Origin of the sequence: Aneurinibacillus thermoaerophilus, from assembly GCF_900099925.1 — a bacterium.
Classification (GTDB): Bacteria; Bacillota; Bacilli; order Aneurinibacillales; family Aneurinibacillaceae; genus Aneurinibacillus; species Aneurinibacillus thermoaerophilus.
The window spans coordinates 1-57,671 of the sequence record NZ_FNDE01000014.1 but is presented as its reverse complement, the minus strand read 5'-3'; the positions used below and the strand labels follow the sequence as shown (position 1 = coordinate 57,671).

Genomic DNA, 57,671 nt, shown 5'->3' with positions numbered 1-57,671 from the left:
CGAACGCTTGGGTAAGCGTTGTTGAAGAATTTACCAGACGGCGCAATGGCGCGTACAGACGATCAAGATACGCATAAAATGCGACCAGCGCTCCGACGGTCAGTTCGCCCTGGATCACCCGATAACCCGCTACCATAATGACAAGCAGCGGTGCAATATCCGTCACCGTATTAACTACGGCAAACGTTTTCGCATTCCAGCTAGTATGCTCTAAAGCTTTCGCCAGAAAATTTCTGTTTCGTTTATCAAATTGCTTCTGTTCATGATCTTCAAGAGTAAAACTTTTAATCACCGGAATGCCCTGCACACGTTCGTGCAAATGGGCCTGCAACGTCGCCAGCGCCTGTGAACGCACCCGGGTTAGATGGCGCAAACGAGAATAAAAATATTTGACCGAAAAGCCGTATAGCGGAAACATACAAATGGCGACAAGTGTAAGCCATCCATCCATGGAAAACATGATCCCCAAGGCAATAAGCAGTGTTACAAGATCAAGCCAAATATTCATCAAGCCGGTATCGATAAAGCTTTTAGTCTGCTCCACATCATTAATCACCCGGGAAATGACCTCACCGGCGCGATGATTGTGAAAATAGCGCAAAGATAGTTTCTGGATATGATCAAATGCCCGGTTTCGAATGTCGTACAATACGGTATTGGAAACCGACTGTGCCAAATATTGCCGCCAGTATTCGATCGGCCAGCGCAGCACCGTAAAAATAAAAAAGACAGTCACCATAACATAGAATAGGTTTTTCATTTTATCGTCGGGCGCTGCCTGCGAAAGCAAAATATCGTCCACTACATACTTTAGCAACAGCGGCATAATCAACGGAATGCCGAATTTCAAAATCCCTACAACGATCGTAATTACAATGCGCTTCCAGTAAGGCTTGACAAACCGAACATATCTTCTTATACTGCCCAACTCATCATCCCCTTTCTATAACTGCCGAATAAAAAACTCCCTTTCGGTGCGAAAAGGAGTTTCATTAATTTTTTAAATGTAGATACCGTTCATACCAGCGTTCTACAAAACCGGGATGAAAAGGGCCTCGGCGTTCTTGAATCCATGTTACAACCTCTTGGACGCCCTTATATACCATGTCAACCACATCCTGGGGATACTGCATACGTCGGCTATGAAGCGCGAACTCCTCTTTATCCAGAATTGTATATGTCATATCCGGATAAACTTTCACATCAAGATCATAGTCTATGTACGTCAGCAAATCATTGCGTAAAGAAAAAGGCGAACCAATATTACAGTAGTAATAAATGCCATCTGTCCGAATCATTGCGATTGTATTAAACCACTGTCCGCGACCAAACGTACATATCGCCGGTTCGCGCGTCCGCCATTCCCGCCCGTCCGACTCGGTGACTCGGACATTATCGTTTCCGCCGATTAAAACCGCATCGCTTAAGTGAAGCAGTAACGTTTTATCCCACGAACGGTGAAACGACCGGTCATGCTTATAGCTTTCGATGCGAATGGGGATTCCGGGTGACGTCATCACGCTCTCCTTCCTTTTCTTGTAATCTATACGAACGCTCCTTCACGTACATTTTTCCCATTTTCGGCGCGAAAGAAGCAAACGCCCTTATTCAGAATCTTTGTTGGGCGTCAATTTTTTCGATAAAGTAATGTATTCCTTCACTTCATACCCAAGCGAACTGTAAAAAGGAAGGACTTTCTTATTATCCTGATTTACCATAATAAATACTCGTGTTACGCCTCTTTCTTTAAATCTTTTTTCCAGCGCCTCGACCAGCTTGCGCCCAATACCGTGTCCTTGTAGCGCTGGATTGACAGCTAATCTGTAGAAATATCCTCTCGTTCCGTCAATGGTTCCTACAATTACCCCGGCTACTTCTCCTTCATATTCAGCAACCATTACTAATTCACTATCCCAAGCCAGCTGCTTTGCCAGTGCATCTAACGTTTCGGTTTCTGTTCGCTCCAATCCAGTTTCTTCCCAAATGCGAGTAATATGTGCGTAATCTCCTAAACGAAACGACCGTATTAGCACACCAACGTCCTCCCTGCTTTTCATCTTCTTTTATTTTACACCACCTATTGATAAATGTCGCTATTATCACTATAGAAAAAGCATACAAAAAAGAAAACCCGCCGTAGACAAGCGGGAAGCAGAGATTTTATTGCATATTTTGCAGTATATGCTGCCATTGCTGATACATGCGCTCGACAGCTTTTTCTTTCTCATCAATGATGATATATCGTTCCATAATTAATTCTTCGACATGGAGAAGTGCCTGATCTAGCTGGTCAAGGGCAATCCCATCGATCGTATTTTCCTGAAGAAGAGCGGCCCGGCGATCATTCAAATCCATTTTCATCCATTGATAAGCGGCAAGGATTTTTCTCTCTTGATAGAGACTGTCATTCATTTCTGCTTCCCATGCTAATACTTCTTCAAAAGGATACATACACATTGCCCCTTCCCCAATCATTTTATTTATACTAAAAATATATTCATTTTTTTTTTAAGAAAACCCTTTTATATTCCTTAATTCTTACAATTTTCGTTCAATATTCAGGCTGTGTTTAAAAAAAAGCCATTGCGGTAAAAGTAAGAGAGACCAAAAACTGCGGCTGTACGATACAAAATGCCGCCAGTCGGGGGGGAAGAAATGTATGTAGGACGCAAGCTGGATGAGCTAAGCGATATGTCTATTTCTAAATTGAACGTCGGGGCGATATATCAGGCGACCATGGCGCGTGGGATCATAGTTCACGCATTATTTATGACTAAACGCAAGGGCAAGAAAAACACAATCTTATATTTATTATACATTTTTATCTGTTTTGTATTGAATTATAATCTAAGTACGATATAATGAATTTTGGAAACATATCCGTATACAACCATAAAAGGAGGAGTTATATTATGGCAAAATTTGAATTACCAGCTCTACCTTACCCATTTGATGCACTTGAACCTCATATTGACGCGCAAACGATGGAAATTCACCACGATAGACACCATGCAACATACGTGAACAATCTGAATGCAGCACTCGAAGGACATACAGAATTAGCAAACAAAAGCATTGAAGATTTAATGCGCAACATTGGCAACGTACCAGAAAGCATCCGCACAGCCGTTCGCAACAATGGCGGCGGTCACTATAACCATAGCCTGTTCTGGGCAATCATGAGCCCGAACGGTGGCGGCGAACCGACTGGTGAACTGGCTAACGCTATCAACGAGGCTTTCGGAAGCTTCGAAAAAATGAAAGAAGAATTCGCAAAAGCGGCGGCTGGCCGTTTCGGAAGCGGTTGGGCTTGGTTAATTGTAGACAACGGGAAACTAGCTATCACGAGCACACCAAACCAAGACAATCCGCTGATGGAAGGCAAAACTCCAATCCTTGGCTTGGATGTATGGGAACACGCTTACTATCTGAAGTACCAAAACAAGCGTCCGGATTACATTTCCGCTTGGTGGAACGTTGTAAACTGGGACGAAGTAAGCAAACGCTACAACGACGCGAAATAATGATGCGTCATACACCAACAGACCGTCTTTCCTTTCCGGAATTCGGTCTGTTTTTTTTTTGCAACCGACAGCACAAAATTAACGTAAAATAAGGAAAGACTAAAAATAAAAAAACAAAGGAGGCAAAAACATTGAATCTTGCAACGGTTGCCGCGGAACAGCGGCGGTATATACAACGAGTATTTTCCTGGATGTTTGCCGGTTTGTTGATGACTGCGCTTGTCGCCTATCTGTTAAGCGGAAATGAAAACGTACTCGCTTATTTCAGCGCACATCCATACGCCTTTTTCATTATTCTTATTGCGGAGCTTATTCTTGTTTTTTACTTATCGGCGCGTGTGCAAAAATTGTCCGCCACCAGCGCTATGCTCCTATTCTTCATTTATGCCGCATTGAACGGCATCACGTTTTCGCTATTGTTCGCGCTTTATACGTCTACTTCCATCGTACTAACGTTTCTTGTAACAGCAGGCATGTTCGGCGCGCTTGCTCTATACGGATACGTAACCAAACGGGACTTGTCCCGTATGGGCTCTATTCTTTTCATGGCTCTTATCGGACTTATTCTCGCCACGCTGGTCAATTTCTTTCTCCAAAGCAGCAGCCTATACTGGATTACGACATACGCTGGAGTCGTTATTTTCTCTGGGCTAACAGCCTATGATATGCAAAAGATTAAAGAAACGAACATAATCGGAAACGAAGATACGGAAGAGGAAACAAAAGAGGCAATTATCGGCGCGCTGATACTATACCTTGACTTTCTTAATCTTTTCCTTTATCTTCTGCGCATTTTTGGAAACCGCGATTAAAACATAACATTCGCAATAAAAAATAAAGGATTAGGTGAAGTCAATGCTGTTAATCAAAACAAATCCTTGATTTAATTTATGTAATAGTGTAGTATCAAATTGATATTTAATGGAAGGGTGACTTTTAAACCAATGATCAACTAATCTTATCCTTAAAAACATTCATCATTTAAGCACAAAAACTTTTCTTGGATAGGATTAGTATGAATTTTTATATACAAAATACCCATTTAATAGCATCAGTCGAAAAGTACTGTACTGTATCTTTTTGTTACTGTTCTGCCTCCTATCCAGAAAAGTGGATAAGGAGGTTTTTTATGCTTATATTTGGAAATTAAAGTGATGAAATATGAAATAAAAATAAACGGAAGGAAGGAAACCATATTGTCTTCACCATCCATGGCCAACCTATTTCGCAATCGTTTTGTGCAAGCGATCCTATTATCTGAACTTTTTCTCCAAATTGGCATCTGGGTACGTAATTTCTCCGTGCTGCTGTATGTAGTGGAAATGACAGGAGGGGATGCATTCGCAGTTTCAATGGTTTCGGTCGCTGAATTTGCGCCGATTTTTATTTTCTCGTTTATCGGGGGAACCTTTGCCGACCGTTGGCCCCCCAAGCGAACAATGATCTGGTGCGATGTATTGAGCGCCATATCAGTATTCGCCGTTCTATTTACATTGATTTTTGGTTCGTGGAAGGCTGTGTTTTTTTCCATACTGTTCTCGGCGATCTTGTCTCAATTCTCACAGCCAGCCGGGTTAAAGCTATTTAAAATGCACGTTCCGGCCGAACAGGTGCAAGCTGGGATGTCGATTTATCAAACGATCTTCGCTGTATTCATGATTTTTGGCCCAGTTCTTGGAACGTTCGTTTATCAAACCTTTGGTATTCAAGTTGCGATTATGATAACGGGGATAGCTTTCCTCATGTCGGCCGTTGCATTGTTTTTTCTTCCGCCGGATCGCGATATGGGTAAAGAAGAGACTCATTCAACGCTCCTTCAAGAGATGGCTGCCGGGATTCGTTATGTGCTGTCGAAAAAAGTACTAACGCTGCTCGGAGCCTGTTTCTTCGCCGCCGGTTTGGCGATTGGCCTTATCCAGCCGCTCGGCGTTTTTCTAGTTACAGAACGACTCGGTCTAGAAAAAGAATATTTGCAATGGTTAATGACCGTCAGCGGGATCGGCATGGTTCTAGGCGGCGGATTGGCTATGGTTTTCGCTAAATCGGTCGCACCACAAAAACTGCTAGCATTCGGCATGTTTGTCGACGCGATCTGCATGGCCATATCCGGTATATCAACGACTCCGTGGTTAACATTAACTGCACAGTTTTTCAGCGGTTTAGTGCTCCCTTGCATTCAAATAGGAATCAACACGATGATCTTGCAAAATACGGAAAGTCAATATATAGGTCGGGTTAACGGTATTCTCAGTCCGTTGTTCACCGGGGCAATGGTCATTACGATGAGCATAGCGGGCCTGCTTAAAAATTTATTTTCCCTTGTTGCGATGTATGAAATGGCAGGAATTCTATTTATCGTCGGTCTGCTTTTTATCCTGCCGCTATACCGTTTGCCAGTTGCCACCCAAGAACCTGGAACCGATTCATAGCCCTTCACCGATAACAAACATATTTTTTACTAACATATTTCAGGAAATGCCTGCCGCTTCCGCCAAATATTCAACAAGATGTACAGCCCGCATCGAACCGGACAAATTTTCCCGCTCAATTCCGAGCTTCATTTGCAGAAGACAGCCCGGGTTTGTTGTAATGACGGCGGAAGCTCCTGTCGCTTTCGTATGTTTCATTTTTTCATCAAGAATATCCATCGCTTCATTATAATGGACAATGTTATAAATACCTGCCGAGCCACAGCACATCTGTGCTTCTTCCATCTCCACGAACTCAATGCCGGGTACGCTTTTCAAAAGCGCCAGCGGTTCATTCACAACCTTTTGGACGTTGGTCAAATGGCAAGAACGCTGGTACGTTACCCGCTCGCCAGAGCGTGGTTTCAAATTCTTCAGACCGCCGCAAGCCAAGAGCACCTGACTGATATCCCTTGACTTTGCGGCGAAAGACTCGGCTCTTTCTTTCCATTCCTCCTCTTTCCCTAGCAAATGGCCGTATTCGTGCAGTATCGCGCCACAGCCTCCGGCATTATTGACAACAAAATCGACGTCTTCTTTTTCAAACGCGGCAATATTTTGCTTGGCAAGGCGCCTGGCTTCTTCCACCTCTCCGGCATGCGCGTGCAGCGCTCCACAGCATGTCTGCCCTGGTACAACAATGACATCGCACCCTGCCTCCGCGAGCAGCAATACCGATAGTCGATTAATGCGCTGAAACACAGCGTCCATGACGCATCCGGTAAAAAATGCAACCGTGTACTTCTTTTCTCTTCTCGCTTTTATTCTTACAGGTATTCGCCCACGTTCCAAAGGAGGAATGGCCTCCGTAAAAACGCCAAGATGATACGGCAATTTCTCAAGAGCACCGGAAACGCGCGCTGCTTTTTGCAGCCCGCTTTTTTGATACAGCCAAAGCATACTGCCTGCAAATTTCATTATTCGCTTACTCGAAAACACTTTTTTAAACATTGTCCGGCGCAACAGACGAACCGGAACAGAAAATTTCTTACGCCGCGCCAGCGCAGCTCTGGATGCCTCAAGAATCGCACCATATTCGACACCAGTTGGACAGGCCGTCTCGCAGGCCCGGCATCCAAGACACAAATTCAGCGGTTCCTCTAGAACAGACAAATCGGTAATTCTTCCTTCACCCACCATCTTAACTAGGTTAATTCTTCCACGCGGCGAATGCGTTTCTTTTCTCATCGTAATGTATGTCGGACACACAGGAAGACAGTAACCGCACTGGACACAGCGATTCGTTTTTTCATATTGCAACTCTTTCCGCAACTGTTCTAAAGGTTCGTTCATTTTAGGTCAACTCCAGCTTTTGACCCGGCTCCGGAAAAATTTTGCCCGGGTTCATAATATTGTTCGGATCCCAAACTTGCTTAATACGTCGCATCATGTCAAGCCCGACCGCTCCTAATTCCATCTCCATAAACGGCGCTTTCATCGTCCCAATGCCATGTTCGCCTGATAACGTACCTCCCAGTTCTACCGCTGCTGCAAAAATCTCCGCAATTGCCTCCTCAACTCGCTTCATTTCTTCTTTGTCATTTTTATCGGCAATAATATTTGGATGTAGGTTTCCATCGCCCGCGTGGCCAAAGACGACCAGATGAATGTTATACTTTCTACGGATCTCTTGCAGTCTCGCACACATGTCGGGAATTTTGCTCCGCGGTACTGTAGCATCTTCGGAAATTTTCGTCGGTTTAATACGCACAATGGCCGGAGATACAAGCTTGCGCGCCCGCCATATTTCCGCCTTTTCCGCTTCATTTCCCGGAATGCGGATTTCTCTAGCACCAACCGCTTTACACAGTTCTGCAACTTGCTGAACTTCATCTTTAACCGCCACAGGATGTCCGTCCAGTTCGAGCAGAATGATCGCTTCAGCATCGACAGGCAAATTAGATGGCTCGTAATTTTCCACTGCTATAATGGACGCCTGATCCATCAATTCCATTTTGGCAGGTAAAATACCGGAAGAGAGAATTTTTGAAATAGCACCGCCCGCATCCACAAGGCTATCAAATACGGCCATCACCGTCTCCGAAGCAGGAGGCTTGGGCAAAAGTCGCAATATTGCTTTCGTAATAATGCCGAGCGTTCCCTCCGAGCCAACGATCAGCTTGGTCAAATCATAGCCTGTAACATTCTTCACCGTCCGGCCTCCGGTTCTAATAATTTCCCCTTCTGGAACAATAACTTCAAGGCCAATTACATAATCCTTCGTTACCCCGTATTTCAATCCCCGCGGCCCCCCTGAATTTTCCGCCAGATTACCGCCGATAGTCGAGACGTGGGAACTGCTGGGGTCTGGCGGATACATCAATCCTTTTTTTTCAGCCGCACGATGAATATCCGCGGTCAACACACCGGGCGATACGACGGCGATTAAATCTTCTTCATCAATTTCCAGCACATCATTCATCACTGACAAATCAAATACCATACCGCCTTTCACCGGCAAAGGCCCCCCGCTCAGACACGTCGATTGTCCGCGCGGGTATACGGGGATTCGTTTGCGGTTTGCCAACTTCACGAGCGCAGCAAGCTCTGTCACACTTTTTGTTTGAACAACCAAATCCGTCAAATATGTGCCGAAGGAAGCGTCAAACGAATAGCTGAAAAGGTCGCTTTCATCGGTCAGTACCCTTCCCATTTTTACGATTTTTTTGACTTCTTCTATATCTTCCGGCTTCATTGCCCTTTTTTCATTCTCCATGCTCCCCCCCCTTTTTTGTCATTCACCGTATCTATTCTAGCCGCCTAAAAATTAAGAGTTCAAAAGCAGGCGCAGCCAGATCCGTTGTCGCATTTCGTTCCTCGCCCTGACTTGATGCGCTTACAGCAAACTTTGCTGAAATCCTTCGTGTAACCCGTCCGCGATTTTTTTATGGGATACAGAAAATGGATAGTGCGGCATTTCTTCTATCAGTACCCAGCTTGCCCGCACTTTTGCCTCAGCGTCTCCTTCCACATCTTCTTGCCCTTTGTACGCGCATATATAAGTGCGTAAATTCCATTGCAAATGCGAAAATACGTGGCTATGCTCCATTACTAATTCCTGAGGTATGCATTTTACTCCGAACGTCTGATATACATACGTGCTCAACTGTTCTCTCGGGTCTGCGTCTCCCTTATATTCCGTGTTTGGAAACTCCCACAAATTCGCTAAAAGCCCTGTTCCAGGACGCTTATGAAGCAGCCATCTCCCATCATTCCGCTGTATCAATGCTACCGCTCGCTCTTCGATCCGCACCTGCTTCGCTTTCTTCTTCACAGGCAATGACTCTTGTATCCCTTTGTCCCGGGCACGACAGTGGTTCGCTACAGGACATATCCCACAACGTGGCGAACGCGGAATACAAATCAGCGCACCCAGTTCCATTAACGCCTGATTAAAAAACGAAGGATTCCGGTGTGCGATAATTCGGTGCACAACCGCTTCGAATAGCTTTCTCGTTTTCGCCTTCGTAATGTCTTCCTCAATTAAAAAAATACGGGACAGCACACGCATGACATTGCCGTCCACCGCAGGCTCCGGCAGCCCGTATGCGATGCTTAGAATAGCGCCTGCCGTATAGGGCCCGACTCCTTTTAGGGCATGCACTTCTTCCGGTGTATCGGGTACTACGCCCCCGTACTTTTCCTGCACCTCTTTTACAGCTGCATGCAAATTTCTAGCCCGCGAGTAATAGCCGAGCCCTTCCCAGTATTTGTATACTTCTTCTAAATCAGCTTCAGCCAGATCACGCACGGTCGGAAAACGTTCCATAAACCGTTCATAATACGGAATCACCGTCTCTACTCTCGTCTGCTGAAGCATAATCTCTGATACCCAGACACGATAGGCATCCCGATCTCGCCGCCAAGGCAAATCCCGCTGCTGCCTTTCAAACCAATACAATAAATCATCCTGAAATCCTTCGATATCAAACGAACCAATCAGATCTTGCTGCCGTTCCTGCTGCTTTGCCATGTATTATTCTCCACTCCCATCTATGTCAACCGGCGCAAACGCCCACATATTTAATCTGTTCGTTCCAGCTACAATACAATCGTTGATACTCTGCCAGAATCCCCCCGAAGTTCCCGTCTCTTCACAACGTTTTCGCTTGATTTTTCGATATGCCTCCACAGTAGGAACGTGAAACATTTCAACAAATAAACCAGGCTGATCTACACCTTCTTGCAATACGAAATTACGCGCGCCAATTTTCTCCATAGCAATCGCTATGTCTTTAATTTTTTGCAAATATTCTCCGCGTTTCTCCGGGATGATTTTATATTCCGCAAACACTTGAATCCAGTTCATCCACATTCTCCTCCCGCATCATCATTCGTTCTTATAATGGGTACATTAAGACTCTGAACAGCATATAAAAAATATATATTTTATGTTAAATTGCTAAACATTCATATCGTTTTCTTTTATAATAAAGCATAATGCTTTACGCTATCCACGAAAACTGGAAAACGAGAAAGAGTGTAGCGAAAACAGAAGCCGCTTAAGGCTAATACGGAAATTGGAGGAGTTTACTTGGATACAGGTACCCACATTGCAATGGGATTTGGTCTCGCAGGTCTTGCGTATTTGGATCCGGTCGTAGCCGGCCAACCTGAACTTGCCAATGCTGTACTTCTCGGAACGCTGATTGGCTCTCAGGCGCCCGATTTGGATACGGTATTAAAACTTCGCGGCAACGCATCATATATTCGCAATCATCGCGGACGCTCTCACTCCATTCCGGCGATTTTCATTTGGGCAGGACTTATCAGTGGCGGTATTTATACCTTCTTTTCAGGCGTTTCATACTTGCATCTGTTATTGTGGACGCTGCTCGCCGTAGTTGTTCATGTGTCTATCGACTTGTTTAACGCATACGGTACGCAAGCAGCCCGCCCTTTCTCCAAACGATGGATTTCTTTCAATGTTATCAACATATTCGACCCATTCATCATGGCCATTCACCTTATCGGTTTTCTCTTCTGGGCTGCCGGTTTCGACCCAGGACATGTGTTCAGCATCGTATATACGATTATGATTTCCTATATTATCCAAAGAACAATAACTTACCGCAGATTAGTGCGGTTCGTAAAAGCCGAGTTAGGCGAAGAAGGGCACTATATTCTGCTTCCGACGCTTCGCTGGACGCACTGGGGTGTGATCGTCCAGACCGCCTATGCTTCGTATGTCGGCGAATTGCACAACAAACGTATCATCTGGCACGACACTTTTTACCATAAAGAAGAAAATGAAGTTATCAAAAAAGCAAAGCAGGATAATAAGGTGCAAGCTTTTCTATCCTTCACGCGGTACCCGTACGTATATACAAAAAAACGAACGTTTGGTCACGAAGTGCGCTGGATCGATTTGCGCTATCGAACCAAAACGCACTATGCATTTGTTGCGATAGTTCACCTAGACGAACAGTTGAACATCATAGATTCCTACACAGGCTGGGAATACCGCGAACACAAAATGGAAAGCAAAGTTCTTGCGCCAGAATTGGCGTTGGAAAAGCCATAACATAAAAAACGCGCAATCCGTGCCGGATGCGCGTTTTTTCTTTTTTACGCGAATAGCAAAAAGCTGCGTCCAATCGGCCTCGTTCACAGCTTTTATGACAGGTTTCCCCGGTTATTTTTTCTTTTTCGCACCCGGTTTCAGACCAGGTTTCATGTTTTGCATTCTGCGCGTCATCTGGTTTAACTGCTTTTGATTCAAGTTCATTCCCATCGAGCGGGCGATTTGCTGGATTTGTTTCTCATCCATCTGCATATTCGCCATTTGGTTTCGCAAGTACCATACGCCAAGGGCGAACCCCGCAATCACTCCGACAAGCAGCGTAAGAATCGGAATAATATAATCCCACATAAATGCTCGTCCCTTCCACTCTTAATTTTCAGGCAATCACATGATATTTTACTTCTTCCAGCATGAACTTGTCAAAACATAATTGCCTGATTAGGGCGTGAAAAAATGCTGGGTATAGTATGTCCCGTACACGCCTACACCAAGCTTTTTAAAAGCGGGATTCAATAAGTTTTTTCTGTGGCCGGAGCTATTCATCCACCCAAATACAGCTTCAATAGCGTCTGGATATCCCATAGAAATATTCTCAGCGGCCAAAGTGTATTTAATTCCTTGCTCAGCCATTAAATCAAACGGTGACTTTCCAGCGCGCGTTGTATGCGAAAAGTAATTGTACACGCTCATATCTTTACTATGTTTATAGGCGGAGGCGGCCGCCTGATCGCTCCACGCAAGAGCAGGCACTTTCTTCTTTGCTCTTTCTATATTGGTCAGCCATAATACTTGCCTAGCAGCATCTCGATTGACAGTAGCCGTATCCGTCGGATAAGAAGGAATGTTCGGTTTTTTTATATATTGATACGTATAGCCAAAGTATTTCTTATGAACAAGCTCAGTTGGATTGACAACACGTAAACCAAGTAACTTTTTTTTGTCCAGATTGTCATAGTAAGCAATGATCGCTAAGGAACCGGATTTGTACAGCACTTTTTCCGAACTGTCATTTTTAAAAGTAAAGGTAGCCCCGTATAAAGCCCATTCCGGCTTAGCGCTATATTTCAATTTCTTCTCGACTTCGCTGCGCGTGCTCCCCACTTTTACGCCATTATACTGTGTGTCCAGGGTGTTAGAAAACATTTCAATCACATGGCCGTCGCGGAAACCGATCCAATACCTGTCATATACCCACCACTTCGTCTTGTTCGCTCCCGTATAGGCAGCTTTATAAGATCCCAGTTTGGATTTGACAGTATCCCAGCGGTCTCCAATCTCAACTTTAAAGCTCGATGTTACGCTTGCTGTCCGCTGAACAGAATTTGCCTGCACAGCTTCTAGCTTAGGTTTTTGCCCTATCCAAACAGAATGTGTCTTCCCATCATATCCTACTTCTTTGCCAAGCTTTTCTCCGACATATCGCAATGGAACATAGGTGGTCCCTTGGTATGTAATCGTCTTCGGAACTTGATTGCCATTATTTTTATATACTTTCGGATCGCTTGTATCTTTTTTACCATCAAAATAATAAGTTACAGGATAAAAATAGGCGGTAATTTTTTCTTTAAAACCGTCCGCTTCACCTGCGCTCGTCCAGATCCCGGCCGCGAACGCAGCCGCCAGCGCCAGCACAGAAACCATCAATTTGCCTGCTGTTCTCACATGGCAACAACTCCTCGCGAAACATGATAAAAAAGCGTTCCCAACCTATGTTCTTTTGGTTAGTGAACGCTTCTTCAAATTAAATGGTAGCACCTGTTTTTTCTATTGTCTATACCCCATTCAGCGCAAATAGTACAACTTATGTACGCTGATAATTCTTCGCAAACTCGACCGCCGCTTCGCGTGCTTTGTGCTCCGCCTTAGCAAAGATCTCTTCCGCTTTATCCGGCGTGGCCGCCATTCCCTCCACGAAAATGTGGGTATAATCAGTAATCCCAATAAAGCCCATAATGCCGCGCAGATATTTATCTGTGAACTCAAAATCTACGGCTGGCCCTTCAGAATACACGCCTCCGCGCGCCTGGATATGCATCACGCGCTTGCCGGCCATTAAGCCCTGCGGGCCTTGTTCCGTATATTTAAATGTCTTGCCCGCAATTACAACGTTATCAATATACGCTTTCAGTAGCGGAGGATAACTTAAATTCCAAAGCGGTGTTACGAAAATTACTTTGTCCGCCGCGATAAACTGGTCAAGCAGTTCTGTCATGCGGCCAAGCACACGCTTTTCTTCGTCGTTCAGCGCTTCATTCTTTGCGACTTTATCCCATGCGTTCAAGACAAGCGCATCAATGAATGGAATTTCTTCTTTGTAAAGGTCAAGGCGCTCGATCGTATCTGTGGGATTGTGCTGCTGATATGCTTTCAAGAACGTTTCACCCAGTCTCAGGCCATAAGACGCCTCAACCGGCTTCGGATTCGCGGTAATATAAAGAACTTTTGCCATCGTACTCTCTCCTTTTACTCATATTCTATTCATTTTCTAAGCATTACAACTACAAACTAATTATAATTTATTATCTTTAATAAGTAAAGTGTTTTTCTATCAAGAAAATAAGATTCTTAACCTTTATCATTACCTGCTTCTTGCTTTTTCAAATAGTAAATTTCCGGAAATCCTTATTTACCCTGCAATAAACGAATTTCGCGCCAGCGCCCGAATCGGTAATACGCACTTGCACAAACCGCGCTAATCACAAAGCTTGTACCCATGCCATAGGCAATCCCCTGCTCGCCCAGCCACTTGGAAAATACTGCAGTCAGCGGATAACGCAATACCCAGAAAGAGATAAAATTCAGCACCAGAATCTGTACCATGCCGCCTGCACCGCGGATAATACCGTTCAGCACAAAGTTAATCCCAAGGAACGGGTAGAAAAAACAAATCGTGCGAAGGTACAGCGTGCCAAATGCTATCGACTCCGGATTGTCCACGAACCATTCAAGCAGTTTTGCTGCCGTTGCATACACTAATACCCCAATAGCAAACGACACGCTGACAATTAACAATATGCCACTGCGCGCGATACCGCTGACACGTTCCCACTTTCCAGCTCCGATATTCTGGCCGGACATACTGTTCACCGCCGAGCCAAGTGTAACAATAGGCAACATAATCAAATTATCCATACGCTGTGAAGCGCCAAACCCAGCGACCACATTCTCGCCAAACATATTCACTACGCTCATAATCGCCATCATTCCGCCAGAAATCACCATCATTTGCAAACCGGCAGGAATGCCTAATTTAAAAATCGCCAATGCATATGTACGATCGGGGATATGAGGCTTTATGAATGGAATTTTTCCCGATTTCCTCGTGTATATAAGCGCATATACAAACGAAAAACCTTGTGCCACGATGGTCGCAAGCGCCGCTCCTACCACTCCAAGATCAAAGTACATAATGAACAGAGGATCAAGCACCGTATTCAAAATTACGGCCATCAGCACAAACCGTATGGGCGTGCGACTGTCTCCAAGCGCCCTAAGCACTGTGCCGATAAAATTATAGCCGAACAAAAATACAATTCCGATAAAATTCACCTGCAAATACTGAGTGGCCAGCTCATGAATAGCTGACGGTGTTTGAATCAGCGTTAGAATGTGAGGCGAAAAAATATAGCCGATAATTCCAATACCAATGGATAGTAGAGTAAATACAACGACAAACGCATTCAGCGATTCTTTTAACCCTTCTTCATCACCTGCGCCCCTACGCTGGGCAAGAATCGTCAATGTTGCTCCGTTCATCCCGATAATAAATGACAGCATCGTAAACACAACCGTCGCTGATACAGACACAGAAGCGAGCGCGTCTGACCCAAGCAGGTTGCCGACCCATAAACTGTCAATAAACTGATATGACGTCTGTAACACATTCGTGAAAAATATTGGGAGGGAAAAGGCGATCATCTGTCGCATAATATTCCCTTTCGTAAAATCGAAACTTCGCGCAGCCACAAGCTCTCCCTCTTTCTCTTTGTCCCTGTACTACATGATATCATTTGTTTTCAAAATAAGAAGGAAGACAATGTGCGATGAGCGTATAGAAAATTATGTAATAAAATAAAAAAAGAGCAGGAATTCTATCCCGCTCTCGCTCTGTGTAAGCGCACAAAAGATAGTGCTTATTTGCCATGTATGTCATTCACGATCTCAAATCGAATTTTTTTGTCGGTACATGGCATTTTCACTAGGGTGGTCGGATACGTAATCACCTGCGTATACATTTTGCCCGGCTCCGGATTCTTATGCCTTACCTTTACCACAATCTCATCGACGTATTCGGTCACGCCTACAATTTCAATTCCGTATCCCCCATTTGGCTGCTCGCCTCTTGCCACCATCGCGTACATTCCATCCTCATCACACATCGTACCCATAAATTCCTGCTTCTTATGGTCGTCAAACCACCGCTGAATCCTGGAAGATAATTGTGGTTGTTCGCCGCCCGAAGGATAAATCGTTTTAAATTTCAATTCTTTTCCATCTCCTTTTTCTTTCCCTAGATAAATCGTATGGGTCGCCGGGTCATATCCAACTTTGTGTCCAAGCTTTTCCGAAACCAAGCGAAGCGGCACATACGTAGTATCTTTATATACAAAAGAAACAGGAATATAACTTTTACCATTAAAGTATTGCTGTTCTTTATCGCTGGGCTGTATTTTCTGTCCTTCCATCACAAAGCTGACAGGCGTCACTCTTACATCGATTTTTGTCAAGGCGGCATATGAAAAACCGGCTGCACACATCAGCGCTGCCCCGGCAATCACACCGGCCATAAATGTTCTTACCGTGCGTTTTTTCATAAAGCTTCACCCCTTCCTTATATTTGTTTTCTCATCTTTTCAGACGAGCCAAATAGGTGAAACATATGCAAAATGATAACGGAAAACTTATCTTACCCCATTTGTCCTTATTTCACAACGGTAAGTCATGCTATCTAATATAGAAAACTCCAGATTTGAGCAAGTTTATGCAAAAGTAAAAAGGCGCGGCCAGAAAAAGGCCGTGCCCTTTATACTAAATAATGCCTTTCTTCCGCAAAAATGCGATCACTTGCTCTGCGGATTCATCCAGCGTTTTTTTATCCGTCTTCACGATTAATTCCGGTGCTTCCGGCTCCTCATACGGCGAGGAAATGCCGGTAAACTCTGGAATCTCTCCCATCCGCGCTTTTTTGTACAGCCCTTTCGGATCACGCTTCTCACACTCTTCCAGCGCGCAATTCACATAAATCTCAATAAACTCACCATCTTCTACCAATCCGCGAGCGAGAGCACGATCGGCGCGATACGGCGAGATAAACGCGGTTAATACAAGCACACCCGCATCCACGAACAGCTTCGCTACCTCGCCGATACGGCGAATATTTTCCGCACGGTCTTCCGGGCTGAATCCCAGGTCTTTATTAATGCCGTGTCGGATGTTATCTCCATCCAGCAAATACGTATGCATCCCTCTCTCATGCAATCTGCGTTCCACTTCGTTAGCGAGCGTCGACTTGCCCGCACCGGACAGACCGGTAAACCAAAGAACCGCGCTTTTATGCCCCTTCGTTTTCTGCCGATCCTGCTTCGTTACCGTTGTCCTGTGCCAAACAATATTGGCGTTGTGTCCTGCCATACTTCTGCCTCCTCCCGGTCCTAATTGCCGATCGCGACCTTCATGCCACGAATCAGCACTTCTACTACTTCAGGACGGCTGAACTCCGGCGGCGGTGCCTCACCGCGGCTCAACATCTCCCTCACTTTCGTGCCCGATAAATGAAGGTGATCTTCCGCACTATGCGGACATGTTTTCGTTGAAGCCATGTTGCCGCACTTTTTGCAATAAAAACTATGTTCAAAGAAAAGCGGTGTAATACCCAGCTCTTCCGGCGAAAAATTCAAGAAAATCCGCTGCGCATCGTACGTGCCGTAATAATTGCCAACGCCGGCGTGGTCGCGTCCGACAATGAAATGCGTACAACCGTAATTTTTTCGCACGATCGCGTGGAAAATGGCTTCGCGCGGTCCCGCATAACGCATGGCCGCCGGGAACACGGCCAAGAACACACGATCAAGCGGATAATAGTTTTGAAGAAGTACCTGATAACTTTCCATCCGGATGTCAGCCGGAATATCGTCCGCTTTCGTCTCGCCAACCAGCGGGTTTAAAAACAGGCCGTCCACAATTTCCAGCGCCGTTTTCTGGATGTACTCGTGGGCGCGGTGAACCGGATTGCGCGTCTGAAATCCCACAACCGTATACCAACCGCGCTCAGCAAACACGGCTCTCGTCTCAGCCGGGTCAAGATAGAACTCTTTAAACCTGTTCTTTTTCGGACGCTTTATCAGCGTAATCGGGCCTGCAACATACACTCCCGGTCGCTCCCATAGCTTTTTAACGCCCGGGTGCTTGATTTCTGTCGTACCATATACGTTTTCCGCCTCTATTTCCTTGTTCGGTGTGTACAGTTCCTGTACTTCGATAACACCATACACCGTTCCTTCGTACACAAGCTGTGCCATATCCCCTGGTGCAAGCTGCGCGGCTACGGCTTCCGTTACCGGCAAAGTAATCGGAAGACTCCATACGGTTCCGTCAGCAAGGCGCATGTTATACACGACGCTTTCATAGTCAGCTTTACCCAAGAAACCGGTGAGTGGACTGTAGGCGCCGATCGCCAACAGTTCCAAATCGGAAAGGGCGAACGCGTCCAGTTCGATTTTTTTGCTTACTTTTGTAATGTCATAAGAAAAGTTAATGCGGTTGATTAATACACCGCCATGAGGCTGATTTGTACTCATGCTTTCTACTCCTTTTCCTCAACTCTTTCATTCTTATTGATGCAAACCGCATTCCGTCTTGCCCGTACCGCTCCAACGTCCGGCACGTGAGTCGCTCCCGTCTTCCACCGGTAACGTGCAATGTTTACAGCCAATGCTCGGATAACCTTTGTCATGCAATTCATTATATGGAAGTTGATAAAGCTTGATATAACTCCATACTTCTTCCCATTTCCAATAAATTAACGGGCAGATTTTAATGGATCGGAACCTGCGATCAATATTGACAAACTGTGTGTTCACCCGCGTCGGCGACTGCTCCCGTCTTAAACCAGATAACCAAGCCACCGTGCCCGCCATCACTTCTTCTAAAGGCTGAATTTTCCGTAATTTACAGCATAAATCCGGATCTATCTTCCATAATTCTGAACCATACTGCTCTGCCTGCTCTTGTACGGACAGCGCCGGCTCCTTCATCTGAATGCGCAATTTCGGATATTTGACTTTCACGCGCTCAATAACTTCATACGTTTCTTTAAAGTGTAAATGTGTATCCAGGAAAACGATACGGGCATCCGGACGCACCCGGCTAATTAAGTCGGTTAAAACCATACCTTCAGCACCAAAGCTGCAAGCATAGATTAGATTGTCACCGAATAGGCCATATGCCCACTTTAATACATCCAGCGCATCCTTATTTTCCAATGTTTTATTTATTTCTTCGCAGCGTTCAGATGTCAGCGTTTCATATGAAAATGTCATATCCGGCACCTAGATTCCTCCTCTCTGATCATGAATGGCGCTTTTTTCTTTACGGATCGTCTGGGAAAGGTTCATTAATCCTAGCGTAGTGATAAATACGCTTATAATAACGATTAACACATACGGATTCGGCTGCAACCAGAGATGAACCATCGCGTAAGCCACGACAAGTGAAGATACCGGAGAAACAATCCACACCTTTGCGATTTGGTGAATAACTCTTTTCTGCCAAAGCTTAAAACCGTTGTCCGCAGTACCAACGCCCATAATAGCACAGGTAGTCGCCTGTACAAGCGGAACAGGGATGCCCAACAAAGAGGCGATAATGACCAATCCTCCGCTGGTGAAAGAAACCGCGCTGCCCTGCAAAAGCGAAAGACGGGTAATTTTTTTCCCGTTTGTCTCCAACACTTTACCGCCCAACAAAACCGCACCAAGCGCCACGAATATTCCACCCATCCAAACGCCAGCGGAAACAGACATTAACCCGGCGCCAACAAGCGGCCCAACCGCGTTCGCCACATTGTTCATACCGGCCGAAAATGCCTCAAGCGCACCGCCGATCACAAGCAATCTTCCCAGCCAGCGCTGCCATTTTCCCTGTCTGCTAAGATGCGGCCACTTCACTTCCGCTATCTTAATTAGTCGCCCCAGCACATACGCCACACTAAACGAGACCAGAGGAACCGCGATCCAGAAGGAAATAATGACTGCAAGTTTGCTGACGAATAAGGATTTGTACGCGAGCCCGATGCCGACAATCGAACCAACCGTCACTTCACTCGTTGACAGGGGAACCCCCATCAGATTTGCTATAAACAGCGTGAGTGTCGCTGAGGCCAGAATAATTATTACAATCTCCACAGTGAGAATAGAGGAAGAGATGATACCTCCCCCGATTGTTTTCACTACTTCGCCTCCACCTAACACAGCACCGAGCAAAGCAGCTGCACCTACAATCAGCATTGCGAGCTTCTTATTTTGAATAGCTCCCCCGCCATACGCCGCGCCCATCGCAGCGGCTGTACCGCTGGCGCCGATATTCATCGCGAAAAACAGGGCAATGGCAATGGCCGCGCACGTCAGAATCATGGCTCGATCACATACCCCCGGCCCGTTCCAGCCGGCTTTTTTTCTACAATGGCTATCTCCGCAACCGGCCTCGGCGGCAAAAAATAGCGTTCAATTTGATTCTGGGCGCTGCGGAACGCTTTTTCTTCATTTTCATGTATGACTACAACGGCAGCTGTTCCCCCATCCCTAAACAATATCTCAAATCTATAGATAAACATCGCCTCACCTCTCCTATGCCCAGGCATCCTTTATACCAACTGTTTCAGAGCCGCATCCAGCCTCTCTTGGAACGGTGTAATTCCAACACGCTGTACGAAATCAAAGAAGCTTTCCTTGTTCCGCTTTTCTTCCTTATAATAGGCAAGCAACGGCAACACGACCCGGTGCAGTTGCTCGCCAAGCACGCGTCCTTTCAGCTTTTCGTTAAATTTCGCGTTCGGGCCCAGCGTACCGCCAAGGAAAATATCGAACGCATCTTTCATGCCGTCTTCCGTTTTAACAAGCGCTCCCTGAAAGCCAATGTCAGCAATTTGCCGCTGACCGCATGAGTTCGGACAACCGACCATATGCATGCGAATTGGTTCATCCAACTCCACATGTTCATCTAGATATTCCGCCAATTGGCGCATTCTTTCTTTCGTTTCAACGATCGCAAGATTACAGAATTCATTGCCGGTGCAAGAAACGGCGAAAGCAGTAAAATTCTTCGGATACGGTGTCAAACGTTCCAACACTTTTTCTTGCAACAGTTCTTCCACTCTTTCATCCGGTATGCCGGTAATTATGATATTTTGCGAATTGCATGTACGCAGTGAGCCATTACCATATTCATCGGCGAGATGCGCCAGTTCTTCCAATTCCTGTGCCGACATACGTCCTACCGGAACGGACAGACCAACATAACTCAACCCTTCCTGGCGCTGTTTATGAATACCGGTAAAATATCCTGCATTCCATCCCTTAATCTTATCTTCGCCCCGCGTCTCCAGCTCGCCGACAAGCTCTTTTAACTTGGCAAGAAACTTCTCCGCTCCCCAATCAGCGACAAGAAATTTCAAGCGTGCGTGATGACGCTTCTCCCGGTATCCATAGTCACGGAAAATCGTTGTAACGCCGACCGCTACCTTCACGACTTCTTCCGGTCGCACAAATACATCGAGCTGTTGAGCCAAATACGGACGGGACGATAGTCCGCCGCCAACCCAGACATGAAAACCGATGATTTCCTTGCCAGCGATTACTTTCGTGGCCGGGGTAAACGCCAGATCGTTAATTTCGGCATGACCGGCATTATAAATATTGCTAGAAATCGAAATTTTATATTTGCGCGGCAGGTTGGAAAAATCCCGGTTCATTAAAAACGTATCGGACAACTGTTTCACAAGCGGGGTCGTATCTATTAATTCGTACGGATCGAGCCCCGCAAGCGGATTGCCAACAATCGTACGCGGGCAATCGCCGCACGCCTCAAATGAGGACAATCCGACGGCAGCCAACCGTTCAAAAATGTCCGGTAAATTTTCGATCCGCAACCAGTGAAACTGAATCGCCTGACGTGTCGTAATATCGATTAAATCCCTGCCATAATCATGCGCGATACTCGCAAGCGTGCGCGCCTGCTCGGACGTAAGATTTCCGGACGGAACCCGGACACGCATCATAAAGCACCCGTCTTTCGGGCGCTGCTGATATACACCTGCCCACTTAAAACGATCCATATCATCCGGCGTAATGGATTCAAAACCAGTTTTCGCATAACGATAAATGTCCTCAATAACATCCAGTCCATCTTTCTCCAGTTTTATTAATTCTGTTTTATTCAATTTCTCCTTATTTTGTGCCCATATTGGTGTATAACTCATTCATACTCTCTCCTCTCATCTCAGCGAATATTATGCAATAATGACTTGACGCAGCTGTTGTTCATACCAAGCTAACTGCTCCCGCAGGCGGACAACCTCGCCTACGACAATCACTGCCGGAGAACGAAAGCGTGCCTGTTGTACCTGCTCTACAATCGTCTCCAATGTACCTATAAGCGTCTCCTGATTTTCGCATGTACCCCAGCGGATAAGTGCCACAGGTGTCTCTTTGGCCCGGCCGTACTTATGAAGATTTTTCACAATTTCCGGCAAATTGCCGACCCCCATGTAAAATACCAGCGTATCTACCGCAGTGGCCAACTTCTCCCACTGAATACCACTTTGCTCCTTCTCTACAGCTTTGTGGCCAGTCACAAACGCGACGGAGGATGAATAACCACGGTGCGTGATAGGTATTCCTGCATAAGCCGGAGCAGCGATACCCGATGTAATGCCCGGCACAACTTCATAGTCGATGCCGGCCGCGATACAGGCTTCCGCTTCTTCCCCACCGCGCCCGAAAACAAATGGATCACCCCCTTTTAAACGAACAACCTCTTTCCCTTGCACAGCCTTCGCCACAATGATCTCGTTAATTTCCGTCTGGGATAACGAATGGTGATTTGTCTCTTTTCCGCAATAAATGCATTCAGCCTCCTTTTTTGCATAATCAAGCAGCTTTGGACTGGCCAGACGGTCATATACAATCACATCCGCCCGTTGTAGAAGCTCAAGCCCACGCACTGTAATCAACTTTGGATCGCCTGGCCCGGCACCCACAAGATACACTTTACCTGCCACCATATAACCATCCCCTTTTTTTCCAAAAATAATATTAATCAAATTTGTTTTATATGTTTAATTTAATTAAAAAAGCCCTACTTCATTAAAGAAGAAGGGCTTATATTCTACGATCCCCTCTTCCTCATCTTCAAGCGTGTGCTTTCTGGAATTGGCACCTAACCGAATTAGGTTGCCGAGATTTCATTGGGCCAGTCCCTCCATCTCTCTGGATAAGAAAGAGAATTCATATTATATTGATCGGATTTATTAAATTTGATTATACTCGGCTTTTTCTAAAAAGACAATACTTTTCAAAAAAATCCTCTCATTCATTATGCAAAGAGGCTTCAGAGTTAAAGAGCAGCCCGCTTCTTATTCATAACGCAACGCCTCAATCGGATTTAGCTTTGCCGCTTTGTTAGCAGGATACAATCCGAAGAAAATCCCGATGGAACTGGACACGGAAAATGCAAGCAAAACGGTCTCCCATGAAATCAAAAGCGGTATATTAGCATAGGAAAAGCCGATAGCTGATATACCAATACCAAGCAATGCTCCGATTAAGCCGCCGATTAACGACAAAATCATCGACTCCAGTAGGAACTGAAGCAAAATATCTTTCCGCTGCGCTCCAAGCGCTTTGCGGATTCCGATTTCTCTTGTCCGTTCCGTCACGGACACAAGCATAATATTCATCACGCCAATGCCGCCCACCACGAGGGAAATGCCAGCTACAATGCTAAAAATCAGGGTAATCATTCCAGTCATTTGCGAAAACTCTTTAATATTGTCTTCCATACTTAAAACTTCATAGTAATCTTTATGGTTATGCTTGCGGTTCAAATAATCCTTGACCTGCTTCATCGCAGGCCGCAATGCTTCTTTGGAAATGGCGGTCATTTCAATGTTGCTTACCGTTTGGTTTTCAGACAGCTCATTCGCAAAACGAAACGGAACAAACGCGCTCTTTGCTTTGGAAAAATCAAAGCTTACTTTCTCCTGCTTAAATACGCCGATCACCACTACGCTCCGATCGTTAAAACGCACGCGCTGACCGATCGGGTTTTCCGTCCCGAACAATTCCTGAGCTGCTCCGTCTTCCAATACGATAACCGGTCGGCGGTTTTTATCATCCTCGTCGGTAAAAAAGCGGCCTTGCACCATGTGGAGCGTGGGTTGTACAGCCGGAAGCTGGGCCGTCGTCGCCCTTACTTCGACGGTTTTCTTCTTATTGAGCCAGTAAAGCTCCGTATTGCCTACGTAAGAGTTGGCTACGGCAGCGGAAATGTACGGACTCACCTGCGGCAAATATTCCGCATCTTCCAAAGTAAGCGCGTTCGGATCTTCAGGCTCCTCCGTATCGTAGCGGGTATATACCATAAATTTATTTTGGCCGAACTTGCTTACCTGCTGCACGACCGCACTTTCGCCCCCTTTCCCAAGCGTCATAACCGCAATGACAGACGCGATACCAATAATAATCCCCAGCATCGTTAGAAAAGAACGCAGCTTATTGGCGCGCAAACCGTCCAAAGCCATGCTTAAGCTTTCCAGCAAACGCATAGATTACACCTCCTGTTGGCGCTCCGACGCCAGTTGTTGCGACGCGAATAATCGATCCCTCACGGGGTCATCGGCGACTACCTGGCCGTCGCGGAAGCGGATTAACCGCTTCGCATAGCATGCGATATCCGGTTCATGCGTAACAAGAATAATAGTCGTTCCTTGTTCATTTAACTGTTGGAAAATGTCCATAATTTCAATGCTTGTCCGCGAATCAAGCGCCCCGGTTGGCTCATCAGCCAGCACAATCGCCGGCTCATTTACGAGCGCGCGCGCAATCGCTACCCGCTGCCGCTGTCCGCCTGATAACTGATTCGGAATATGATTCATACGTTCGTCGAGCCCGACACGCGCAAGAGCCGCACGCGCCCGTTCCGTCCGTTCCTTTCTTCCGACCCCGGCATAAATCAGCGGCAATTCAACATTGCGCAGTGCGGTTGAACGCGGCAAAAGATGAAAGGTTTGAAAAACAAAACCGATTTTTTGGTTACGTACATGGGCAAGCTGCTTATCCGACAAATTCGTTACTTCCATTCCGTCTAAATGATACAGCCCGCTCGTCGGTCGATCCAGGCAGCCAATCATGTTCATAAATGTCGATTTTCCCGAACCGGATGGTCCCATAATAGCGACAAATTCCCCTTTTTCAACCGTTACGAAAACATTCTTCATCGCATAAATATCGCCACCGCCTGTGCGGTACACTTTGGACATATTCTCTACTTTTACCATGCTGTACCGCCCCTTTTATCTCGCTTCTCCGGGAACATTCGCTTCCATAACCGGCTCATTTTCCTTTAATTGCGGCCCCGGATTGGTGATAACTTTCGTGCCCGCTTTCAAACCTTGTTTAACTTCGGCAAACAATTCGTTTTCCATTCCGGTGACAACCGCCTTCTTCTTCGCCAGACCGTTCTCATTTATCCAGACGAACGCTTTCCCGCCGTTCTTCTGCACCGCTTCGATCGGTACTTGCAGCGCCTGTTTCGCGCTTTGGTGCACAATCGTTACATCTATCCGAAAGCCGGGGCGCAAAAGCTCATTTGGTTTGTCCAATGCCAGCTTCACCGCCACTTTGGCCCGTTCGCTCTGCTGTCCGCTTTTCTGTGTGGCGGCTTCTATCGCTACCGGTGAGATGCTTACCACATGAGCTTCGGCCACCTGTTTGCCTAACGCGCCTCCTTCCAGCTTAGCTTTCTGACCGACGCGCACTTTGCCGATATCAGCTTCCGCAATTTCCGCTTCCACGTATATATTTTGTGTCGTTCCCACTTTCAATAGTTCATTGCCTTTTGTCGTATATTCGCCCGCCTTCGCTTTTTGCGTCAATACGGTTCCGTCGATAGGAGCCACGATAAGCGCGTCATTTCTCTGGGCAAGCAACTGCTGCCTTTTCTCTTCGATTTTTTGTTTTTTGCTCGCAATGCTCTCTTTTTTCGTCGCCGTCCGCTTCTTCTTCTCTTCAAGCTGTGCAATCGATACCAGCAAAGCGGTGACCTCTTCCCGCTTCGGCCCTTTTTTCTTCTCTGCCAGTTCATATTGCGACGTTTTCAGCTTAAATTCAGCCTGTTTTATCTGGTCGCTCGCTTTATCCAATTCCTGCTTCTTTTCAGCTCCGCTCTCCACAAGCGTTTTGATGCGGGCGTATTCTCGCTTCGCTTGTTCAAGCTCTTGCTCGGCTTGACGAATCCCGTTTTCCGCTTTCGCAATTTCAATGGCATCATTCGCAGCTTGCAATTTCGCTAACTCCGCCTTTTTTTCGGCGATTTGCGCTGAAGTATCGGCAACCTGGTTATCGACATCCCTCGCCTGCTCATCCATATCTATCAATTGACTGTCTATATCAATTAATTGGTTTTTTATATCCTCCGTATAAATCTCACCTAATATCTGACCTTTTTTCACCGGCGCTCCCTCCGCTGCATGCAAAGCAACAATTTTTCCGCTCGCCCCTGCGTATACCGTCATTTCTTGTTCCATCTTTACTTTACCGGTAGTCATGATACGACTTTCCATATCTTTTTGCACAACGGTAGCAAGCGACACCGGCGTTCCTTCCACGCTGCGTGGTACGTACGCCGAATAGACGATATATCCCCCTATTGCTATGACCCCTGTAATAACACCAATCCATATTTTCTTTCGCACTTCTCCTTCTCCCTTTCTATGCTATCATCTTCGATGCTTCGACATTTATATTGAAATATGAAAGTCGAAATATCAAAGACTACGTACAATTTATAGAACCCATGGCACGCAATTTTGTGACACATTCCATAATCTATCGACCATATAACGACTAATACTTGCAAAAAATTTCCATCCCTGCAAAACCAACACAAACTTTTTAGCAATAAAACCATTCGCTTTCATATCGATACATGATAAACTCAGATTTAAGTCAAAAAAGACTTATATAAAAGTCAAAAATGACTCAACTTTACTGCCGACTTCCTTCGTTTCCCAATAATTATATCTTTTTTTAGCTTGGCACGCCTCTTGCTTTAATGAAATATACAGAACGTACATGAATCATTTTTCATATATTCTATCTGCCAGGGAGGTACACAAATGGGATACAAATTCGCTCATGTAAAAACAGAACTGCCAGGTCCGAAGGCTAAAGAAATTCTGGAACGCCGGAAACAATACGTTCCTAAAGGTATCAGTAACGGCATCCCTACTTTTGTAGAAAAAGCGCAGGGAGCGATCCTGACAGATGTTGATGGCAACACATACATTGACTTTGCAGGTGCCATCGGTACGATTAACGTCGGTCACTGCACGCCGGAAGTTGTAGAAGCGCTCCACGATCAAGTTGATAAGTATATCCATACCGGCTTTAATGTCATGATGTATGAACCGTATATTGAACTTGCGGAGCGTCTTGCGAAGTTAGCGCCAGGAGATCATGAAAAGCAAGTGATGTTTTTGAACAGCGGCGCAGAAGCGGTGGAAAACGCGGTGAAAATCGCGCGCAAATACACAAAACGTCAGGGCGTTGTCGTCTTCTCTCGTGGTTTTCATGGACGCACACTGTTGACGATGTCCATGACAAGCAAAGTAAAACCGTACAAATTTGAGTTCGGTCCGTTCGCGCCCGAAATCTACAAGGCGCCGTATCATTACGCATACCGTCGTCCAGAAGGCATGAGCGTCGAACAATATGATGAACACGTGCTAAACGAATTTAAAAACTTCCTGCTTGGTGACGTAGCTCCGGAAACGATCGCCGCAGTCGTCATGGAACCAGTGCAGGGCGAAGGCGGATTCATCGTTCCATCCAAAAAATTCGTGCAAGGTGTGGCGGAACTTTGTAAACAGTACGGTATCGTATTCGTTGCGGATGAAATTCAAACCGGCTTCAGCCGTACAGGTAAATATTTCGCAGTTGAACATTTTGATGTCGTTCCAGACTTAATAACCATTTCTAAATCTATGGGTGCAGGTCTGCCAATTAGCGGCGTAATCGGACGCAAAGAAATTATGGAAATGTCCAATCCGGGAGAATTAGGCGGCACATATTCGGGAAGCCCGCTCGGATGCCGTGCGGCGCTTGCAGTGCTTGATGTGATCGAGAAATACAACCTGAACGAACGCGGGCGCGTTATCGGCGAAAAAGTGATGGAGCGGTTTGCCAAGCTTGCGGAAAAATACGATATAATTGGAGATGTACGGGGCTTAGGTGCAATGTGCGCTATGGAGTTTGTCAAAGACAAACAAACGAAAGAACCAAATAAAGAAGTTGTAGGTACAATTGTAAATGAAGCCAATAAACGTGGTTTAATCACTCTCAGCGCCGGCTTATACGGCAACGTACTTCGCGTATTGATGCCGCTTGTCATTACAGACGAACAGCTTGAGGAAGGTCTCGATATTCTCGAGGAATCCATCGCAGCCGCTACATCCGCTCTGCAAGTTCACTAATTTTAGTGTTTACGTTGAAAGGGGTTTTCGAAAATGAATCAAACCATACCGAAGAAACCGCTTTATATTGCCGGAGGGGCAAAAGAAGCTTCTTCTTATAAACAGCTTCGATCCCCGCATACCGGAGAAGTAATTGCAGAAGTAGCTATCGGAACGCGGGAAGATATGAAAGCGGCGATTGACCATGCGGAAGAAGCGGCAAAAGTGATGGCCAAAATGCCGGCCCATAAGCGTGCCGCTATTCTGCAAAACGTCTCCTTGCTTCTAAAAGAACGCAAAGAAGAAGCGGCCCGTATTTTAGCGTTGGAGGCAGCAAAACCGATTGCGGTCGCACGTGGGGAAATCGCACGTACAATTGAGACATACCAATTTTCCGCTGATGAGGCGCGCCGCATCCACGGTGAAACGATTCCTATGGACGCGTCAGCTATGGGTGAAAACCGCATTGCTTACACGGTACGCCAACCGCTTGGCATCGTCGGAGCAATTACGCCGTTCAACTTCCCGTTCAACCTTGTGGCGCATAAACTCGGCCCGGCATTTGCCGCAGGGAATGCTGTTATCTTAAAGCCTGCGGATCAAACGCCGCTTTCCGCTTACTTTATTGCCGATTTATTCGCGGAAGCAGGACTACCTGCGGGCGCCCTGCAAGTCATTCCAGGGCCGGGCAGCGAAGTCGGGGACGAGCTTGTATGCGATGACCGCGTAAAAATCATTACTTTCACCGGAAGTCCAGAAGTAGGCAAGACGATCCGCGCCAAAGCGGGCCTGAAGCGAGTTGTGCTTGAACTCGGCTCCAACTCCGGCCTAATTATCGACGAAGGGTTCGATATTGAGCCCATTATCAAGCGTACCGTAACCGGGGCATTTACGTTCATGGGCCAAGTATGCATTTCACTTCAGCGCATCTATGTGCACCGCTCTCTGTATGATAGCTTCGTGGAGAAATTTGTAGCGGAAACGAAGAAACTCCGCATTGGCGATCCGCTGGATGAGACAACCGACATCGCCGCGCTTATTTCACAAAAGGATGTAGAACGAATCGCTTCCTGGATCGAAGAAGCAGAAACGCTCGGCGCGAAAGTGCTAACCGGAGGCACGGAAGGCAATATTGTCAAGCCGACAGTTATCGTCGATGTGCCACCGCACGCGAAAGTAAGCTGTCAGGAGACGTTCGCACCGGTCGTCGTTATCAGCCCATTCGATACGTTTGATGAAGCGATTGAAGCGGTGAATGACTCCCGCTATGGTTTGCAGGCTGGCATATACACGAACAACATGGAACACGCCTTTGAAGCGGCGGAACGCTTGGAAGTAGGCGGTGTGATGATTAACGATTTCCCGACATTCCGCGTCGACCATATGCCGTATGGCGGCGTAAAGGAAAGCGGCGTAGGACGCGAAGGCATCAAGTATGCAACCGAAGAAATGACAGAAATGAAGCTCGTTTGCTTCAACCGAAACAAATAAGAACGCCGTATATTCCGGCGCCCTATAATAAGGAGGCGCCCTTATGGATTCGAATATCCACATCGCACCGTTTCTTGATACGTTTTCAATCGGCTTCTGTTATGTACGTGAAGAATATTTCGAATACAACAAGCTGATTGAAAAATGGTTTTTCCAAAAAGATTGGACTCCCGTCCGCCTGTCCGAGTGTTTGCGTAAGTGGGCAGCGGACGGTGAATTTTTCCAACGCACAGATAGGTTTCTTTGGAAAGGAAAAATACTTGCCGAAACCGGCGGCTTCACCTGGCTCGTCTTTCCGTGGGAAAACGCGGAAAGCCATATTGCCACCGAATACGAGAATCTATACGCTGAACTGAAAAGCGTCTTCGCCGCAGCATATGACGAAATTTTCGTCACGGACGGGGAAGGATATACCGTCCGGGTGAACGGTGCCTGTGAACGTAACTACGGGCTTAAAGCTGAGCAAATGGTAGGAAAACACGTGACGGAGCTAGTCGCGGGAGGCATTTTCTCCCCTTCTGCGACACTCGATGTGATCGCGCAGCGCAAACAAATCAATCTCGTGCAACAAACACTGAACGGACGCAAGCTGCTCGTGACAGCTACCCCTGTTTTTACGCAAGATGGAAAGCTCATCCGCGTAGTAAGCAACTCGCGCGATATTACCGAACTTTTGCACCTGCGTGAACAGCTTGACCAGCTGCAAGAACGTGTGGAAACATACGAAGAAACGCTAAAACAGCATGAAGAAGCATCAGGTATGATATTGTCCGTGCGCAGCCCGGCGATGCTTAAGGTACTGTCCAAAATCGAAAAAGTGGCAAAAGTGGACAGCACCGTGCTTTTTCTCGGGGAGTCTGGAGTCGGTAAGACGCACCTTGCCCGTTATTTGCACAATATGAGCCCGCGCAAACACGCTCCTTTTCTTTCTGTGAACTGTAGCGCATTTCCCGAAGCACTGATTGAATCAGAACTATTCGGCTATGAGCGTGGCGCATTTTCCGGCGCACATGAAAAAGGGAAAAAAGGGCTGTTCGAAGCGGCGAACGGCGGGACGCTATTTCTGGATGAAATCGGGGAACTTCCACTGCCAATGCAAGCCAAACTGCTCAATGTCCTGCAAGAAAAGCAATTTTTCCGCATCGGTGGCACCACCCCAATTCAAGTGGACGTACGTATTATCGCAGCCACGAACCAGGACTTGAAAAAGAAGGTGGAAGAAAAAACGTTTCGCAACGATTTATACTATCGGCTTAATGTCATTCCCATCACGATCCCTCCTCTCAGGGAGCGAAAAGAAGACATCGTGCCGCTAGCCATACAGTTTCTCGAAGAATTTAAAGATATGTACGGCATTGAAAAAAAACTCAGCCATGCAGCCGCAGAAGAGTTACGGCGCGCCAATTGGCCGGGTAATATCCGGGAATTGCACAATTTTCTCGAACGGCTCGTAGTCACGATCGACGAAGATACCATTACAACCAAACATATTGCAACTGCGCTTCGAGATGAAGATGAAACAATGACAGAGCAAGAACATGAAAACCTCTCGCTCAAAAAAAGGCTGGAATTGTACGAAGGGCAAATTATCCGACGTATGTACGAAGAGTGCGGCAGCACTTACAAGCTGGCGGAAAAACTCGGCATCAGCCAATCGAGCGCCATGCGCAAAGTCAACAAATATGTAAAGGAACTGTGACATGCTGGTAACGTTATACGGGACGCAAACTTCGGAGACAATGGATATTCATCTCGATCACCCGCATACCGTCGGCGCCATCCTTGAAATCTTGCTTACGATTCATCCCTGGTTCTTCCAAGCGCTACCGCCTGGAAGAGACAAATCAACGCTGGCAGAAGCATTGTTAATTAGGGATGCGGACAATACCGCTCTTACCGTCGACGATATCGTTACAAATGATACCAAACTTGAAATCCAGTTTCATAATACGATATAATGCTGAGGGACCCCTGTTTTGCGTAAAACAGGGGTTTTTAGATATAGAAATTCACCGAATCAATCCAACCGACGCAAAGAATGCACGGTATGTTCAACGATATTATATATATCGCCAATGTTATCTTCGTTAATTTTGCGTCCAAAATCAAGCGTAACGGTGTTGCGGTACAAGGCAGGTTCATCGAGCTCTAAAGGCTCGTACCGAAAAGCTAGTTCCTGCATGATAAGCGGACGATGCGACCATATAGCGTTGAGTTCTTCCTCAATTCTTCTGCACCGCGCTATATCTGTTATTTCCATAACGAATTGGACGCGCAGCGTACAGCCAAACTTCCGGCCTTCGCTTTCGGGAAGCTCAAGAATCTCCCCCACCAGATCCGCCGCATCAGCAGACAAGATCAGAAGCGCTGTCGTTCCTTTTTCTGCCTTCTTATGTCGCTCACTGAAGCCAATTGTGTACGTGCGGGACATGGAGGCCAACTCCACGGTATCGCTGCGGGAAGTAACCAGAATTTCGCCCGCAAAATCGAAATCGTATATCGCGCCCTCAAGCGCTACTTTTATGTTTTCGTATATAGTCGGATCAAACACCTCATTCTCCCCTATACTTGCTTCTGTCTAAGCTTTCTCGCTTTGCGCCGCGCTTCGTCTTCCACAGCATTTTTGGCGGCGAGAGCATCGTAATCCACCTTCCACTTCCCGCGCGCTGTTTGGACAATGGCAGTAATAATCGCCCCAAAGAAAACAACCAGAATGATGACACCTGTAATAAACATCATAATCATACTGGGGCTAGAGAACATAGCCAAAAGTAACCACTCCTCTCCTAATGACGAAAAACTATATCAACGCCTAAGGCGCGTACGTTCGCCTTATTTATTATACCTTATCCCCTGCTTTATATAGAGTATTTTTGCTTCGAAACAAAAATCAGTGACCGCTAAACAACGCGGACGGAGCTAGGATGCCATCAGTGGTATAAACTCCAATTCGCAACCCCTTCACACATTGAGAATCTCTCGTCTAAATTGGAGCCCTCTTCAATGACTCTGGTGTGGAAATCACTTGCATCGCCAACATCAAGTCTTCCACACGACGTGCCATCGCATTACTGCAAACAAAATCTTACTCTGCCAGCGTAGCGAATAGAGGTCATAATTATATATGCACTATACTGGTAGCTTAAGGTAATAAGAAAACACACGAATTTTTCGCTGACTTAGCTTCGCGTCCCCATCCACATAGATGAGATCAGCATGAGTTTCATTGTCAAAACGTTAGCGCTACCCTTTGTATTGTTCATCATGTATTCGTTAATAATAAAAAAAATCCTAAAAAAAATGATAAAGGGGGAAGATTCATAACGATGAAAATGAGTCAGCTCTGGCGGAAGAAAGCCCGTAAATCAAAGCAATGGCTTTCACAGGAGAAGGCAGCGATATCCTCTATCCCCTTGCAACCCTTGCACACTTCGCTAGAAAAAAACGTTCAGGACATTACGGAACAATTGGGCCAAAATACGGATTTCACTTCGCACCACCTGATTTGCGCAGGAAGGCGCGTCGCTTTATTTTTCTTTCAAAGTCTTGTAGATATCCAACATCTAAGTGAATACGTCATCCTTCCCTTACAGGAGCGTTGGGACAAAGATGCAAGCGAAAAGGGACTGCTTTTATCCGAAGAAAAAGCGAAACATGAGCTTCTGCAAATAATCCAGCGACAAATCGTGGCCACCACAGAAACACAACGGATCATGGACTGGCAAGCTGCTATTCAACAAATGCTGGATGGAAAAGCACTGTTAATTGTTGACGGGGAAGCCACGGGGCTCGCGGTTGGAGTAGAAAGGGTAGAAAAGCGGAATATTGCAAATCCCGATACAGAACAAAGCGTGATCGGACCGAAAGAAAGCTTTATAGAGGATTTGGATACCAATATTACGCTAATCCGCCAACGTCTGCGTGATCCCAAATTAACTATCGAAGTCATTAATATAACAAAGCGGGGAAAACACAAGGTTTGTATATTCTATCTAGAAGATGTGGCTAATCCGAGTATCATAGAAGAAGTGAAAAGGCGCCTGTTTGCTATCGACACAGATATCATACAAGGACAAATGCATCTACAGGAATTAATCGAAGACAATTCGTTTTCTTTATTTCCCGAGCTGCGTCCGACAGAACGGCCAGACGTCGTCTGCTCCTACTTGTTGGAAGGGAACGTGGTGGTCATGACGGGGAACTCGTCTCACGCACTCATTCTTCCTATCACATTTTTCCAGCTGCTGGACACGGTTGATGATTACTACAGCAGTTGGCAGTACGCGACCCTAATCCGCTTTGTTCGAATGCTTGCCCTCCTGTTCAGTATCGTAATTCCAGGATTGTACCTTTCGTTAACCGCCTTTAACCCTGAGCTGATTCCCACACGACTGGTTATCTCTATGGACGCTGCTCGAACAAAGGTAGCTCTACCGATTTTAATGGAAATATTTGTAATGGAAATCATGATTGAAATTCTTCGGGAAGCCGGAGTAAAACTGCCCAAACCAATTGGACAGGCCGTCAGTATCATCGGGGGCTTGGTCATCGGAGAAGCGGTCGTCAGCGCCAATCTGGTGAGCCCCGTTACCATCGTGATTATCGCGCTCACCACGATCTCGTCCTTTGCAGCCCCTGTCTACTTACTGGGCATCACATATCGAATTTTACGCTTCTTCGTGCTTTTTTGTAGCAGCATTCTAGGACTCTACGGCTTGATATTGGGGTTGTTTTTCATTCACGCTCATACGGCCCGACTTGTCTCGTTTGGAGTGCCCTATCTGGCCCCTCTCTCTCCTCTTCGCATAGCGGATTGGAAAGATACACTGGTACGTTTTCCGTTTAAAAAGCTTACAAAACGCCCCTCATTTCTTAACCCGTTGCAAAGAAGTAAAAGTAAGCCTTTGCCAATGATATCTAGAAAACAACACAAAAAGGAGAACAAACGATAATCAAGCAGCGTCTTGAAGAATCACCGCTGTCAATGAACCATGTTTACTTTTCCAAGGAATTATCACTCATTCGAGAAGGAAGGAAAATGTACGCAAAAGCTGAGTAAAAGAAGCAATTTCCATAAAGAAGGGTGATATTAATTATGATGAGTGGAAATGAAGTTCGTCCAAGCTTAACCCCTGTTCAACTTGTGTTCCTCATATTCGGCGTCATTATCGGTACCGGTTTTATCACGCTACCTCGAGGGGTGATGGAAAAAGCGCGAGAAGACGCATGGCTGACTATCATATTAGCGATAGGCTTCTGCTTTTTCTCGCTATGGTTAATTTTACGGATCGCTCGCGTCTTTCCAGGGGACACGGTAATTGAATACAATGTAAAACTTTTCGGCCGTACGGTCGGACTGTTGTTTAACCTATCGCTTGCAGGGTACTACTTATTTTTCACTATTACCGGAATCCGAGTCATGGCGGAAGTAGTGAGATCAGAAATGCTGCCATTTACCCCCATTGAAGTCATCATTGGCAGCATGCTACTCATCCTTCTTTATTCCTCATGGGACGGCCTCATGCCAATCGTCCGGATACATGAATCAGGAATCCCCAGTTCTATCTTTATGTTGGTGTTCTTTTTGATGTTAGCTTATTTGGAAGCTGATTGGTATGAACTACGGGTACCTTTTTTGGACGGAATGACCTCTGTCATTCAATCGTTACCGAATACGGTGTACTCCTTTCTGGGCTATGAAATTTTATTTCTGTATTACCCGTTTATTGCCAAGAAAGAGAAAGCGTATCTGCACACCGCTATCGGCATTGGAGTGTCCGGCATCTTTTATATCTTCGTCGTGTTGGGTGCATTAGTTACGCTTGGACCGGATGTGACCATAGCTCAAACATACCCTGTCATTACGATGGCAAAAACGATTGAAATTGTCAGACAATTTATAGAACGAGCCGAACTATTGCTGATTATCTTATGGCTCCCTTTAGCGTATACCACCCATCTAGTCACTTTTTTCTCAACAGCTTTTGCATTGAACCGCACGTTTCCGCGTATTTCGTTGCGATGGTGGATGGTGTTATCGCTTCCGTTAATCTTCGTCTTGTCCCTCGTTCCGGAAAATTTGATCGAAATGGAGGGTTGGCTGAATGTGGTAGGGGCTATCGGTTTGTTCCTTCTCATCGGCTATCCACTACTTCTCCTCACCTGTGTATTTGTACGACGAAAACTGGGGCTCCTTCCCTCTCCCGAACAAAAAGGTGATAGCGTATGAAAAAATGGAAGAGAAGTTTTATATCAGCAATTACACTCATAAGTTTTGCTGTCATTCTTCTAACAGGATGTTGGGATTATAGGGAATTGGAAAGGCGAGCGATCATCGTAGGACTTGGTATTGAGGAACTCCCCCCGGAACGCTTTGCAGGAAAGGAAATGCGTATGTATCAAGTTATCGTGCAGGTAGTAGAAGCGGCCAGTGCAAGTGGTCAGATGGGAATGGGGACGCAGACAGGACAACAACCAAAAGGCTATACCAACTTTATCTTTAAAACTCCGTCCATTGCGAACGGAATTGAGCAAATCACCACGCAAAGCGATCGCTTCCCCATTTTATCTCATCTGCAAATGATTGCTGTAGGAGAAAAAGTATCCGAGAAAGGGCTCAATGAACTATTTGACTTTTTCTCCCGCTTTCCCCAAATGCGTCGTCACACCGAGATAATTATGACAACAGGCCCGATTACTGAGTACTTCACAATACCGAGCGTGTCGGAACCAACTCCCTCTCTGCATATTGCAGAGATCACAGACAGCGTTCAAAAAACATTGATCATGCCTGAATCCAATTTGGGTACCGTGAGCAAGAGCGTTCGGAGCAACACACCTTTCTTTTTACTTACAGCCTCTATAAACAAAAGAAAGCAAATTGTCATTAATCAAGCGACTGTCTTTCAGAACTTCAAGAAGATGGGCATATTGTCCAAAAACGACATCCAAAACCTTTCCATACTACACGGCGAGATCGAAAGAGGGGTATTGAACTTTCCTTGCTACGCTGGAAAAAAAGTAGGATTGCAAATTCTCAAGGGAAAAAATAACATCCGTCCTACCATGAAAAACAATAGACCCCACATTACGTTTCAGATTGAGTTGGACACCGAGCTAATGGAATATCAATGTCTTGGCGCCTCCTTCGATAAACCGAACCAGCTTGAACGGGCTGAGCGTATTTATTCAGATATTCTGGAAAAACGATTGCACAAGACTATAGAAACACTCAAAAAGAAGTACAAAGCCGATGTGTTTCGGTTGACTACAAGGCTCAAAAACCACCCTGATATGTATAAACAGATACGTAAACAGCCGAAAACATTTTTTGAGCAATTGACTATCGACGTAAATGTAGACTTAAAAATCCGCAACATTGGAGATTCACTCAAGACTCCTCATTATAAGTTGAAGAAATGAACGTACATGGCTTTTCAGCCGCAACCCTGACACAAAAATCAGGAGATCAGTCTTTCTCAACAGGAGTATACCTGAAATATAAAGTATTTTGTCATTTCTTGAAGATAAAAAGTGGAATTTGACGAACGATTTTTGTTTCATTGCTAATTTTAAACAGGTAAAATTAATAGTAAGAACCTCGCAACATACCTCTGGCTAGTCTTCAGTTGACTCCCTTTGTTGGTGCGTCCTTGCGCACCATCTTTTTTATGCGTAAAAAAGAAAAACTCGCGGGTATTGCCTACGAGCCAGCCTGTAGACAAAGTTCCGCAAGGAACAGGAGCTACAGGCTGAGACGTTTTTTACATGCCTTTCGCTTTTACAAATACACGTACAATTTGCTCTGTTTGTTTTTCAAGCAATACCGTGGCCCGCCCCATCGCTTCTTCCACGGAAAGCGGGCCATCAACCAAACTGAAAGCGGCGGTAAGCCCGCGTCCGTAAAGGGGCGAAATATCCCCGTCGATGCCGCCAACAACAGCAATCACCGGAATGCCGCGCCCGGCGCAAACCGCACATACGCCCGCCACTACTTTTCCGCCCGCTGTCTGGGCATCCAGGCGCCCCTCACCAGTCAGAACGGCAGTTATTGAATGCTCGTCCAGCAAGCGTTCCAGTCCAAGCATCTCGCTAACAATAGCAAATCCCGGACGAATTTCCGCGCCAAGCAAACCGCACAGCCCGGCCGCCGTTCCGCCCGCCGCCCCAGCTCCCGGCATATCGTGTACAGCGACACCCGTCTTGTGCCTTATCTGATCCGCCCAGACAGTCAGCGCTTCCCCCAGTTCACGTATCGCTTCTTTGTCCGCTCCTTTTTGCGGGCCAAATACATAGGCCGCTCCCTGCGGTCCAAGCAGTGGGTTCGTCACATCGCACGCGAGACGGAATTTTGCCTGCTTTATGCCCTCATCGACCCGTGAATCGTCAATGTGCGCTAATTCCCGCAAATAGACGCCTCCGCGCGGCAACTCCTCTCCGCAATGGTCAAGCAACCGAAACCCCAATGCTTGGAGAATTCCAGCCCCTCCATCTACAGTAGCGCTTCCACCAAGGCAAATAATAAATGAAGCGATCCCTCGTTCCATTGCTCGCATGATTAATTGTCCGGTGCCAAACGTAGACGCAAGCCTCGGATTTAATTCTTCCTTTTTGAGGAGCGTGAGGCCAGATGCGGTCGCCAATTCTACAATCGCCGTTTTTCCATCTCCCGTTACACCATAATATCCGCATATTGGCCTACCTAACGGATCTTCGATCATCGTCTCGTATATTGTCCCTTTGGTTGCTTTCACCAAATGTTCGAGCGTGCCTTCTCCACCATCCGATAGCGGAAGTGTAAAAGTGCGAGCCGAAGGCCTTGCTTTAAGTACGCCCCTTCTCATCGCTTCAGCCGCTTCTTTTGCTGAAACACTTCCTTTAAATGAATCCGGTGCCAGCAAAAATTTCATTGTACTTTCCTCTCCCTATTTTTTCTCCGTCTATTCCTTCGCGTCCCACTTGTTCTTTTCCTCTATGATGGCTTCCTATTTAAAAAGTTTTTGAAACCTTTTTTCCTGTTTTCCGTATGTAAGTACTTGTTCAAAACATTTCAGTATAGGGGGGTTCAAAGAAGCACAATGGAGCAACAAGCACTCATAGCTATCGGGATTTTCCTTGTTACATATGGTCTTATTATTTCTGAAAAAATCCATCGGACGATCGTAGCCATGCTGGGCGGTGCTCTCATGGTCGCCCTAGGCATTGTCAATCAGGAAACCGCCATTCACCACATTGATTTCAATACGCTTGGTCTGTTGACCGGAATGATGATTATCGTCGCCATTACAGCGCAAACCGGACTGTTTAAATTTATCGCGATCTGGGCGGCGAAAAAAGTAAACGGCGACCCGATAAAAATTCTTATCGCATTAAGTATTATTACGGCCGTTGGTTCGGCGTTTCTTGATAATGTGACGACGGTATTGCTTATGGTACCTGTTACATTCAGTATTACTCGACAGCTTAGAATCTCGCCTATTCCTTACTTAATCGCGGAAATTTTTACCGCCAATATCGGTGGAACGGCGACAATGATCGGCGATCCGCCAAACATTATGATCGGAAGCGCGGTAAAAGAATTGACATTTGTCGCATTTATCAATAATTTGGCTCTTATTTCCGCATTCATTCTTATTGTAACTGTTGCGATTCTCGCTTTGCTGTACCGCAAACAAATCCAGACAACCGAAGAATTAAAAGCCGGCCTGATGGATATGCGAGAACAGGACGAGATCACAGATCCGGCCCTTTTAAAAAAATGTCTGGCTATTCTCACTTTGACAATCGCAGGATTTTTCGTGCATCAGATTGTTCATATCGAATCCGCTACTATTGCGCTGCTTGGTGCATTTATTCTGTTACTGCTGACAGGCGAACATTATCTCGAAGACGCATTAACAAAGGTCGAATGGACAACCATCTTCTTCTTTGTTGGCCTGTTTGTGCTCGTTTCTGGACTGGTAGAGACGGGAGTTATTGCCCAATTAGCAAATAAAGCGATCGAACTTACAAAAGGAGATCTGGTAGCAACGTCCTTACTCATTCTCTGGATGAGCGCGATCGCTTCCGCATTCGTGGATAACATTCCGTTCGTTGCCACCATGATTCCGATGATTCAGGAGATGGGAAGAATGGGTGTTAGCGATCTGGAGCCGCTCTGGTGGAGTCTCGCCCTCGGTGCGTGCCTAGGTGGGAACGGTTCACTTATCGGTGCCAGTGCCAATTTGATTGTAGCGGGGATGGCTTCTAAAGAGGGATACCACATTTCTTTCCTTAAATTCCTGTGGATTGGCTTTCCGCTGATGATTTTATCCATCATTATTTCAACTGTATATATTTACGTACGCTATCTTATGTAAAAAGGAGAAAGCGCTATGATCAGTTACCAGTATGATACAAATGCCCTGACAATTGAAGAGCAGAAGAATGAACTTGACACCGAATTTATTCTTAAGGTAAAGGACGTAGATGGAATTATCCCTTCGTTACGCAAAGTGCGCGCATTTTTTGACCAAGACAAAGTGTACACGGATGTTATTTTCTACCCGCATCCTAACCATGAGTACCAGATCATTGTCCGACAAGACTACTACATTGATTTCCTGCTTGCCCTATTCAAAAACAAGATTATCCATACTTTGGAATGGAGCTAAGCCCACTTCGCCATATTCTCAGGCCGAAAAGGAAATTCGGCCTGTTTTTATTTCCTCTTGTATCACGCTTCTTTGCTTATCATAATAGAATATGAATAAATTTCTATCCCCTTTGCAAAAAAATTGTCATTCATATATATAATTATAATTAAGGGGAAAACGATTCGTATCCTCTTCTAAACCTTTTTCTGTAATTTTCCATAAAATCCACCATTTTTATCGTTTAAATTTTCTAACAAATAGGGTATAATAAAAAACATACTAATTTAAGAAGGAGGACAAAGCATGAGGATGTATGTTTGTTTATCGTGCCTGCAGGTCAAACATGGCGACTCACATCGTGTAGACATGAACATTTGTGAAACCTGCTCCTCTGATCTTTCAACCATCGAGGAAGACCCACAGCTTTGTTCCAGTCCCCCTTCCCTTTGCATCATAAATGAAATGACCGTACAAAATGAAGATTATTCTGATAACGATGAAAGCCCTTCAGCGTTTTGCTGATGGGCTATTTTTCTTTATCTCTTCATATGATAAAATGCAAACAAACAATACATACTGAGGTGTATAATGAGTTCTATTCGTCGATCGATCCCAAACAGTTTTACGTTAAGTAATCTTGTATGTGGAATTTTTTCGCTTACTTTTTCTATGAATGGATATTATAAAATGGCTGCCCTCTTAATTTTATTGGCTGCACTATGCGACGTATTTGACGGCAAACTGGCGCGTATGCTGAAAGTGGACAGCCCTATGGGAGTCGAACTGGATTCCCTAGCTGATATTGTTAGCTTCGGAGTAGCGCCCGCAATTTTGATTCATACCATGCATACACCTTCTCCCCTGCTAACCATCGCTTTTATCGCATTTCCGATTGCTGGCGCCTGGCGGCTCGGTCGTTTCAACATTAAACCTACTGTCGGCTATTATATGGGTGTACCCATTACATTGGCCGGACTCATTCTTGCTGTATTGGCGCTTTTTTCTTTTTCCAGTCCCCTGCTTATGCTTATCCTCGCCGTTTTAATGGTGAGCCCCATCCGTATTCCAAAACTATAACCTCCCCCCGTTCACGGGGTTTTTTTATTTTTCTATAAATTAAAATTATATAATAAATTTTATCGAAAAATAATCAGAAAATAATTACTTCGTATAAAAACCTGTCAATTTGAGAAAATATACTATATAATCGAATTATGAAAGCGTTTCCTTAATATGATTTTTATTATATATAAAATTTTCTGGGAGGTTCTATGAAGCAAAAACAACATCATGAACTCCATCGTGGCCTTGAAGAACGTCATATTGCGTTAATGTCCTTGGGCGCAGCCATCGGGGTTGGCCTATTTCTCGGTTCTTCTTCTGCCATTAAATTGGCAGGCCCTGCAATTCTGCTCGCGTACGCTTTGGCCGGAGCCGGAATGTTTATCATTATGCGGGCGCTTGGTGAGATGGCTATCCAAAACCCGGTAGCCGGTTCGTTCAGCCGCTACGCGCGCGATTATCTCGGGCCCATAGCAGGGTATCTAACCGGTTGGAACTATTGGTTCCTCTGGGTCGTAACTTGTATGGCTGAGATTACGGCTGTCGGCGTATACATGCAGTTTTGGTTCCCGAATACTGATCAATGGGTATGGGCGCTTGCTGCGCTTGTCATTATGGCCGCAGTCAACCTGATCGCCGTAAAAGCTTACGGTGAGCTTGAATTTTGGTTTGCGCTTATTAAGATCGTCACCATTATTCTCATGATTATTGTCGGCCTCGGTATGGTTATCTTTGGAATCGGGAATGGCGGTGTTGCAACCGGCATTAGCAATCTCTGGTCACACGGCGGCTTCCTGCCAAACGGGATCAATGGTGTGCTCATGTCCATGCAAATGGTGCTGTTCGCATTCCTTGGAATTGAAATGATCGGTGTAACTGCGGGAGAGGTCAAAAACCCGGAAAAGTCGCTCGCCCGTGCTATTGATTCTGTGTTCTGGCGCATTTTGCTCTTCTATGTCGGAGCATTGTTTGTCATCTTGTCCATTTATCCATGGGATGAAATTGGCACAAAAGGTAGCCCGTTCGTCATGACATTTGACAAGCTCGGTATCCCTTACGCAGCGGGCATTATCAACTTTGTTGTATTAACTGCTGCGCTCTCATCCTGCAACAGCGGGATTTTCAGCACGGGCCGCATGCTTTTCAACTTAGCACAGCAAGGTGAAGCGCCACAGAAATTCAAGAACATCAGCCGCAGCGGTGTGCCGAACATCGCGATTCTCGCTTCCGCGGGAGCGTTGCTCATTGGCGTCACACTAAACTATATCGTACCAGAAAAAGTATTCCAGTGGGTGACAAGCATCGGCACATTCGGGGCAATTTGGACGTGGGCTATCATTCTGCTGGCGCAAATCCGCTACCGCAAAAGCCTAAGCGTGGAACAAGTGCAAAATCTGAAGTACAAAATGCCCCTGTTCCCGTTCAGTTCCTATGTAACGCTAGCGTTTCTTATCAGTGTTGTCGGATTGATGGCCTATTTCCCTGATACTCGCATTGCTCTAATCGTGGGACCTGCCTGGTACTTGATTCTTATTATTTTCTATTTCGCAAAAGGTCTGCACAAGCGGAAAATAACCAAACAAGCAAAAGAAGAAGAAAATCATAAACAAAGCGTGAAACCGTCTTATCAACGATAAAAATATGCGCGGCTTGCCTGTACAACGGACAAGCCGCTTTTTTACTCTCGCTTTTAGCGATTATACTTCTACCGCTTCTTCCGTAAACGGCCACGCTGGCAGCATTTTACGCAGCGGTTTATCCTGACGGTAGCCAAGCGCATATTCCGCTTGCATAATCGTATGAATCTCGCGCGTCCCCTCATAGATCACCGGCGCTTTCGCGTTACGCATAAAACGCTCGACCGGATATTCGTTTGAATAGCCATATGCGCCATGAATTTGCACTGCGTCGCACGCCGCCTCAAACGCCGCATCACATGCATGCCACTTGGCAAGCGACGTCTCCCGCGTATTGCGCTTGCCCTGATTTTTCAGCCACCCGGCACGGTACACAAGCAAACGCGACGTCTCAAGACCATCTACCATTTTTGCAATCATCTGCTGCACCAGTTGGTGTTTTCCGATTTCTTTGCCAAACGTGCCACGTTCATGGCAATATTTCAAGCTTTCTTCAAGGCACGCCTGAATCAGGCCGCACGCACCCGCAGCCACTGTAAAACGTCCGTTGTCCAGCGCAGACATGGCAATCTTGAATCCTTCCCCTTCTTCTCCCAGCAAATTCTCCGCCGGGACGCGCATATTATCGAAGAAAATCTCGCCCGTATTCCCTGCACGAATGCCAAGTTTTCCTTTGATCGCTTTCGATGCAAAACCCTCAAACGTACGCTCAACAATAAAGCAGCTAATGCCTCTATGCTTTTTCGACTTATCCGTGTATGCAAATACGAGAAAATGATCAGCGATATCGCATAGGGAAATCCATGTCTTCTGCCCGTTCAGAATATAATAATCGCCGTCACGCACTGCTGTTGTCTGCATTGCCGCCACATCGGAGCCTGCATTCGGCTCTGTCAATCCAAAGGCCCCGATCTTTTCACCTTTCGCCTGTGGAACCAAATATTTTTGTTTCTGTTCCTCGCTTCCCCACTGCAATAAGGTCATGCTATTCAGCCCCGTATGAACGGATACGGCCGTCCGAAACGCAGTATCGCCCCGTTCCAGCTCCTCGCATACGATTGCCAGTGTATTGTAATCCATCCCGCTTCCACCATATTCTTCCGGAATGCAAACTCCCATCAGGTCGAGATCAGCCAGCCGCGTCATAATGCTACGCTCGAAATGGCCTTTCGCATCCCATTCTTGAATATAGGGCTTAATTTCCTTATCCACGAAGCTACGTACCATTTTACGTACAGCTTCTTGTTCTTCTGTTAAGGCAAAATTCATCATCTTCTTATTCGCTCCTTTATTTACATTTTAAATAATTTTGTCCTGAAACCACTCATCAATTTGTTCTTCCGTAAATCCGTGCGCAAGTAAAATTTCCTTTGTATGCTCACCCACAAGAGGCGGATGGCGCCGAATAGACACAGGAGTCCGCGACAATTTCAACGGACTTCCCACCATCGAAACTTTTCCTGCTGTTGGATGCGATATTTCCACTTTCATCTTCCTTGCCTGTACCTGTGGATCTTCAAACAGCTGCGCCAGATTATAAATTGGGGCATTCGGTACACCAACATCTGTCAAACGTACCAGCCATTCCGAAGCAGGACGTTTTTTAAACTCTTCCTGCAACAGTTCACAGATTTCCTCTCGGTGTACAAGCCGAGCGGAATTGGTCGCAAACTTGGGATCACGGCTCCATTCTTCTTTGCCAAGTAGCACGCACAGTCTGCGAAATTGCTGATCATTACCTACCGCCACTACCATCTCCATATCGGATGCTGCAAAAGTCTGGTACGGTACAATATTCGGATGCTGGTTTCCATATCTTTTTGGAATCTGTCCCGATACAAGGTAATTGCTCGCCACATTAACAAGTAGGGAAATCTGCGAATCAAATAGCGCAAGATCAATCATCTGTCCCATACCAGAATGATCGCGTTCACGCAGTGCAGCGAGAATACCGATAGCCGCATACAACCCTGTAGCGACATCCGCGATAGCGACACCAACCTTCATCGGCCCGGTTTCTTCGCTCCCAGTAATGCTCATCATACCGCCCATCGCCTGCACAATGTAATCATATCCCGGCACATGTTTGTACGGACCGGTTTGTCCAAACCCGCTGATAGACACATAAATCAGGCGCGGATTAAGTTCTGCCATCGTCTCGTAGCCAAGTCCCCATTTTTCCATCGTGCCTGTCTTGAAATTATTGATGACTACGTCCGCATCTTTAAGTAGTTCACGCAGAATGTCGCGCGCTTTCAAATTCTTCAGGTCTAGCGTCAGCGCCCGCTTATTGCGGTTAGTACACAAATAATAAGCGCTTTCTCCCCCGATATTTGGTGGACCCCACCCGCGCGTCTCATCGCTTCCACCGGGCGCTTCAATTTTAATGACATCAGCTCCCAAGTCGCCAAGAATCATTGTGCAATAAGGCCCTGCCAGAACACGGGTTAAATCAATCACTTTAATACCATCTAGTGCTCCTCGGCTGTAAGGCTCAAAAGAATCGGCCACATCTTCCCGATTTGACGACGATGTAATCATGCTTTCCCTCCTTTTTATGTCATGGATGAGCAAAAAAAGCCAGTGCAATCCCCATGGCAAAAAGCATTCACGTAAGGGGCGCGACTGGCTGGTTTGCCTGTGAACTCATTTCTGGTAGGAAAGAGGACAGACATAAACAGTCTAATATTTTAAATATTCATTATAATACAATTATACTATATATTTTATATTTTCAGCTAACAAATTCTGTGTAAAAAACATGTCTTTTTTGTTTATTCTTCTTCAAACGGTAGCTTTTCCGGAGCAAGGCACAACAGTCCGCTGTTCCTAGTAAGTTCCTACTTTGGCGGCTGACATATCCCCCTTATAACCATTGACTGATTTCTTCGGCTATGCATTCCGCATAAAGCGCATGTCCAGCTGGCGTAGGATGGACACCATCATCATCTCCGCTATTCTCAATAGTACGCAACACCTCTGCGAGACTTCCGCCATTGTGTACATATTTTTTCCAATACATAGCAATATCAGCTAAAGAAATCTTCATGCTTTTCGCTATCTGGCGGATTATCTCATTATATTCCTCAATCCAGGCCATTACTCCTTTCGGATGCAAGTACCATTCCTCTGGATGGCGACGATAATAATAAGCATGTTTATCTCCGGCAATAACAGGATTAATGGTACAAAGAACCGGTTTGCATCCAATTTCTTGGAGCTTTGTAATCATAATTCTAAGATTTTTTCGATATACCGGCTTCTCTACATTTCGAACGTCTGAGGCTACCGCATAGTGATCATTCATACCAAACGCTACAATACAAATATCCGGTCGAAAACGCAAAACATCTTCTTCCATACGCGCCAATCCCTGGGTAGATGTATTTCCTGGTACACCGGCATTTTTCGTTTTAAAACCGAACATTTCTCCCAGTTTAACAAGATATGTATCTTCTGGTTGTACAAAAGCTCCAGCCATGATACTGTCGCCAAAACCGATAAGCAATTTGTCTGTCATCCCGTATTCCTCCTTGTCACGCACTCTATCCATACCAAGCGCAATTTTCCATTTTATTTATGATAACTATATTGAGTATACACAGCACCGGGATATTCATAATAATATTATCGCTCTACTGCTTATGCAAACGCCATCACACTTACCAGGCTTTTTTCTACAGATACAAAAAAGAAGGCTGTGTCGTTGATACAACCTTCTTTCCCCTCTTTCGCTTAACAGAATTTCAAATGGTGCACTCGTCCTGTATTTCCGCAAGAGCGATCCAATTGTTTATAGATAATCCACCTAAGTCAAATGAAAAATCCACACGCCATTCAATACGTGTTCTTTTTAGAAAAATACGTACGTTGACATATTCTGTCCATTCTCTGATAATGACGTCTCATGCGCCATTGCGTCATCCTCCTACGTATTTTTTTCAGCATCGATAACACCATAATTTATAACTTTCTTGTTGTTTTATGTACATCTAACCTGGTGACAGAAACCAGAGGCCCTAATTAATATTTATTGTATATCTGTCTGCTCCAGATGGTATTTGCTGAATAAAACTAACGTTCTGTCCAAAAGAATTAAGGGAAAGGCCACTAGCCGAACCTATTACTTTTCCTTCTTCATTATAAAAGGTAATGTCTATTTTTAATACCTTATCATCATTTTTAACTTCCTCTTTATTTCTAACGTCTTCTTTTTTAACAACTTGATTATCTAACAATTTGATATAACTTCCCAAAACATAGCCCGTTATATCTTTGTATTTAATCTGGTACCATCCGTTAACTTTGCTTAGAACCGACACAGCCGTTCCATTCTTCAACACTCCGATGATCTTATAGTTCGTCCCTGCGCCAGCCCTTATATTGAGGCCTGTTTTTACATTAACAACTACTCCCACTTTCTGTGTTGTGGCAGCTTCTGCTTTCCAAGCAACAGGAGTTGTAGCAAATGTAACGGTTAGCATCATGAATAATAACCATTTCATTTTTTTCATCTCATTACTCCTCCTTCTATATCCATCTGTATTTTTCTAAATTATCTGGTCTTTTTATTATTAACTTTATAATTCCAAATCTTCGCAAAAATCTTCAAATCCCCTCCTGCTAAAATTGAATTTTTTCATAGTTTTACTACTCTTGGTGTCTTAACAGCACGTATACTAGCATACTAAAACCCTGAAGATATAAAAATACAACCAAATTCATGAAATCTAACCAATTTTAGCAATACTAAGTGACTATATAACTTTTAGTAAAAATTTATATAGTATAGGTATTTAGCATGGTAGAAGCCAACTTTTTTCTTACAATCTCTCTTGGCTGATTACGTACTATAAAAAAATACTTTACGCATCATACAAAATGTTACTTTCTGATTTGATAGCAACGATCGATGCTAAATCCGCTTCTTCATCATCTATGAAACCTCTTCTCGCAAAATGCATCGCACAATTCCAATCAGCAATATGCTTACAATAATATCTAAAAGTAAGGTTCCTGTATGAAGACCTCTATGACGTAAAGTGAATTTTGTTGTTATGGGAATTAGGTACGATATGTCTCATAAATTGAACAAGTAAGGATAATAAAAATTATGTAGTATGGTTGTCTATACAATAATAGGCCGAATACCTATGTAGTATCGATAAATTGGATGGTATGTCCTATGACTAAAAACATTGGTATGAAATGTTTATAAACAAAGGAAAGGGAAGCCAACTTTTTCTCATTCTAATTGCAACGATTCACAATGTCTTTTTGTAACTTCTTGCAATCACTCTCGTATAAAAGAATGTAAGCTCCTTTATCCCTTATTTCCCTCCCGAATAATCGGGAGGGACTTTTTTATATTATCGTCTCCGGTTTTTACAAAGTTATATCACTTTTTCCGCTTCTTGTGTTTTTTCTATAACCGGAAGTTGAATGATAAAAGTTGTACCCGCTATCGGCGTACTTGCCAAGGATATTTCCCCCTTATGACTTTTAACTAGCTGTTTCACAATAGCCAAGCCGATTCCGGAATGCCCAGGTTTTGTTGAAAATCCATACTCAAAAATTTTCTTCTGCAAATCAGCTGGAATAATAGGACGAAAATTTGTGACACTAATATACACCATATTTGCATGGACAGCTGTATGTAAATGAATTTCCGGGCTCTTGTACCCATCTTCACGAATAGCGTCGGCGGCATTATCAATCAAATTCCCGATCAGCTGGTTCATTTCAATACTTGTCATTGTCGTATTAATTAAGTTTGTTTGCAAATCTAACACAAGTTGTATACCTTCACGGGCCAATTCAGATGTTTTGGCTTGGAGTAAAGCGGAAAGCCCAGCATTATCTTTAATTAAAATTTTGCTGATTGTTACAGTTTGCTTAGCCAGTTCGCGTAAGTATTCTTCGGCTTTTTCGTATTGTTTTTGATACAGTAAGAGAGAAAGGACTTGAATATGATTTGCAAAGTCATGTCGCTGCGCGCGAATAGAGGTAAACAGTGAAGTTACATTCTCTGTATACTCTTGCTGAATTTTTAATTTGAACTCGTTTCGGTCCGCCCGCATGATTTCTCGCATTAGGAATAGAAAAATCACTTGAAAGATTAGCATGATTAAAATATCCTTGCTTTTTGTGATGGTTCCGGTGCTATTTAATTCAGCCCCAACCATCCCTATTACATAAAAAAGAACAGCTAAAAAATAATAAATCATCGTTTGAGAGCGGGGCGGCTTTTGGAGTGATTCCTTTGCGAATAATGAAAATTTTATTTTCTCTAAAAAGAATAAGAGCGCTAATAACAAGACGAGATTACCCCAGATCACGAACAGAAAAGCCGTATGTTCTCTCAGGGTTTGATAGTCCATTCCGGTAATGAGCATACCGAATTGGAACGATACTAATTCAATGGCTTGTAATACCAGCAAGGAAAAACATAACGAAATAAAAACTCTAAAAAAAGGCAAACCAAAAAACATCATCATGATAACCAGGGCGAAAATCAACTGTAAAAATGCCCGTAATACCATATCCGTGTCCGCTAACTGAATCAACTCATTTGTACATGCGATCAAAACAGAAGCGACAATGTAACGGGTAGTAGGCGGCCTCTGTCCGCACAAGGTAAGAACCAAGGCGATTAATAATAACATTTCAGGAATGGAATAAAAAATAAAAATAATAAAGTCCATTTGTTACAACCCTTATTTTCATTTAGTGTCTTTTTATTATTATTTTATAAGTATACCATGTGTCTTCGTCTCGCTATATACGTTTCAAAAAAGTAACCCGACAAAAATGATTATTGGACGAATCGGTTGCCTTATACGTTAAAATTTCTGACCAAGATTTCTAGAAAATAGAGACATGTCATTGCCCTTGGTATAATCGCTGAATAAAATTGAACCGTTTTTTCAACTTTCGCCAGGTAAGACTGAACCCTTTTCTATCAAAAGTAGTGATATATATTATAATAATTGGTATAATTATAAAGAGGAGGTATCCTATATTATGGAAATCATTTATAAATACAACGAGCCAGTTAAAGCCGAAGATGTTGTACAGGTCTTTAAAAAGAGCGGGATAACACGTCCAATCGAACAAAAAGAGCGGATTCAGAAAATGTTAGACCACGCAAATATTATTTTGACCGCCTGGGATAACAATAAGTTGGTTGGGATTGCTCGTGCCTTAACAGATTTCAGTTATTGTTGTTATCTTTCTGATTTGGCTGTCGATAAAGATTATCAAAAGAATGGAATCGGTAAGGAACTGATAAAGAGGATAAGAAAAGTCATCGGTGAAGAGGTGGCTCTTATCCTACTATCTGCACCCAATGCAATGGATTATTACCCAAAGGTTGGATTCGAGAAGGTCGATAACGGGTTTATTATTCGACGTAAACGTTAGGCGTGCTGTTAAACGGTTAATTGAAGCTGAACAGTATATTGATAAAAACAATCAAAAATAGGTCTTTCCATACGTTACGTATACCCTTGTTTTATAGCCATTATCTTTTAACTGTTTCATAAAACCTTGTCTAATACCATACGGCATTTCTACTTCAACATTAGGGCTATTAAGGTAACCCAATTTTCTTATTTGACTCATCCATTTTTCATCAGATGTTGCCCTTTTATTCTTTTATTTTATATTTATGATACTATAGAATTAAAAAAAACAAATTTTTCCTATTCAAACTCAAAAGGAAGATTCGTTTTTATGAACATAATGAAAATCAAAGAGATAGCTAATAAACTAAACATTTCCCCAAGAGCTATTCGCTTTTATGAAGAAAAAGGGTTAATCTCTCCTGTTAAGCAGGAGCACAATCAATATCGTACTTTTACCGAGAAAGAGATATGGCGACTGCAAACCATCCTATCATTACGGGAAGCAGGAATGACCATTGAAGACATAAAAAAAGCCTTAGCAGAGGTAGATAAAGAAGATAAGGAGGAACTCCTGTATTATCTTGAACTCCAACGTTCAGTCATGTTTTCACAATGGTTAGAATTAAAGCAAATTCTCGAAACAACAGACCAGATGATTGGATTGATGAAACAACAACAATCTCTTGACTTACATAATATTTTCGAGCTTGCAGAAGGGTCAAAAAGACTTAGGGAATCAAGAAAGAATTGGTATGATAAATGGAATTTTGACCATAAAGCAAGTAGCCACGATGAATATGTACGGAACAATAATGACGAATATCAAAATTATGAAGAAGCCCTTGATATGATCGTTCAATGGGTCTCGCCACAACAAAACGAATGGGGGTTAGACATTGGAAATGGAACGGGAAACTTAGCAGGTAAATTCTTAACCAGGAACATTAAGATGGCAGCAATAGACCAATCAAAAGAAATGTTGAAGCAATGTCGGCGGAAATTCCCGAATATGGAAACGAAACTTGGAAATTTCCTTGCCATCCCTTACCTTGATGAAGATTTTGATTTTGTAGTAACCAGCTTTGCCTTCCACCATCTTACCCACGAACAAAAAAAATTAGCTTTAACTGAAATGCGTAGAGTATTAAAACCACATGGGAGAATTTGTATTGCGGATTTGATGTTTGAAAACAGGAAAAAACAAGTCGAGTATCTGCAAGATTTGTCCGAAAAAGGTATGAATAATACTGTTAAAGCCATTCAGGATGAATACTACTCCATTCTAACTGATTTACTTGAATGGTTCGACAAAAATAGATACATTACCAAATACCATCAAATTAATGACTTCCTTTATATTGTTTATGCGGTACCCATCTAACAATCATTGTTCTTGACCTTCTCGTTACGTAAACCTTTATGATTCAAAGTGTACGAACATAAAGGGTTGGAGGAATTTACAATGGACAAAGAACAATTACAGGAAATGTATTCACAAGAGGAATACTACTGGGGAAAAGAGCCGAATACATTAGCGCAGCGCATTTTGGGTTACATACCTAAAGACCAAATCCATGGCAAAAAGGTGATTGATATCGGTGCAGGAGAAGGCAGGGATAGTGTGTTCCTAGCTAAGCATGGTTTTGATGTTTTAGCTATGGATGTTGCACCTGCTGGATTAGCAAAGGCGAAGAAATTAGCGAGTGAAATGAATACAACGATTCGGACAGTTGAGGGAGATGTAAATCATTTTATTCTTCCTCACAGTGTTGATATCATTTATTCCATTGGAACATTACAATACATCCATCCAAGGAATAGGATGCAACAATTTAACCATTTTAAAGAAAACACGTTACCTGATGGACTGAATGTATTATTTGCCTTCATTGAACATCCTGACATTGAAATTGCACCCGACTGGGGAAAAAATGAATACCTCTATCAAAGAAACGAATTACAAAATTATTATGTGGATTGGGAAACACTTTTTACTGAAGAAATGATTTTTGATTGTAATTCCAGTGGCATTCCCCATCGCCATGCTGCAAGGATTTTGATTACCAGAAAACCTTCTTAAAGGAATGCATTTGCTCTAACAATAAAGTCCCTCCTTAGAGAAGGAGGGCTTTATTTTTCAATAAATCAATGTAATCTTGATATGCCTCTGATGATATGTTATGCAAATTTATTTTGTCAGAAAAAGGTTTAAGTGTTAATAAAATATCATCAAATGTTATCTGCTCTGTCGCCCTATACAAATCAATTCGCATCAATAAATCTTTGGTGTAAGGACGTTTTTCATCAAGAAAAACTACTCCTGAAAGGAAGTCCTTTACAACTTCGCTATTCAATACTGCGAAGGTAAAGACCGCAGTATTGTAATCGTTAAAAGAAAGGAAATAACATGTATCATCTAGCATGACAGGTTTATTATTAATTGGCTGTATAAAGGTAAAATGAGAGTTTTTATACATCCCAGAGATAGCAACCTTATAAGGTAAAAACGAGTAATCACCTATACCAAAAATTGAAAAACTGGGTTTTCCCTTATAGATACTTGACTTTCTTGCGTCAAGTTTATCTTTGTGGGATTGTAAATAAGACCATAGTTTTGGATATTGTTTCTCTATATAATCGGTACTTTCTCCAATATTCTTTTGAGTTATAATCACCTTTTTTCTAACGGAATCAGAGAAAATCCCTGCTTTAAGGTCAGAACTTTTAAGTAAGTCATAGACTAAGTCGCGTTCGATATCCACAATCTCTTTTAATTTGTTAGTCAACTTATTTCCCTTCGTGTCTAATTCCATAACGCTAGAACAATCGTGCTTTATACCAGACCGCCATTCAAATTGGCATTGATTATCGACAAGGTAGGAACGCTTATACTTATCAATGTTGGATACAAATTTATGATTATACCACCCAAAAGTAGAGATAAGTTTTTCAGGCTCGTCTAACTTATAAGTTTTACAAACTTGGTCTGTTAATGGCTTTCCAAGTCTAACAACAAACAATGAGGCTTCAGTTGCAGCGTTAAAATCTTTTTTGGCATCTATATTTAGTAGCTTAATATCAGTTATGTTAAATCTTCTTTTCGGAAGATCATGAACGATTTTTTTGGCTACCGAGTTTTTACAAAGCATCGCAAGTGTGCCATTAACATTGGAAAACGTCTCTAACATCCGCAGGATAATATACTCGCAAATATCGAAGTTACTTTTTCCTGTTAATGCATCTAATCCCTTATGTTTTTTAAAGTTGTTTTTATTTGGTAAGTTTTTTGCATCAAGAGTACCAAGTTCAGAGTTAGTCACCCATGGAGGGTTACCAATAATTAAAACCTCTTCATTAGAGTTAAAAATACTCTTATCAAAGTCATGACTAAAAATGTCATCGTGGTATAAATAAATATCTGGTTTTTGGTTTGAAAATTTTTGTTTCTCCAGTAAGGTTTTCTTACAATACCAAACATATCCTTTTTGTATTTCAACACCATATATCTTTTTTATGTTAGAAAAAAAATCTAAAACAGAATTTATAAAGTTACCTTTCCCGAAAGTAGGTTCAATAACAATAGTAGGATTACAGTTGTAATTTCTAACCAAGTATTCACAGATTTGATGAGTCAGATGTGGAGGAGTTTGATAATCACCAAACTCCCTCCCACCCTGTAGCAGTTCTTCATTTGCAAACTTATCATGCTCAATAAAATCGTCAACAGAGGTAAAGCAATCAACTATACCCGTTTCTTTATAGATTGTATCGTTATAAGCCTTAATGTCTGTAATAGTCATGTTAGTTTGAGTAGAAGACTCCAGTAAGATACGCTTGTTTTGAATCATATAATCTTCACTATTCCTTCTACTTTATTCTTAGGTATGTCAACTATTCGTTTATACTGCAATCGCCATTGAAGAGCATTTGATATAGTTAAATATCCTTGTACGGGAGGATTACTTAGAATTTCTTCGGCAAGCCCTTGATAAATAATTTCATCACCTGGCAATGCTCTATCATAAAAATATGCTATCAAATCATCCACGTTACCATCGTTTTCGAGAATTTGCCGAATACCTCTAGTAGTTTGATAATCACCCGTTCTAGTTTTATCGATGAAAGCACAGCTTACAAAATCTAATGTAGTTGTTTGAGTTGAAGGATTGTCTTTTTTATCATAAACGAAAAGTAATAAATTATATCCAAGCCCGTAGATTTTTTCTCTTGGAGACTTAAATGGGCAAGAAGATTGAGGTTGTTTAATCGAAGTAACCTTTATATCAGTATTTATAGACTCTGAAGGGAGGTCGATTCCCTTGGCAGAATTTCCAATTTCTATAGTAAAAGAATCTTGTAAAAACTGTTGGAAAGAGTGTTCGACATATGTACCAACTGCTTTTCCGTCGGTAATTCCAAATAATGAAGAATTCTGCTTTTGCGACTCAAGTTTACAGAACTCTTCTGCCTTGGCTATTAAATCTGAAATGGTTAATATTGGCTTCATCTAAAGTTTGCTCTCTTTCTTCCAGGATTTCTAGTTCATAATACCATATTGCTCTTAGTTACGCCAAAATGTTATGTGGTTTTATTCCGTGAAATAATATGCAATACCCCGACCCAGTGCCTAGTGATTCGTTTTTCTTTGTTTAAGACAGCGTAAGGCTCGTTTCCCCCACACCAAATTCCCCCAAATCCTTTTCTGGACTGTACAATTTTATAACCTTTTTCCTCAGTCATGCTGAGTTCTTTTACCCTCATGATGTTAAACTAAAAAGTGGACACACATTTATGATAGAAATAAGAGTCTACGCAAGCAGAAATTCCGAAGCGAAAATCACCAGTTCTCCGAGCTTCAAAAGCGAATTCGTGATCTAGAAGAAGAGAATGCCATCTTAAAAACATCTTCGCCAAAGACCAGCGATAATTTTTGCCTTTATTCATCAACATCGCTACACGTTTCGGGTGAAGAAGATGTGCCGGGTGTTTCAGGTTTCCCGAAGCGGATATTACAAGTGGCTGAACCGTTCTCAGACTTTTATTTCGCAATTGATTCCTGTTAGTTGAATAATCATTTGGATGTTAACCAATGATTTTAATGGTAAATAAAAAACAACTAATTAAATTGGTTAGAAATAGGTTGTCGATTAATTATGTTAACTATGGTCTTCTTTCTAGAGCAAGCTTGATTCCAAAAGCCACAAGAACCAATCCTGAGATTCCTTGAATGACACGCTGTGTAGATGTTTTTTTCATCCATACACTAATAGAATCAATTAAATTCACATACAGTAAAAACCAAATAATGGTTAAAACAGTATAAGTGATTCCCATAATAAGAAATTGCAAAAAGGGGTTACTCCCAGAAGTTAAAAATTGTGGAAGAAAAGTAAGAAAAAAGATAGCTATTTTCGGATTCAGGAGGTTCGTTAGAAACCCTTGGCGAAATGGAGATTTATTCTGATATTTTGCTTGAATATCATCATTCGATGAAACTTCTCTTTTCTTCTTTAAAGACCACAATGATGTTATACCTAGATAAATGAGATAGATTGCACCAACATATTTAAAAATAGAAAACAATAGTGCGGATTTAACGATAATGGCGGAAAGACCAAAAACTGCTGCTAAGGTATGAATGATAAGCCCTGTAGAAATGCCTAAAACCGTCTTGATTCCTCCTTTTTTTCCGTAAGCAATAGTGTTTTGCGTGGCTAATCCAGTATCGGGACCGGGAAGAATAATAAGTAAGATCGATGTGATGACAAAGAGATAAAAATTTCCCATACCAACCTCCAAATTTAATAAAAATTTTGTCTCTTAACATAGCATAAATGGGTAGTTTTGAAAATACCTTTATCTGAATAATACTGCCCGTTAGCTCAGTAAAAAATTTTACGTTACAAACAACAATCTTTGTGAAAAAAGCCTTTAGCCTTTATTAATAACTATCCATTCAATAATCATATTTCCCTTATCCCTATGAAAAAAAGAGAAACAGAAAACCATTCCATTTCTCTAAAAAATGTTTTCGTTTTTTTCTCTTTTTTTCATCCTAACTATGTCCAGAATAAATAAACTCTTGCTACAAATCCCGCTTTTTTCGATTTTTTTATCCCGTTTTTTATGTCAGGACTTTATTTTTCTCGAAATATTGAGAGAATGAAAGGAAAAATAAGAATCTGTTACTCATTAAAGCTAACCATAAAGACATTCTCTCCATAAGTTACTTACTTCTCCACTCATTCGGTATTTTGCAGAGAATATAATTTCCTGTCCACATTTGTGTCGTTACAATGATAGTCCGGTCCTTCTTCATAAAGAAGAATCCGTTTCCATCTCTATTCTTCAATGTCCAACCATTTTTACTTACCATTCGCGTCACATTCTTATATCCTCTCCCTTGCTCCATTCTTGTAATGTACCATTCATAACCGTCTTCCTCCGCTATTTTTACGATGGTTTCAGATGAATGTTCAAGCCGTGAAACAGCCTCCCTTTTATTTATAGAAGAGATGGGCAATGGTGGATAATATTCTCTATTTAACACAAACCTTGTGAGAAATACAGAAAGTAAAAGGAAAAGAACGATAAGTAGATACTTTCTCAAAGAAAACTCCTCCCAGGTCTCCATATCTTCCGTTATATCTACTACTAACTCTCCCTTTTTTATCCTTTTATTCTATATTCACGATACTATAGAATCAAAAACAAAAACATATTTTTCCTGTCGATACAGGGAAGAAGTGCTGTATGGAAAGGCACGAGGAATAGGCGACTATCTCGTTTGGCGAGATTGCTGACGAAGCAATAGATATGGGAATGAGTTTTGAGCGGTGTCTGGACCTTATATTCTTGATAGAACGGAGTAGCAAACATGTTATTTCCTACGACGATTGTCAAGGCCGGCTATAACTTCCCCAAAATCGCCGTTTTAAAATTCCCCAGAAGGGCTCCTCACGAACCCTTCTGTTTTCGTGATGCAGCCTTCTTTTCCCGTAATCTGTAGCTTTCACCTTTCATGTTAAAGATACGAGAATGATGCAGAAGTCGATCCAACATCGCTGTCGCAATAACTGGATCTCCCAATACTTCTCCCCATTCACCAAATGACTTGTTGGAGGTCATGATGATAGAACCACGTTCATAGCGGCGAGAGATGACTTGAAAAAGATAGTGGGCACTTCCGTGCTCTAGAT

The 57,671-nt window shown here is 43.8% G+C and carries 55 protein-coding genes, 1 pseudogene and 1 riboswitch (1 of these 57 running past the window's edge); of the genes and pseudogenes, 20 read left to right on the top strand and 36 right to left on the bottom strand.

Annotated elements, in window-relative coordinates; all coding sequences use genetic code 11:
• The 4 genes from BLR88_RS09080 to BLR88_RS09065 all read right to left on the bottom strand — a co-directional run.
• Positions 1 to 928: the 5' portion of an ABC transporter ATP-binding protein gene (locus BLR88_RS09080; protein ID WP_091260480.1), read on the bottom strand. It extends 839 nt beyond the left edge of the window; 928 of the gene's 1,767 nt are visible here — the first part of the coding sequence; the start codon lies at positions 926 to 928; its stop codon lies off the left edge, out of view.
• Between the two features lie 64 nt (positions 929 to 992).
• A complete protein-coding gene (locus tag BLR88_RS09075) occupies positions 993 to 1,517 on the bottom strand; it encodes a DUF402 domain-containing protein (RefSeq protein ID WP_057899801.1) in 525 nt (174 codons plus the stop codon).
• An 87-nt stretch (positions 1,518 to 1,604) separates the two neighbouring features.
• A complete protein-coding gene (locus BLR88_RS09070) occupies positions 1,605 to 2,033 on the bottom strand; it encodes a GNAT family N-acetyltransferase (RefSeq protein WP_057900421.1) in 429 nt (142 codons plus the stop codon).
• A 127-nt stretch (positions 2,034 to 2,160) separates the two neighbouring features.
• The gene (locus BLR88_RS09065; protein WP_057899802.1) at positions 2,161 to 2,451 is read right to left on the bottom strand and encodes a hypothetical protein; all 291 of its coding nucleotides are present in this window, start codon (positions 2,449 to 2,451) and stop codon (positions 2,161 to 2,163) included.
• 204 nt (positions 2,452 to 2,655) lie between these two features.
• On the opposite strand from BLR88_RS09065, the gene BLR88_RS09060 reads away from it, so the two are divergent.
• The 4 genes from BLR88_RS09060 to BLR88_RS09045 all read left to right on the top strand — a co-directional run bounded on the left by BLR88_RS09060 (position 2,656) and on the right by BLR88_RS09045 (position 5,953).
• On the top strand, positions 2,656 to 2,862 hold the full coding sequence (locus tag BLR88_RS09060) for a hypothetical protein (RefSeq protein ID WP_091260475.1): 207 nt from the start codon (positions 2,656 to 2,658) through the stop codon (positions 2,860 to 2,862).
• Positions 2,863 to 2,912: 50 nt separating this feature from the next.
• Complete coding sequence (locus BLR88_RS09055; RefSeq protein ID WP_057899804.1) at positions 2,913 to 3,524, top strand: superoxide dismutase; 612 nt, start codon at positions 2,913 to 2,915, stop codon at positions 3,522 to 3,524.
• 131 nt (positions 3,525 to 3,655) lie between these two features.
• A complete protein-coding gene (locus BLR88_RS09050) occupies positions 3,656 to 4,336 on the top strand; it encodes a Bax inhibitor-1/YccA family protein (protein ID WP_257721574.1) in 681 nt (226 codons plus the stop codon).
• A gap of 399 nt (positions 4,337 to 4,735) precedes the next feature.
• Positions 4,736 to 5,953: an MFS transporter gene (locus BLR88_RS09045; RefSeq protein ID WP_057900422.1), complete on the top strand. Its 1,218-nt coding sequence runs from the start codon at positions 4,736 to 4,738 to the stop codon at positions 5,951 to 5,953.
• Positions 5,954 to 5,992: 39 nt separating this feature from the next.
• Here BLR88_RS09045 and BLR88_RS09040 read toward each other — a convergent pair whose 3' ends face one another.
• The 4 genes from BLR88_RS09040 to BLR88_RS09025 all read right to left on the bottom strand — a co-directional run bounded on the left by BLR88_RS09040 (position 5,993) and on the right by BLR88_RS09025 (position 10,301).
• Entirely contained in the window at positions 5,993 to 7,285 is a 1,293-nt protein-coding gene (locus tag BLR88_RS09040) for a (Fe-S)-binding protein (protein ID WP_057899806.1), read from the bottom strand.
• 1 nt (position 7,286) lies between these two features.
• Positions 7,287 to 8,687: an FAD-binding oxidoreductase gene (locus BLR88_RS09035; RefSeq protein ID WP_091260487.1), complete on the bottom strand. Its 1,401-nt coding sequence runs from the start codon at positions 8,685 to 8,687 to the stop codon at positions 7,287 to 7,289.
• A 141-nt stretch (positions 8,688 to 8,828) separates the two neighbouring features.
• Positions 8,829 to 9,965, bottom strand: coding sequence for an A/G-specific adenine glycosylase (mutY, locus tag BLR88_RS09030; RefSeq protein WP_057899807.1), 1,137 nt, complete (start codon positions 9,963 to 9,965; stop codon positions 8,829 to 8,831).
• 3 nt (positions 9,966 to 9,968) lie between these two features.
• Positions 9,969 to 10,301: an MFS transporter gene (locus tag BLR88_RS09025; protein ID WP_057899808.1), complete on the bottom strand. Its 333-nt coding sequence runs from the start codon at positions 10,299 to 10,301 to the stop codon at positions 9,969 to 9,971.
• Positions 10,302 to 10,526: 225 nt separating this feature from the next.
• Between BLR88_RS09025 and BLR88_RS09020 the strand changes: the two genes are divergently transcribed.
• Positions 10,527 to 11,516, top strand: a complete 990-nt coding sequence (locus tag BLR88_RS09020) for a metal-dependent hydrolase (RefSeq protein ID WP_057899809.1) — start codon at positions 10,527 to 10,529, stop codon at positions 11,514 to 11,516.
• 111 nt (positions 11,517 to 11,627) lie between these two features.
• On the opposite strand, the gene BLR88_RS09015 is transcribed toward BLR88_RS09020, so the two are convergent.
• The 15 genes from BLR88_RS09015 to BLR88_RS08945 all read right to left on the bottom strand — a co-directional run bounded on the left by BLR88_RS09015 (position 11,628) and on the right by BLR88_RS08945 (position 26,484).
• The gene (locus BLR88_RS09015) at positions 11,628 to 11,864 is read right to left on the bottom strand and encodes a YneF family protein (RefSeq protein WP_057899810.1); all 237 of its coding nucleotides are present in this window, start codon (positions 11,862 to 11,864) and stop codon (positions 11,628 to 11,630) included.
• A 90-nt stretch (positions 11,865 to 11,954) separates the two neighbouring features.
• Positions 11,955 to 13,178, bottom strand: coding sequence for a CAP domain-containing protein (locus tag BLR88_RS09010; RefSeq protein WP_057899811.1), 1,224 nt, complete (start codon positions 13,176 to 13,178; stop codon positions 11,955 to 11,957).
• A gap of 139 nt (positions 13,179 to 13,317) precedes the next feature.
• A complete protein-coding gene (locus BLR88_RS09005; RefSeq protein ID WP_057899812.1) occupies positions 13,318 to 13,965 on the bottom strand; it encodes an FMN-dependent NADH-azoreductase in 648 nt (215 codons plus the stop codon).
• A gap of 173 nt (positions 13,966 to 14,138) precedes the next feature.
• Positions 14,139 to 15,443, bottom strand: coding sequence for an MATE family efflux transporter (locus BLR88_RS09000; protein ID WP_057900424.1), 1,305 nt, complete (start codon positions 15,441 to 15,443; stop codon positions 14,139 to 14,141).
• A 206-nt stretch (positions 15,444 to 15,649) separates the two neighbouring features.
• Entirely contained in the window at positions 15,650 to 16,330 is a 681-nt protein-coding gene (locus tag BLR88_RS08995; RefSeq protein WP_057899813.1) for a protease complex subunit PrcB family protein, read from the bottom strand.
• 214 nt (positions 16,331 to 16,544) lie between these two features.
• Positions 16,545 to 17,147, bottom strand: coding sequence for an adenylyl-sulfate kinase (gene cysC / locus BLR88_RS08990; protein WP_091260474.1), 603 nt, complete (start codon positions 17,145 to 17,147; stop codon positions 16,545 to 16,547).
• Positions 17,148 to 17,167: 20 nt separating this feature from the next.
• The gene (gene sat, locus BLR88_RS08985) at positions 17,168 to 18,313 is read right to left on the bottom strand and encodes a sulfate adenylyltransferase (protein WP_057899815.1); all 1,146 of its coding nucleotides are present in this window, start codon (positions 18,311 to 18,313) and stop codon (positions 17,168 to 17,170) included.
• A 33-nt stretch (positions 18,314 to 18,346) separates the two neighbouring features.
• On the bottom strand, positions 18,347 to 19,054 hold the full coding sequence (locus tag BLR88_RS08980; RefSeq protein WP_091260485.1) for a phosphoadenylyl-sulfate reductase: 708 nt from the start codon (positions 19,052 to 19,054) through the stop codon (positions 18,347 to 18,349).
• Between the two features lie 9 nt (positions 19,055 to 19,063).
• A complete protein-coding gene (locus BLR88_RS08975; RefSeq protein ID WP_057899816.1) occupies positions 19,064 to 20,146 on the bottom strand; it encodes an inorganic phosphate transporter in 1,083 nt (360 codons plus the stop codon).
• Positions 20,143 to 20,346 (bottom strand): DUF3906 family protein, encoded by a 204-nt coding sequence (locus BLR88_RS08970; RefSeq protein ID WP_057899817.1) that lies wholly within the window; start codon positions 20,344 to 20,346, stop codon positions 20,143 to 20,145. Before BLR88_RS08970 ends, BLR88_RS08975 begins: the two co-directional genes overlap by 4 nt.
• Before the next feature lie 30 nt (positions 20,347 to 20,376).
• Positions 20,377 to 21,990 (bottom strand): nitrite/sulfite reductase, encoded by a 1,614-nt coding sequence (locus tag BLR88_RS08965; RefSeq protein ID WP_057899818.1) that lies wholly within the window; start codon positions 21,988 to 21,990, stop codon positions 20,377 to 20,379.
• Positions 21,991 to 22,020: 30 nt separating this feature from the next.
• Positions 22,021 to 22,794: a uroporphyrinogen-III C-methyltransferase gene (cobA, locus tag BLR88_RS08960; RefSeq protein WP_057899819.1), complete on the bottom strand. Its 774-nt coding sequence runs from the start codon at positions 22,792 to 22,794 to the stop codon at positions 22,021 to 22,023.
• Between the two features lie 118 nt (positions 22,795 to 22,912).
• Positions 22,913 to 23,010, bottom strand: a riboswitch (SAM riboswitch).
• 135 nt (positions 23,011 to 23,145) lie between these two features.
• Complete coding sequence (locus BLR88_RS08955) at positions 23,146 to 24,336, bottom strand: ABC transporter permease (RefSeq protein WP_057899820.1); 1,191 nt, start codon at positions 24,334 to 24,336, stop codon at positions 23,146 to 23,148.
• Between the two features lie 3 nt (positions 24,337 to 24,339).
• Entirely contained in the window at positions 24,340 to 25,068 is a 729-nt protein-coding gene (locus BLR88_RS08950; protein WP_091260472.1) for an ABC transporter ATP-binding protein, read from the bottom strand.
• A gap of 15 nt (positions 25,069 to 25,083) precedes the next feature.
• Entirely contained in the window at positions 25,084 to 26,484 is a 1,401-nt protein-coding gene (locus BLR88_RS08945; protein ID WP_057899822.1) for an efflux RND transporter periplasmic adaptor subunit, read from the bottom strand.
• 423 nt (positions 26,485 to 26,907) lie between these two features.
• Here BLR88_RS08945 and gabT point away from each other — a divergent pair, with 423 nt between their 5' ends.
• From gabT to BLR88_RS08925, 4 genes are all read left to right on the top strand, one after another.
• Positions 26,908 to 28,263 carry a 4-aminobutyrate--2-oxoglutarate transaminase gene (gene gabT, locus BLR88_RS08940; RefSeq protein WP_091260471.1) on the top strand — a complete coding sequence of 452 codons (1,356 nt, stop codon included), beginning with the start codon at positions 26,908 to 26,910 and terminating at the stop codon, positions 28,261 to 28,263.
• 33 nt (positions 28,264 to 28,296) lie between these two features.
• Positions 28,297 to 29,733 (top strand): aldehyde dehydrogenase family protein, encoded by a 1,437-nt coding sequence (locus BLR88_RS08935; RefSeq protein ID WP_057899824.1) that lies wholly within the window; start codon positions 28,297 to 28,299, stop codon positions 29,731 to 29,733.
• 319 nt (positions 29,734 to 30,052) lie between these two features.
• Positions 30,053 to 31,432, top strand: a complete 1,380-nt coding sequence (locus BLR88_RS08930) for a sigma-54 interaction domain-containing protein (RefSeq protein ID WP_408863336.1) — start codon at positions 30,053 to 30,055, stop codon at positions 31,430 to 31,432.
• Position 31,433: 1 nt separating this feature from the next.
• Positions 31,434 to 31,691 (top strand): hypothetical protein, encoded by a 258-nt coding sequence (locus tag BLR88_RS08925; protein WP_057899825.1) that lies wholly within the window; start codon positions 31,434 to 31,436, stop codon positions 31,689 to 31,691.
• Positions 31,692 to 31,750: 59 nt separating this feature from the next.
• On the opposite strand, the gene BLR88_RS08920 is transcribed toward BLR88_RS08925, so the two are convergent.
• Together BLR88_RS08920 and BLR88_RS08915 are read right to left on the bottom strand one after the other, a co-directional pair.
• Positions 31,751 to 32,284, bottom strand: a complete 534-nt coding sequence (locus BLR88_RS08920; protein WP_091260468.1) for a hypothetical protein — start codon at positions 32,282 to 32,284, stop codon at positions 31,751 to 31,753.
• Positions 32,285 to 32,295: 11 nt separating this feature from the next.
• Complete coding sequence (locus BLR88_RS08915) at positions 32,296 to 32,478, bottom strand: hypothetical protein (RefSeq protein ID WP_057899827.1); 183 nt, start codon at positions 32,476 to 32,478, stop codon at positions 32,296 to 32,298.
• Positions 32,479 to 33,065: 587 nt separating this feature from the next.
• Here BLR88_RS08915 and BLR88_RS08910 point away from each other — a divergent pair.
• The 3 genes from BLR88_RS08910 to BLR88_RS08900 all read left to right on the top strand — a co-directional run bounded on the left by BLR88_RS08910 (position 33,066) and on the right by BLR88_RS08900 (position 37,155).
• Positions 33,066 to 34,685, top strand: coding sequence for a spore germination protein (locus BLR88_RS08910; RefSeq protein ID WP_175493585.1), 1,620 nt, complete (start codon positions 33,066 to 33,068; stop codon positions 34,683 to 34,685).
• Positions 34,686 to 34,831: 146 nt separating this feature from the next.
• Positions 34,832 to 35,962 carry a GerAB/ArcD/ProY family transporter gene (locus tag BLR88_RS08905; protein WP_175493584.1) on the top strand — a complete coding sequence of 377 codons (1,131 nt, stop codon included), beginning with the start codon at positions 34,832 to 34,834 and terminating at the stop codon, positions 35,960 to 35,962.
• Complete coding sequence (locus tag BLR88_RS08900; RefSeq protein ID WP_091260464.1) at positions 35,959 to 37,155, top strand: Ger(x)C family spore germination protein; 1,197 nt, start codon at positions 35,959 to 35,961, stop codon at positions 37,153 to 37,155. Before BLR88_RS08905 ends, BLR88_RS08900 begins: the two co-directional genes overlap by 4 nt.
• A 341-nt stretch (positions 37,156 to 37,496) precedes the next feature.
• Here the strand turns inward: BLR88_RS08900 and BLR88_RS08895 are convergent, their stop codons facing one another.
• On the bottom strand, positions 37,497 to 38,642 hold the full coding sequence (locus BLR88_RS08895; RefSeq protein ID WP_057899831.1) for a glycerate kinase: 1,146 nt from the start codon (positions 38,640 to 38,642) through the stop codon (positions 37,497 to 37,499).
• 168 nt (positions 38,643 to 38,810) lie between these two features.
• Between BLR88_RS08895 and BLR88_RS08890 the strand changes: the two genes are divergently transcribed.
• From BLR88_RS08890 to BLR88_RS08875, 4 genes are all read left to right on the top strand, one after another.
• Positions 38,811 to 40,091: an ArsB/NhaD family transporter gene (locus BLR88_RS08890; RefSeq protein WP_057899832.1), complete on the top strand. Its 1,281-nt coding sequence runs from the start codon at positions 38,811 to 38,813 to the stop codon at positions 40,089 to 40,091.
• A 15-nt stretch (positions 40,092 to 40,106) separates the two neighbouring features.
• A complete protein-coding gene (locus BLR88_RS08885) occupies positions 40,107 to 40,385 on the top strand; it encodes a hypothetical protein (RefSeq protein WP_057899833.1) in 279 nt (92 codons plus the stop codon).
• A 567-nt stretch (positions 40,386 to 40,952) separates the two neighbouring features.
• Positions 40,953 to 41,444, top strand: coding sequence for a CDP-diacylglycerol--serine O-phosphatidyltransferase (gene pssA, locus BLR88_RS08880; RefSeq protein WP_057899834.1), 492 nt, complete (start codon positions 40,953 to 40,955; stop codon positions 41,442 to 41,444).
• Between the two features lie 194 nt (positions 41,445 to 41,638).
• Entirely contained in the window at positions 41,639 to 43,066 is a 1,428-nt protein-coding gene (locus BLR88_RS08875) for an amino acid permease (RefSeq protein ID WP_057899835.1), read from the top strand.
• A gap of 60 nt (positions 43,067 to 43,126) precedes the next feature.
• Here BLR88_RS08875 and BLR88_RS08870 read toward each other — a convergent pair whose 3' ends face one another.
• The 5 genes from BLR88_RS08870 to BLR88_RS08850 form a co-directional block, all read right to left on the bottom strand.
• Complete coding sequence (locus BLR88_RS08870; protein ID WP_057900427.1) at positions 43,127 to 44,335, bottom strand: acyl-CoA dehydrogenase family protein; 1,209 nt, start codon at positions 44,333 to 44,335, stop codon at positions 43,127 to 43,129.
• 30 nt (positions 44,336 to 44,365) lie between these two features.
• Entirely contained in the window at positions 44,366 to 45,607 is a 1,242-nt protein-coding gene (locus BLR88_RS08865; RefSeq protein ID WP_057899836.1) for a CaiB/BaiF CoA transferase family protein, read from the bottom strand.
• Between the two features lie 325 nt (positions 45,608 to 45,932).
• Positions 45,933 to 46,586 (bottom strand): SGNH/GDSL hydrolase family protein, encoded by a 654-nt coding sequence (locus tag BLR88_RS08860; protein ID WP_057899837.1) that lies wholly within the window; start codon positions 46,584 to 46,586, stop codon positions 45,933 to 45,935.
• Between the two features lie 499 nt (positions 46,587 to 47,085).
• The gene (locus BLR88_RS08855) at positions 47,086 to 47,580 is read right to left on the bottom strand and encodes an SH3 domain-containing protein (RefSeq protein ID WP_057899838.1); all 495 of its coding nucleotides are present in this window, start codon (positions 47,578 to 47,580) and stop codon (positions 47,086 to 47,088) included.
• A gap of 879 nt (positions 47,581 to 48,459) precedes the next feature.
• Entirely contained in the window at positions 48,460 to 49,770 is a 1,311-nt protein-coding gene (locus BLR88_RS08850) for a sensor histidine kinase (protein ID WP_057899839.1), read from the bottom strand.
• Between the two features lie 319 nt (positions 49,771 to 50,089).
• On the opposite strand from BLR88_RS08850, the gene BLR88_RS08845 reads away from it, so the two are divergent.
• The 3 genes from BLR88_RS08845 (at position 50,090) to BLR88_RS08835 (ending at position 52,552) form a co-directional block, all read left to right on the top strand.
• Positions 50,090 to 50,488, top strand: coding sequence for a GNAT family N-acetyltransferase (locus tag BLR88_RS08845; protein WP_057899840.1), 399 nt, complete (start codon positions 50,090 to 50,092; stop codon positions 50,486 to 50,488).
• A 321-nt stretch (positions 50,489 to 50,809) separates the two neighbouring features.
• Positions 50,810 to 51,853, top strand: coding sequence for a MerR family transcriptional regulator (locus tag BLR88_RS08840; RefSeq protein WP_091260484.1), 1,044 nt, complete (start codon positions 50,810 to 50,812; stop codon positions 51,851 to 51,853).
• Positions 51,854 to 51,934: 81 nt separating this feature from the next.
• Positions 51,935 to 52,552 carry a class I SAM-dependent methyltransferase gene (locus BLR88_RS08835; protein ID WP_057899841.1) on the top strand — a complete coding sequence of 206 codons (618 nt, stop codon included), beginning with the start codon at positions 51,935 to 51,937 and terminating at the stop codon, positions 52,550 to 52,552.
• 34 nt (positions 52,553 to 52,586) lie between these two features.
• Here the strand turns inward: BLR88_RS08835 and BLR88_RS08830 are convergent, their stop codons facing one another.
• Positions 52,587 to 54,272, bottom strand: a complete 1,686-nt coding sequence (locus BLR88_RS08830; protein ID WP_139184949.1) for a hypothetical protein — start codon at positions 54,270 to 54,272, stop codon at positions 52,587 to 52,589.
• A 44-nt stretch (positions 54,273 to 54,316) separates the two neighbouring features.
• Positions 54,317 to 54,979, bottom strand: a complete 663-nt coding sequence (locus BLR88_RS08825; RefSeq protein ID WP_057899843.1) for a type II restriction-modification system restriction endonuclease — start codon at positions 54,977 to 54,979, stop codon at positions 54,317 to 54,319.
• A gap of 340 nt (positions 54,980 to 55,319) precedes the next feature.
• Between BLR88_RS08825 and BLR88_RS20680 the strand changes: the two are divergent.
• Positions 55,320 to 55,509: pseudogene (locus tag BLR88_RS20680) on the top strand (IS3 family transposase); the annotation flags it as partial.
• Between the two features lie 123 nt (positions 55,510 to 55,632).
• Here the strand turns inward: BLR88_RS20680 and BLR88_RS08820 are convergent.
• The 3 genes from BLR88_RS08820 to BLR88_RS08810 all read right to left on the bottom strand — a co-directional run.
• Entirely contained in the window at positions 55,633 to 56,259 is a 627-nt protein-coding gene (locus BLR88_RS08820; RefSeq protein ID WP_057899844.1) for a LysE family translocator, read from the bottom strand.
• 439 nt (positions 56,260 to 56,698) lie between these two features.
• Entirely contained in the window at positions 56,699 to 57,082 is a 384-nt protein-coding gene (locus BLR88_RS08815) for a hypothetical protein (RefSeq protein ID WP_057899845.1), read from the bottom strand.
• Positions 57,083 to 57,429: 347 nt separating this feature from the next.
• Positions 57,430 to 57,671: ATP-binding protein (locus BLR88_RS08810; protein WP_175493583.1), on the bottom strand; the 242-nt coding region annotated here is incomplete at its 5' end.

Bases quoted from the DNA above. Each gene is read 5' to 3' on its own strand.
- BLR88_RS09075 (WP_057899801.1), bottom strand. From the start codon at position 1,517: ATGACGTCACCCGGAATCCCCATTCGCATCGAAAGCTATAAGCATGAC.
- BLR88_RS09065 (WP_057899802.1), bottom strand. From the start codon at position 2,451: ATGTATCCTTTTGAAGAAGTATTAGCATGGGAAGCAGAAATGAATGAC.
- BLR88_RS09060 (WP_091260475.1), top strand. From the start codon at position 2,656: ATGTATGTAGGACGCAAGCTGGATGAGCTAAGCGATATGTCTATTTCT.
- BLR88_RS09055 (WP_057899804.1), top strand. From the start codon at position 2,913: ATGGCAAAATTTGAATTACCAGCTCTACCTTACCCATTTGATGCACTT.
- BLR88_RS09045 (WP_057900422.1), top strand. From the start codon at position 4,736: ATGGCCAACCTATTTCGCAATCGTTTTGTGCAAGCGATCCTATTATCT.
- BLR88_RS09040 (WP_057899806.1), bottom strand. From the start codon at position 7,285: ATGAACGAACCTTTAGAACAGTTGCGGAAAGAGTTGCAATATGAAAAA.
- BLR88_RS09035 (WP_091260487.1), bottom strand. From the start codon at position 8,687: ATGAAGCCGGAAGATATAGAAGAAGTCAAAAAAATCGTAAAAATGGGA.
- mutY (WP_057899807.1), bottom strand. From the start codon at position 9,965: ATGGCAAAGCAGCAGGAACGGCAGCAAGATCTGATTGGTTCGTTTGAT.
- BLR88_RS09025 (WP_057899808.1), bottom strand. From the start codon at position 10,301: ATGAACTGGATTCAAGTGTTTGCGGAATATAAAATCATCCCGGAGAAA.
- BLR88_RS09015 (WP_057899810.1), bottom strand. From the start codon at position 11,864: ATGTGGGATTATATTATTCCGATTCTTACGCTGCTTGTCGGAGTGATT.
- BLR88_RS09005 (WP_057899812.1), bottom strand. From the start codon at position 13,965: ATGGCAAAAGTTCTTTATATTACCGCGAATCCGAAGCCGGTTGAGGCG.
- BLR88_RS09000 (WP_057900424.1), bottom strand. From the start codon at position 15,443: ATGCGACAGATGATCGCCTTTTCCCTCCCAATATTTTTCACGAATGTG.
- BLR88_RS08995 (WP_057899813.1), bottom strand. From the start codon at position 16,330: ATGAAAAAACGCACGGTAAGAACATTTATGGCCGGTGTGATTGCCGGG.
- cysC (WP_091260474.1), bottom strand. From the start codon at position 17,147: ATGGCAGGACACAACGCCAATATTGTTTGGCACAGGACAACGGTAACG.
- sat (WP_057899815.1), bottom strand. From the start codon at position 18,313: ATGAGTACAAATCAGCCTCATGGCGGTGTATTAATCAACCGCATTAAC.
- BLR88_RS08980 (WP_091260485.1), bottom strand. From the start codon at position 19,054: ATGACATTTTCATATGAAACGCTGACATCTGAACGCTGCGAAGAAATA.
- BLR88_RS08975 (WP_057899816.1), bottom strand. From the start codon at position 20,146: ATGATTCTGACGTGCGCGGCCATTGCCATTGCCCTGTTTTTCGCGATG.
- BLR88_RS08970 (WP_057899817.1), bottom strand. From the start codon at position 20,346: ATGTTTATCTATAGATTTGAGATATTGTTTAGGGATGGGGGAACAGCT.
- BLR88_RS08965 (WP_057899818.1), bottom strand. From the start codon at position 21,990: ATGAGTTATACACCAATATGGGCACAAAATAAGGAGAAATTGAATAAA.
- cobA (WP_057899819.1), bottom strand. From the start codon at position 22,794: ATGGTGGCAGGTAAAGTGTATCTTGTGGGTGCCGGGCCAGGCGATCCA.
- BLR88_RS08955 (WP_057899820.1), bottom strand. From the start codon at position 24,336: ATGCGTTTGCTGGAAAGCTTAAGCATGGCTTTGGACGGTTTGCGCGCC.
- BLR88_RS08950 (WP_091260472.1), bottom strand. From the start codon at position 25,068: ATGGTAAAAGTAGAGAATATGTCCAAAGTGTACCGCACAGGCGGTGGC.
- gabT (WP_091260471.1), top strand. From the start codon at position 26,908: ATGGGATACAAATTCGCTCATGTAAAAACAGAACTGCCAGGTCCGAAG.
- BLR88_RS08935 (WP_057899824.1), top strand. From the start codon at position 28,297: ATGAATCAAACCATACCGAAGAAACCGCTTTATATTGCCGGAGGGGCA.
- BLR88_RS08925 (WP_057899825.1), top strand. From the start codon at position 31,434: ATGCTGGTAACGTTATACGGGACGCAAACTTCGGAGACAATGGATATT.
- BLR88_RS08915 (WP_057899827.1), bottom strand. From the start codon at position 32,478: ATGATTATGATGTTTATTACAGGTGTCATCATTCTGGTTGTTTTCTTT.
- BLR88_RS08910 (WP_175493585.1), top strand. From the start codon at position 33,066: ATGAGTCAGCTCTGGCGGAAGAAAGCCCGTAAATCAAAGCAATGGCTT.
- BLR88_RS08905 (WP_175493584.1), top strand. From the start codon at position 34,832: ATGAGTGGAAATGAAGTTCGTCCAAGCTTAACCCCTGTTCAACTTGTG.
- BLR88_RS08900 (WP_091260464.1), top strand. From the start codon at position 35,959: ATGAAAAAATGGAAGAGAAGTTTTATATCAGCAATTACACTCATAAGT.
- BLR88_RS08895 (WP_057899831.1), bottom strand. From the start codon at position 38,642: ATGAAATTTTTGCTGGCACCGGATTCATTTAAAGGAAGTGTTTCAGCA.
- BLR88_RS08890 (WP_057899832.1), top strand. From the start codon at position 38,811: ATGGAGCAACAAGCACTCATAGCTATCGGGATTTTCCTTGTTACATAT.
- BLR88_RS08885 (WP_057899833.1), top strand. From the start codon at position 40,107: ATGATCAGTTACCAGTATGATACAAATGCCCTGACAATTGAAGAGCAG.
- BLR88_RS08875 (WP_057899835.1), top strand. From the start codon at position 41,639: ATGAAGCAAAAACAACATCATGAACTCCATCGTGGCCTTGAAGAACGT.
- BLR88_RS08870 (WP_057900427.1), bottom strand. From the start codon at position 44,335: ATGAATTTTGCCTTAACAGAAGAACAAGAAGCTGTACGTAAAATGGTA.
- BLR88_RS08865 (WP_057899836.1), bottom strand. From the start codon at position 45,607: ATGATTACATCGTCGTCAAATCGGGAAGATGTGGCCGATTCTTTTGAG.
- BLR88_RS08860 (WP_057899837.1), bottom strand. From the start codon at position 46,586: ATGACAGACAAATTGCTTATCGGTTTTGGCGACAGTATCATGGCTGGA.
- BLR88_RS08855 (WP_057899838.1), bottom strand. From the start codon at position 47,580: ATGAAAAAAATGAAATGGTTATTATTCATGATGCTAACCGTTACATTT.
- BLR88_RS08850 (WP_057899839.1), bottom strand. From the start codon at position 49,770: ATGGACTTTATTATTTTTATTTTTTATTCCATTCCTGAAATGTTATTA.
- BLR88_RS08845 (WP_057899840.1), top strand. From the start codon at position 50,090: ATGGAAATCATTTATAAATACAACGAGCCAGTTAAAGCCGAAGATGTT.
- BLR88_RS08840 (WP_091260484.1), top strand. From the start codon at position 50,810: ATGAAAATCAAAGAGATAGCTAATAAACTAAACATTTCCCCAAGAGCT.
- BLR88_RS08835 (WP_057899841.1), top strand. From the start codon at position 51,935: ATGGACAAAGAACAATTACAGGAAATGTATTCACAAGAGGAATACTAC.
- BLR88_RS08830 (WP_139184949.1), bottom strand. From the start codon at position 54,272: ATGACTATTACAGACATTAAGGCTTATAACGATACAATCTATAAAGAA.
- BLR88_RS08825 (WP_057899843.1), bottom strand. From the start codon at position 54,979: ATGAAGCCAATATTAACCATTTCAGATTTAATAGCCAAGGCAGAAGAG.
- BLR88_RS08820 (WP_057899844.1), bottom strand. From the start codon at position 56,259: ATGGGAAATTTTTATCTCTTTGTCATCACATCGATCTTACTTATTATT.